Raw genomic sequence first — 55,447 nt, 5'->3', positions numbered from 1 at the left:
CCTAAGCACCTTCGAACGGGCTCGTTCGAAGGTGCTGGGCAAGCCCGAACGGGTGCCGATACGCCGAACGCTTTGCCGGCGACGTGGCGATGGCAAAGCGCACCGCTGTGACGCCTCTCCACCTTCTTGTGGACAGGGGAAAGCGCCGGAATTTTGAGCTTGCCGTCGCTTACGCCGGGATCTGCTCCACGCCCGCCGGCTCCTTCTCCGCCACTCCGTTCTCCCGGTGCCGGAACGCGCTCAACGCCGCGTAGACCTGGAGCCGGGCCCGCATCACCGAGCCCAGCGGCCGGTGCGCCGTCAGGCTGTGGGCGGGGCGGAAGGTCATCACATCGTCGAAGTAGCGCACCCGCTCCGGGCCATAGGCGTCCTGGCGCGGCAGGCGGATCGTCGCGACCGTGCGGTAGGGGCTGATCGCCACCGGCCAATCGACCGAGGCATCCTCGATCGGCTGCTTCTCGGCGTCGGACCAGAGCTGCGCCTTCAGGGCGAACACCGCCTCGCTCTCCCGGAAATAGGCCACCGCGGCGTGGCGGAAGCCGTCCTCGTCCGCGTGCGGGTCGAGACGCCACTCGGCGAGCGCCCGCTGGGCAGCGCTGTCCGGCACCGCGCCGAGCTTCGCCACGTAGTCGCCGAAGCGGACCGGCGCCTGGCTGAAGTAGCTGTCGGCGAGGGGATGGCTGAACGGATGGCCGAAGAAGTCCGCCATGGCGCTCTCGGTGCCGAAGGCGTGCAGCACCCTGTTGAGGTTGCGCGCCACTGCCGCGACCGCGCTCTTCGCGCCCTCCGGCAGGCCGGCACTCTTCCCGATCACCGCACCGTCGCGCAGGAAACCCGCGGCGGTGCCGGACGGGAAGGTCGTGCCGGTGGCGAGCACGAAATCCTGGGTGTCCTCCACGTGGCCCGGCAGCTTCTCGCCGGCGACGCCGAACACCTTGATCGCCATACCGCGATGGGTCGACACGCGATCCCCCAGGGTCTCGCCCGGCCCCTGCGCGAAGCGCACGGCGACGGGATAGGTGCGGGCGCCGGCAAACAGCCCCTGCGCCAGTTCCTCGGGCAAGCCCTCCGCCACCGTCAGTTCGCCGACGACGCAGGCCGAGCTCTTGGCGTGGCTCGCCCGGACTGCGTGGTGCTCGCGCGTCTCCACCGTCTCGGATTGCCGCGTCATCCCCCGGATGATGCCGTCGATCGTCTCCTGCTCGCCGGGTGCGGGTCGCTCGATGTCGGGGGAGTAACGCAACGGGGGCATGCCGGTGTCCTTCCGTCGGGGGACGTTCTGGAATGTTCCCCAACGTCGGTCGCCGGCATTTGTTCGGACAGCCCGATCGACCAGCGGCGGCGCTTCACGGCCGCCCGGTCAGCCACGTCTTCGCCCGCACGAGGTCCGCCTGCGACAGGCCGTGGCCGGCGGGCAGCACCTCGTGGGTGACGGCGGCGCCCGCATCCGTCAGCATCGCGGCGAGGCGCGCGGCATTGCCGGCGGGCACGATCGGGTCCATCCGGCCCGACAGGATCAGCACCGGCTCGCCCTGGAGCCGCGCCGCCGGCGGGCCCGAGAGCGGCACCATCGCCCGCAGCAGCACGGCGCCCGCGAGCACGCCCGGATGCAGGAGCATCAGGGCGGCGGCGATGTTGGCGCCGTTCGAGAAGCCGACGGCGAGGGGCGCGGCGATCCCGTACTCGTCTCGCGCCGCGGTCACGAATCCGGCGAGGTCGCCGGCCCGGCGCACCAGATCGGCCTCGTCGAACACGCCCTCGGCGAGGCGGCGGAAGAAGCGCGGCGCGCCGCCCTCCAGCACCTGGCCGCGGGGCGAGAGCAGCGCCGCGCCCGGCGACAGCGCCCGGCCGAGGGGCAGGAGGTCGTCCTCGTCGCCCCCGGTCCCGTGCAGGAGCAGGAGCGGCACCGCCTGCGGCTCGGCGGCGGGCTCGAAGCGGTGCTGGAACGACAGGGCGGCCATGGGCGTCCTCCGGGTGGGGTTCAGGCGTTGAAGAGCTTGGCGACCCGTTGGGTCTCGCGGGCGAGCAGGAAGGCGTCGCCGGCCACCGCCACGAAGCCGAACCCGGCCTCGAACCGGGCCCGGGCGCTCGCCTCGCCGAAGTCGAGCAGGCCCGCCGCCTTGCCGGCCTGGCGGATCCGCGGCAGCGCCGCCGCGATCGCCTCGCGGACCGGGGCGGCGTTCGGCTGGCCGAGATGGCCCATGCTGGCGGCGAGGTCGTTCGGGCCGATGAACACGCCGTCGACGCCCTCCACCGCCGCGATCTCGCCGGCCGCCGCCAGCGCCTCCGCCGTCTCGATCTGCACCACGACGCAGACCTCGTCGCCCGAGCGGGCGTGGTAGTCCGGCCGCAGGCCGTAGCCGGTGGCCCGCGACGTGCCGGCGAAACCCCGGATGCCGTGCGGCGGGTAGCGCGTCGCGGCGACCGCCCGGCGCGCCTCGTCGGCATTCTGCACGAACGGGAACATCAGCGAGCGGGCGCCCTGGTCGAGCAGGCGCTTGACCATGACCGGCTCGTTCCACGGCACCCGCACCACCGGCTCGGCGGTGCCGCCCTCGGCCGCCCGCAGGTGGTCGACGACCTGGATCAGGTCGTTGGGCGAATGCTCCATGTCGATGAGCATCCAGGCGAAGCCGGCCCCGGCGGCGAGCTCGGTGATGCCGGGCGAGCCGGTGGTCATCCACAGCCCGGCCTGGCGCCGGTTCTCGGCGAGGCCGCGCTTGAACGGGTTGTCGAACGATCGCATGGGCGTCTCCTCCGTGAGATCCGTGCCGGCTCAGACGGCCGGCTTCAGGTGCTTGAACATGTGCCCGCGCGCCTCGGCATCCAGCTCGGCTTTGAAGGCGAAGCGGTCCTTCAGGGCGACGGCCTTCGCGGCGGCGGGGCGGGCGGCGATCGCGTCGGTGTGGCGCTTCACGTTCGGGAACGCCTCGAAGGCGTCCTCGCCCAGCACGAAGGGCAGCATCCGCGCCCAGCCCCACACGGCCATGTCGACGAGGCCGTAGGCCTCGCCCACCATCCATTCGCGCCCGGCGAGGTGGCCGTCGAGCACGCCGTAATGGCGCTTCACCTCGAACCGGTAGCGCTCGTCGGCGTAAGGCACCGGCTCGGGGGCGAAATGGCGGAAATGCACCGCCTGGCCCGAGAACGGCCCGATGCCGGTCGCCACGAACATCAGCCAGGACAGGAGCGCGCCGCGCTCAGGGGCGGGCGGCAGGAAGCGGCCGGTCTTCTCGGCGAGGTAGAGCAGGATCGCGTTCGAATCGAACACCACGGTTCCGTCGTCGACGATCGCCGGGACCTTGCCGTTCGGGTTGAGCTTCAGGAACTCGGGCGCGAACTGCTCGCCCTTGCGGGTATCCACCGCCACCGGCTCGTAGGGCAGACCCGCCTCCTCCAGGAAGAGCGCGACCTTGGTCGGGTTGGGCGAGCCGTTGAAGTAGAAGGTGATCATCCGGGCCTCCGGGAAACGGGTTAGCGGTCCCGACACAGGCCCCAGATGGCGGCATGGATCAATCGGGGGGTTCGAAACCCAGCGTTGCCGCGCGGGGCCTGGACTCCCGGCGCCGATCCGCCATGGTGCGGGATCGATCGATGACCCCTCCCCTGTTCCTCACCCCCGACGAGTGGAGCGCGCTCAGGCTCAGCCTGCTGGTGGCGAGCGCTGCGACGCTGGCGAGCCTGCTGCCGGGCCTCGCCGTCGCCTATTTGCTGGCCCGCCGCGAGTTCCGCGGCCGGACGCTCCTCGACGGGCTGGTCCACCTGCCGCTGATCCTGCCGCCGGTGGTCACCGGCTACCTGCTGCTCCTCGCCTTCGGGCGCCGCGGCTGGTTCGGGCCGGCTTTGGCGGAGGTCGGCATCGTGTTCTCGTTCCGCTGGACCGGGGCGGCGCTCGCCTGCGCGGTGATGGGTTTCCCGCTGATGGTGCGGGCGATGCGCCTGTCCTTCGAGGCGGTCGACCGCAAGCTGGAGCAGGCCGCCGGCACGCTGGGGGCGTCCCCCCTCGCGGTGTTCCTCGTCGTCACGCTGCCCCTGGCCCTGCCGGGGATCCTCGCCGGCGCGGTACTGGCCTTCGCCAAGGCGATGGGCGAGTTCGGCGCCACCATCACCTTCGTGTCGAACATCCCGGGCGAGACCCAGACCCTGCCGGCGGCGATCTACACCCTGACCCAGGTGCCGGGGGGCGAAGCCGGGGCACTGCGCCTCACCCTGGTCTCGGTCGCCCTGTCGATGGCGGCCCTGATCGCCTCGGAATGGCTGGCCCGGCGGGCTCGCAAGCGGCTCGGGGCATGACGGGATCCTCGGCATGATCGAGGTTGCGGTCCGACACGCCCGCGGCGCCTTCGCGCTCGACGCCGCCTTCGCGGCACAGGGGCGGGTCACCGCCCTGTTCGGGCGTTCCGGCTCCGGCAAGTCGACCCTCGTCGACGTGATCGCCGGGCTGGTGCGGCCGGATCACGGGCGGATCGTGGTCGACGGCGTCACCCTCCTCGACACCCAGGCGCGCCTCCTCGTGCCGGTGCACCGGCGCCGGATCGGCTACGTGTTCCAGGAAGCGCGGCTGATGCCGCATTTGAGCGTGCGCCAGAACCTGCTGTTCGGGCGTTGGTTTTCCAGCGACCGCGCCGGCGGCCCGAGCCTCGCGGCGGTGGCCGACCTCCTCGGCATCGCGCCCCTGCTCGACCGGCGGCCGGCGGGGCTCTCGGGCGGCGAGCGCCAGCGCGTGGCGATCGGCCGGGCGCTGCTCGCCCGCCCCCGCCTCCTCCTGATGGACGAGCCGCTCTCGGCCCTCGACGAGGCGCGCAAGGCCGAGATCCTGCCCTACGTGGCGCGCCTGCGCGACGAGGCGCGGGTGCCGATCGTCTATGTCAGCCACGCGGTCGCCGAGGTGGCGCGCCTCGCCGACACGGTGGTGGTGCTCGACCAGGGCCGGGTCGCGGCCTGCGGCCCGGCTGCCGAGGTGCTGCGCCGGGGCGCCCTCTTCCCGGGCCGCGAGACGGCCGAGACCGGCGCCCTGCTGCAACTCCGGATCGCGGCGCACGACGACGCCTTCGGCCTCACCCGCCTCGACGGCCCGCCCGGCCGCCTGACCGTGCCGCGGCTCCCCCTGCCGGTGGGGACGAGCGTCAGGGTCCGGGTGCGGGCCCGCGACGTGCTGGTGGCGCGCGAGGCGCCGCGGGGCTTGAGCGCCCGCAACGTGCTCCTCGGCACCGTCACCGCCGTGACCCCGGGAGACGGCGCCCATGCCCGGGTCGAGATCGCCTGCGGCGACGCGGTGCTGGTCGCCGAGGTCACGCGGCTCGCCGCCCACGAACTCGCCCTGGCGCCGGGATCGGGTGTGGTGGCGATCGTGAAGAGCGTCGCGTTCGACGAGGAGACGATCGGGGTGGTGGAGATCTAAGGGAAAGCGTCGGCGACGAGGCGAAGACGAGGAGACGACCCGCCCGGATCCCGCGAGGACCTCAAACGTCGGTCGAACGCCTTCCCGGTCGCGAGAGCCCATGGCGCGTGGGTTTGCGACGGGATTCTCCGGCCGTCGTCGAAACCCGAACAGGGCCGGGCAGGCATGGTCGGGAAAGAGGTGACCGGGTTTCCGATGCTCGCCGTCGCCATCGCGAAAAGCCCGACCCGACGGTTTTTGACCATCACGACCGGGCTCGTGCCGAGGCCCGGTCCACCTGGCAGGAGGGCCCGCGGGTCCTCGCCGGTCGAAGAGAGGGCGCGGTCGCACCGTCGATCAATCGGCGCGGACCGGTTTTTGCACCTCTCCCGTGTACCGACACTGTCGCGCCGCGCCGCCCCGAACGAAAAACGGCGGGCCTTCCGGCCCGCCGCACCGTCACATCAGCGTGTCATGTCAGCGTGTCATGCCGCTCAGCGGGCGCCCGGCAGACGCTGGGCCTGCGCCAGGTGCTGCTCCATCACCGGCAGCGCCTGCTGCACGTAGTTGCGCAGAGCCGGGTTCGGGCCGGACTGGGCATAGGCCTGGTAGTTGGCGACGGTCATGCCGTGAGCCTGCACCTGCATGCGGGCATAGGTACGGTCGAAGGCCGGGCCGGCCGGGGTGTTGGCGAGTTCGGCGAGCATCGCCTGCTGCTGCGGGCTCAGCGGAACCGCCTGGGTGGCCGCCGTGGTGGTCACGTCGCCGTCGAAGTCGACCGCGTTCGCGCCGATCTGGGCGCCGCGGGCCGCACCCGCACCGAGGCCCTCGAGGCCGCCGACCGGGCCGCCCTGCAGGGTGCCGCCGACCACGCCGGCCGCCGCACCGGTGGCCGCGCCGACCGCGCCGCCGGCGATGGCGAAGGGCGCCTCGATCAGGCCGCCGATGCCGGCGCCGGTGCCGCGGGCCACGTTCTCACGGCCGCCGAGCAGCGCGACGTTGGCGGCGCGGTGGTCGCGGATCATCTCGCGGGCGTAGCTGCGGATCTGCGGGTTGCGCGACTTGTCGAGAGCGATCTGGCTCGACTTGACCTCGAACGCGTTCGACATCAGCGCCATCGAGCGGAACTGGTTGAAGTCGCCGACCTGCTGTGCGAAGGCGGGGGTCGCGAGGGCAACGGCGAGACCGGTCAGGGCAACGAGCTTCTTCATGGGTGATCTCCTGGAAATCTGTTCTTGAGCGTCGGGCCGGTCAACGACCGAACATCGGACCGTCCGTCCGGAACGGCTTGGCGGGACGCTTTCGGTGCGGACAACGAGCTTTCGCGAACATTGTTCCCGTCGTTGCGTCATCTTCCGGGCCGGCTGCGCTGGCCGGATCGCGCCCGCTTCCGGTATGACGGGGCCCGACGCCCCGGACGGTCCGGGTGCGGACGCGACGCGACCGATCCCCCGTGACACGCCCCGCCCCGACACGCCCCGCTCCCCTCCCGCTGATCCAGGTCCTGCGGGCGCTGGCCGCCCTGATGGTCGCCGCCGGCCACGCGCAGTTCGAGGCCGCCGGCCTCGCCGCCCGGGTGGGCCAGCCCTTCGTCCCGGCCGCCTGGCTGCCCTGGCCGGCCGGGGTCGACGTGTTCTTCGTGATCTCCGGCTTCATCATCGTGCACGCCGCCGCCGCCCTGCACGGGCGGGCCGACGCGCGGAGCGTCTTCCTCGCGCACAGGGTCGCCCGGGTCGTGCCGCTCTACTGGCTCGCCACCACGCTCTACCTCGCGCTGGCCTGGCTCAGGCCGGGCCTCCTCGGCGCGGGCGCCGAGGGGCCGCTCTACCTCGCCGCCTCCTACCTGTTCTGGCCGATGGCCCGGGCCGACGGGGCGGTGCAGCCGCTCTACTCGCTGGGCTGGACGCTCAACTACGAGATGGCGTTCTACGCACTCTTCGCCCTCGTTCTGCCCTGGGGCCGGCGGGGCGCGGTCCTGGGCGTGGGCGTCCTCCTCGCCGGCCTCGTCCTCGGTGCGGCGTTCATCCGGCCGCTGCAAGGGGCCATCCAAGGGCCCGTCCAAGGGCCCGTCGCCGTACCGCTCGCCTTCTGGGGCGATCCGATCGTGCTCGAATTCGCCTGCGGCGCCGTCCTCGCCCTGGCGCGGCAGGAGGGCCTGCGCCTGGCCCTGCCGGCGCGTCTCGCCCTGGCGGGGCTCGGCCTCGCCCTCCTGTCCCTCGCCGGCGAGGACCCCTCTCTCCCCCGCTTCATCGCCTGGGGCGGGCCCGCCGCCTTGCTGGTCGCCGCCGCCGCGCTCGGGCCGGCAGGGTCTGCGGGCCGCCCGCTCCGCCCGGCCATCGTCTTGGGAATCGTCTTGGGAGACGCATCCTACGCCCTCTATCTGGCTCATCCCTTCGTCGTACGGGGCCTGCGGGTGATCGCCGAGGCGACCGGCCTCGCGTCGGTCCTGGGTGCCGGACCGCTGGTGATCCTGATGCTCGCCGCCTCCGCCGCCGCGGCGCTCCTGCTGCACCGCATCGTCGAGCGGCCCCTCAGCCGCGCCGTACGGGCGTTGCTCGCGCCCGCCCTCAGGCCGGCGCCCGTCGCGGATAAGGTCTGACAAGCCCGAAACTCCCCGCTGCGGGGCCGGCCGAACCCGTTGACACTCCATCGGCGGCATGCTGTTTCGCTATGCGATACGCGCATAAGCGCGAGTGAGGAAACGCAGGGGTGACGCGCCGACATGGCCCAATCGACCGCCCACGCCGAGGGACGCGCCCGACCGGGTGCTGAAGGCCGGGACATCGTCCTGTCCACCGAGGGGCTGACCAAGGAGTTCAAGGGCTTCCGCGCCGTGAACGGCGTGACGCTCGAGGTGACGCGCGGCACCATCCACGCGCTGATCGGCCCGAACGGCGCCGGCAAGACCACCTGCTTCAACCTGCTGACGAAGTTCCTGGTGCCGTCGGCGGGCTCGATCCGCTACAACGGCCGCGACATCACCGGCATGAAGCCGGCGGACGTGGCGCGGCTCGGCCTGGTGCGCTCGTTCCAGATCTCGGCGGTCTTCCCGCACCTGACCGTCAAGGAGAACGTCCGCATCGCGCTGCAGCGACGCAAGCGCGGCGACTCGTTCGATTTCTGGCGCTCGGAGACGGTGCTGCGGGCCCTCAACCAGGAGGCGCTGCAGCTGGTCGAGGCGGTCGGCCTCTCGGACTTCGCCGAGGTCCCGGCGGTGGAACTGTCCTACGGCCGCAAGCGCGCGCTCGAGATCGCCACCACCCTGGCGCTCGAGCCCGAGATGCTGCTCCTCGACGAGCCGATGGCCGGGATGGGCCACGAGGACGTCGACCGGACCGCGGCGCTGATCCGCCGGGTCTCGAAGAACCGCACCATCCTGATGGTCGAGCACAACCTGTCCGTCGTCGCCTCGCTGTCCGACCGCATCACCGTGCTGGCGCGCGGCCAGGTGCTGGCGGAGGGCGACTACGCCACCGTGTCGAAGGATCCCCGCGTGATTGAGGCCTATATCGGAGCCGGTCATGGCTGAGGCGGTGATGACGAAGCCGGTCCCGCAGGCGGGCGCGGGCGCCGCCCCGTTGCTGGCCATCCAGGGCCTCGAGGGCTGGTACGGCGAGAGCCACGTGCTGCACGGCGTCACCTTCGACGTGAAGCCCGGCGAGGTGGTGACGCTGCTCGGCCGCAACGGCGCCGGCAAGACCACGACCCTGCGCGCCATCATCGGCATCCTGGGCAAGCGGAAAGGGTCGATCCGCTACGACGGCACCGAGACCATCGGCATGGCGTCGCGCAACATCGCCAAGCTCGGCCTCGGCTACGTGCCGGAGGAGCGCGGCATCTTCTCGAGCCTGTCGGTCTACGAGAACCTGATGCTGCCGCCGCGGGTGAAGCCCGGCGGGATGACGGTCGAGCAGATCTACACCCTGTTCCCCAACCTCAAGGAGCGCTCGGCCAGCCAGGGCACCAAGCTCTCGGGCGGCGAGCAGCAGATGCTCGCCATCGGCCGCATCCTGCGCACCGGCGCCAAGCTGATCCTGCTCGACGAGCCGACCGAGGGCCTCGCCCCGGTCATCGTGCAGCAGATCGGCCGGACGATCGCCCGGCTGAAGACCGAGGGCTACACCATCGTGCTGGTTGAGCAGAACTTCCGCTTCGCCCAGACCGTGGCCGACCGGCACTTCGTGGTCGAGCAGGGCCGGGTGGTCGACATGATCCCGAACGCCGAGCTCGACGCCAACATCGACAAGCTGCACACCTATCTCGGGGTCTGATGCGGCCCCGGATCCTCCTCACGGCCCTGCTGGCGGGCCTCGCGCCGATCGTTGCAGGTTCGGTCTTGGCAGCGCTTGCGGAGACGCCGGTGACGGCCGCGCCGGTGAAGATCGGCGTGCTGAACGACCGCTCGGGCGTCTATGCCGACATCTCGGGCGAGGGCTCGGTCGTCGCCGCCCGCATGGCCGTGGAGGATTTCCGCCCGAACGGCCGCGATCTCACGGTCGAGATCGTGGCCGGCGACCACCAGAACAAGCCGGCCGTCGGCGCGGCCCTCGCCCGCGTCTGGTACGACCGGGAGGGGGTCGACGCGATCTTCGACGTGCCGACCTCGTCGGTGGCGCTGGCCATCCATCAGGTCACCCGCGAGAAGAACAAGGTCTTCGTCGATTCCGGCGCCGGCACCGCCGACCTGACCGGGCCCGACTGCTCGCCCAACACCGTGCACTGGACCTTCGATACGGTGGCCCTGGCGAACGGCACCGGCGGCGCCATGGTCAAGCGCGGCGGCGACACCTGGTTCTTCGTCACCGCCGACTACGCCTTCGGCGAGGCGGTGCAGCGCGACACCACGGCGCTGATCCTGCGCAACGGCGGCAAGGTGCTGGGCAGCGTCAAGACGCCGTTCCCGGCCTCGGACTTCGTGCCGTATCTCCGCCAGGCGCAAGCCTCGGGCGCCAAGGTGATCGGGCTGGCCAATGCCGGCGGCGACACGATCGGGGCGGTGCGCGAGGCGGCGCGGATGAAGCTGACAGAGGGCGGCCAGGCGCTCGCCGGCCTCTTGATCTTCTCCTCCGACATCCATTCGCTCACCCCGAAGGTGGCGCAGGGCCTGGTGCTGACCGAGCCGTTCTACTGGGACCTCAACGACGCCACCCGCGCCTTCTCCGAGCGCTTCGCCCGCCGCTTCGGCGGCCGCAAGCCCACCGCCGCCCAGGCCGGCGTCTATGCCGGCGTGCTGCATTACCTGAAGGCGGTGGTCGCCCTGCGCGCCGCCGCCGACGGGAGCCGGGTGGTGGCGAAGATGAAGGAGATCCCGACCGACGACCCGCTCTTCGGCAAGGGCAACATCCGGGCCGACGGGCGCAAGATCCACGACATGTACCTGTTCGAGGTCAAGAAGCCGTCCGAATCCAAGGGCGAGTGGGATCTCTACAGGACGCTGGCGACAATTCCCGGCGCGGAGGCCTTCCGGCCCCTCGACCAGGGCGGCTGCCCGCTCGCCACGCGGGCGGCGCAGGCGGAGGGGGCGAGACCCTGACGGTCTCGCCCTCGCACCGAGAAGCGGGCGCGCGGTCCCGACGCCGCGAATCCCGCCCGGACCAGAGACCATCGCCGCCGCTTGCGGGGGCGCCGATCGAGAATGGCCGCCGCGTGCGGGCGGCACCACAGGGAGGATGTTTGATGCTGAAACGGTTGTTGCTCGCCAGTGCCCTCTGCGCCGTCGCCGCCAGCCAAGCGTTGGCGCAGACGCCGGTGAAGATCGGCGTGCTGAACGACCGCTCGGGCGTCTACGCCGACATCTCGGGCGAGGGCTCGGTCGCCGCCGCCCGCATGGCGGTGGAGGACTTCAAGGCCGCCGAGAAGGGCCTGAAGGTCGAGATCGTCGCCGCGGACCACCAGAACAAGCCGGATGTCGGCGCCTCGATCGCCCGGCAATGGTACGATCGCGACGGCGTCGATGCGATCTTCGACGTGCCGACCTCGTCGGTGGCGCTGGCCATCAACCAGGTGACGCGCGAGAAGAACAAGGCCTTCATCAATTCGGGCGCCGGCACCGCCGACCTCACCGGGCCGCAATGCTCGCCCAATACCGTGCACTGGACCTACGACACGGTGGCGCTGGCCAACGGCACCGGCGGCGCCATGGTCAAGCGCGGCGGCACCACCTGGTTCTTCCTCACCGCCGACTACGCCTTCGGCCAGGCCCTGCAGCGCGACACCTCCGAGGTCGTGACCAAGAACGGCGGCAAGGTGGTCGGCGCGGTCAAGACGCCGTTCCCGACCGCCGACTTCTCGTCCTTCCTGCTCCAGGCGCAAGGGTCCGGCGCCAAGGTGATCGGGCTGGCCAATGCCGGCGGCGACACCATCAACGCCATCAAGCAGGCGGCGGAGTTCGGCATCACCGAGGGCGGCCAGGCCATCGCCGGCCTGCTGATCTTCTCCTCCGACATCCACGCCCTGACCCCGAAGGTGGCGCAAGGCCTGGTGCTGACCGAGCCGTTCTACTGGGACCTCAACGACGGCACCCGCGCCTTCTCCGACCGCTTCGCCAAGCTCGCCGGCGGCAAGAAGCCGACCGCCGTGCAGGCCGGCGTCTACGCGAGCGTGCTTCACTACCTCAAGGCGGTCGAGGCGCTGAAGTCGGCCTCCGACGGGTCCAAGGTCGTGGCGAAGATGAAGGAGATCCCGACCGACGACCCGCTCTTCGGCAAGGGCAACATCCGGGCCGACGGCCGCACGATCCACGACATGTACCTGTTCGAGGTCAAGAAGCCGGCCGAGTCGAAGGGCCCGTGGGACCTCTACAAGACGCTGGCGACGATCCCCGGCAACGAGGCGTTCCGGCCCCTCAACCAGGGCAACTGCCCGCTGGTGAACAAGAGCTGATCGCCCGACGCGACCCCGGCGGCGCTTCCTGAGCGCCGCCGGCCCACCCGAACCCGGCCCGGTCCCCACGCGAGTCGCCAGACCCCATGCCCACGATCCTCGGCGTCCCCATGCAGGCGCTCTTCGGCCAGCTCCTGCTCGGCCTCATCAACGGCTCGTTCTACGCCATCCTGTCGCTCGGGCTGGCGATCATCTTCGGCCTGTTGAACATCATCAACTTCACCCACGGCGCGCAGTACATGATGGGCGCCTTCGTCGCCTGGATGATGCTGAACTACGCCGGGCTCGGCTACTGGTGGGCGCTGATCCTGGCGCCGATCGTCGTCGGCATCTTCGGGGTGATCCTCGAGCGGCTGCTGATCTCGCGGCTCTACAAGCTCGACCACCTCTACGGCCTGCTCCTGACCTTCGGCCTGGCGCTCATCATCCAGGGCCTGTTCCGCAACGAGTACGGCGTGTCGGGCCTGCCCTACGCGATTCCCTCCGAGCTCTCGGGCGGCCAGCGCCTGCCCTTCATGTTCCTGCCGAACTACCGCGGCTGGGTCGTGGTCGCCTCGCTCGTCGTCTGCATCGCCACCTGGCTCGTCATCGAGAAGACCAAGCTCGGCGCATATCTCCGGGCCGCGACCGAGAACCCGACCCTGGTCCAGGCCTTCGGCGTGAACGTGCCCCTGCTCCTGACCCTCACCTACGGCTTCGGCGTCGCGCTCGCCGCCTTCGCGGGCGTGCTCGCCGCGCCGGTCTACTCGGTGAACCCGAACATGGGCGCCGACATCATCATCGTGGTTTTCGCGGTCGTGGTGATCGGCGGCATGGGGTCGATCCTCGGCTCGATCGTCACCGGCTTCACCCTCGGGCTGGTCGAGGGCCTCACCAAGGTGTTCTATCCGGAAGCCTCCTCGACCGTGATCTTCGTCATCATGGTGCTGGTGCTGCTGGTGAAGCCCGCCGGCCTGTTCGGCCGCACCGCCTGACCGCCTCGCCTGAAGGAACGCCCCCAATGTCCTCCGCCGCGGCGTCCACCGACGCCTCCCCGATCGCCACCGTCATGCCCGAGGGCAGGGACGCCAAGGCGTTTCACCGCCTCGTCTTCGTCATCATCGCGGTCCTGCTCGCGGTGCTGCCCTTCGTGCTCTATCCCGTCTTCCTGATGAAGGTGTTGTGCTTCGCGCTGTTCGCGCTGGCCTTCAACCTGCTGCTCGGCTACGGCGGCCTCCTGTCCTTCGGCCACGCCGCCTATTTCGGCATGGCGAGCTACGTCACCGCCTACACCGCCAAGGTCTGGGGCCTGACGCCGGAACTCGCCATCCTGGGCGGCACCCTGATGGCGGCCCTGCTCGGCCTCGTCTTCGGCGCGCTGGCGATCCGCCGCCAGGGCATCTACTTCTCGATGATCACCCTGGCGCTCGCCCAGATGGTGTTCTTCTTCTCGCTGCAGGCGAAGTTCACCGGCGGCGAGGACGGCATCCAGGCGGTGCCGCGCGGCTACCTGTTCGGACTCATCAGCCTCGCCGACGACCGGGTGCTCTACGCGCTCGTCGCGGTGATCTTCTTCCTCGGCCTGCTGCTGATCTACCGCATCATCCACTCGCCCTTCGGCCAGGTGCTGAAGGCGATCCGCGACAACGAGCCCCGCGCGATCTCGCTCGGCTACCGCGCCAACCAGTACAAGCTCGCGGTCTTCGTGCTCTCGACCACGCTCGCGGGCCTCGCCGGCTCGACCAAGGCGATCGTGTTCCAGCTCGCCTCGCTCACCGACGTGCACTGGTCGATGTCGGGCGAGGTGGTGCTGATGACGCTGGTCGGCGGCATGGGCACGGTGTTCGGCCCGATCCTCGGCTCCTTCGTCATCATCGCGATGGAGAATTACCTGGCGCAGTTCGGCGCCTGGGTGACGATCATCCAGGGCGTGGTCTTCGTGGTCTGCGTGCTGGTGTTCCGCGAGGGGATCCTGGGCCTGGTGGCCCGGATGCTGAAGCGGCCGCTCTGAGCCGGACTTTAAGAGGACCGACGAAAAGACGGCGCCGGTCCCGAAAGGGGCCGGCGCCGTTGTGTTCGGACAGCGATCGACGCTCCGTGGACAGGAGCATGATACCAGGGTGTGTCTGGATTCCGGGTTCCGCTGCGCGGGCCCGGGATGGACCCGGAGGGCGGGAAACCTGTCGAGGGAATCAGCCTGAGCGGTTTGGGAGGAGCAATCGTCTCCTCACCGCCCCCGCCCGTCCCGCCACTTCAGGAATTCCTGATACAGCTGGTCGCGGTCCACCTCACCCGCCCCCCGGCGCTGGGCCAGGAACTGCGCCACCTCGCCGGCCGCCGCCGCGACCTTCGGGGCCGGGCCGCCGCGGTGCTCCAGCCAGTCCTTGGCGGCGGGGAAGCGGGTCCAGTCGGGCACCTCGGCGGTCAGGTTCACCTCGCGCCATTTCGGGTGGCGGGGCGGTTTCAGGAAGGCGTCGTACTGGCCGAAGAAGGCGTCGACGAACCGGGCGATGCGGTTGTAGCGCTCGCTGCCCTTCGGCCAGTTATAGGCCGCCAGGATGGTGCCGACCGCGAGCGTGCGCACCGGCGCTCCCTCGGGGGCGAGGAGCGGGTAGTCGGCGTGGGTGAGCTCGGCCGGCATGTAGCTCTCGGCGGCGGCGCCCGCGAAGGGGACGTCGAGCAGGTGGAAGCGGTCGCCGCCCTGGAACTCGGCCAGCACCGCCACGGGCTTCGCCGCCACCGACACCATCGCGGCGATCTCGCCGCGCTCCAGCATCGCCAGCGCCGCCGGCTGGTCGACATTGACCGGATCGACGCCGAGGCCGATCCCGGCGAACATGGCCCGTCCCGACACGTCGGTGCCGCTGCCGCGCACGTCGAAGCTCACCTTCCGGCCGGCGAGCTGGCGGATGTCGGTGATCTCCCGCGGGGCGACCACGTGCAACTCGTCGTTGAACAGCCGGGCGATATAGGCGATGTGCGACTGGGCGTTGCCGACCCGCTTGTCCCTGCGCAGCTGGTCGAGCGAATCGGTGCGCACGAAGCCGATATCGATGCCGCGCAGGTAGCGCAGGTCGTAGGCGTTCTGCCCCGCCCCCTTGCCCATCACCGGCAGCACCCGCAGGTCGTCAATGCCGTCGAGCACGAAGGCGAGGTCGCTCGCCATGCGGAAATAGGTGCCGCCGGGGGTGCCGGAGATCACCGCCACGGTGTTGGCGTTGAGGTGGCTGCCGAACGCCACGTCCTCGGCGCTCTCCCGCGGCGCGGGGGCCTGCGCCTTCGGCCGGGGCGCGGCGGCGCGGGCGGGCCGGGCCGGCGCCGGCGCCGGCGCGACGGCGGACGGGAAGTCGGCGATCTGGGCGGTGGCCTCCGGGACCGACCAGGGCAGCAGGAGGGCGAGCCACAATGCGGCGCGGCGGGTCATGCACTGTCTCCGGTGACGTAGGGCGCTAGGCAGATTTCGCAAAGGTGGTTGCCGGTTTGGCGATAAAAGTTTGCGACAAAACAAGATTCTCAGAAGACGAAACGTTGGCATGACAACATTTCGCTTGCTGAAGGCATTTTTCGGCGAAGCTGATATCGGTTCGTCGAAGAAGATGCGGCAGAAGCAAAGACCTGGGGCGCTGTCCGATCGCAGCGCGATCGGGCGGCGCCGCAAGGGTCACTCGCCGCCCCACGGGGCGGCCAGGGAGGGCACGAAGGGGGCGAGCACCCGGTCCAGGACCGGATCCACCACGGGGCCCGGCAGGCCGGCCTGGCGGACCGGGTTGGTCCAGCCGGCCGGCCGCCGATGGGCCGGGACGGCGGGGCTCTCGGCGACGACCCGGGTCTCGTCCTCCCGACCGTCCTGGGCCTGCCGGTACAGCGCGCTCGCCTTCTCCGGATCGCCGCGCATGCCGAGGACCTGCAGGGCGGCGAGCCTGTCGGGGTCGTAGGTCTCGGCGAGGAGCGCCGTCGCCCGGGCGCTGCCGCTCCGGACGCCGAGGGTGAGGAAGAGCCGCGCCCCGCTGATGTCGCCGCGCCCGAGCAGGACGGCGACCCGCGCCAGCAGCCGCTCCTCGTCGAACGTCTCCGGCGTCGCGAAGGCGGTGCCGACCCCCTGCAGACCGCCTCGCGCGGCCGCGCCGGGACGGGTCTGGAACACCAGCGAGGGCGCGGCGCCCCTCGCCTCCTGCGACTTCGGACCCTGGGACCTGGTGCCTTGGGACTTGGTACCCTGGGATTGGGCGACGGCCGCACGGTCGAGGCCTTCCCTCAGGCGGTCGAGGCGCCCGCGCGCCTCGGCTCCGGCCCGCTCGGCGGAGACGCGGCCCTGCTCGGCCCGGTCGCGCTCGCCGGCCACCTCCACGATGCGGGCACTGGCCTCCGACCGGGCGACCTGGGCGGCACGGAGCGCCACGGCGAGGCGGCGCAGGCCGGCCCGCATCATCGCCCGCTCGCGCGCCGCCGAGGCCGTCTGGGCCTGGAGGGCGGCCTGCGCGGCCTCGGCGGTGGTCTCCAGCATGGCGACCCGCTGGCGCGCCTCCGCCAGGGCCGTCGCCAGCTGCTCCGATCGCGCCCGCTCCTCGCCGAGCGCCTGCCGGCGCTCGTCGGCCGCGCCTTCCGCCGCCCGGCGGGCCTCCTCGGCGGCGGTGAGCGCCGCCCGCGTCTCGTCGCCACCGTGATCCTGCGCCGCCCGCGCCCGCAGGGACTCGACTTCGGCCCGGGCGGCGGCGAGTTCGTGCCGGGCCGCCATCGCGGCCTCCGAGAGGGTGTTGGCGCGCGTCTCCTCCTGCTCCAGGCGCTGCCGGACCGTCTCCGTCTCGGCCTCGGCCTGCCGCACCCGCGCCTCCGCCTGCCGTCGCGCCTCCTCGACGGCCTGGGCCGCTTGCGTCGCGGTCGGGCGGGCCGGATCCCCCCACGGACGAGCCGCGTCCGCCGCCGGGCGGGAGAGGATCGCGCGGGCCTGCATCTGCCGCGGCACGCCGGCCCGGTCCGCCTCGGTGACCTCGGCGGCGAGCGGGGCGACCGGAGGCGGGGCGGCCGCCGCGGGCGCGCGCCCCGCCTCCGGAGGCGTGCCCTCCATCGTGAGCACCACGCCGGTCGCCGCGACGCCCAGGCATCCTGCCAGGCCGAGCCAGAATTTCATGCCGCGCCCCTTCGGCTGGGCGGGCGCTCCGGTCGGGAGCGCCGCGCCGCTTCGTCGCGGCCGAGAGTGGGCTGCCGGGGCGAGCCGGGGCTATCTGCGCGATGGGAGCGGGCGAGAGCGGCCCCGCTTCCCCGAAAGGGGTGGGGCCTCCCCCTTCAGGCTGAGGCGACGACCCGCCGGATCGCGGCGCGGACCCGCTCGGGCGCCTCGAAGGGCAGGAAATGGGTGGTGCCGGGCACGGTCTCGACCGCGATGCCGGCGCCGGGGATCCCGCTGACGGTGCAGGTACTGCTGGTCTCGGCCCGCAGGATCTCGGCCGGGCAGGACAGGCGCGCGAGCGCCGCCCAGGGGTCGTGGCCCTGCGCCATGTAGTTCGACGCCTCCCAGGCCCCGGTGCAGGCCAGCGTCACGCCGCCCGGGACATCCCGGAACCCGTCCGCCACGTAATCGGCGAGCGGCGCCTCCGGCCAGGTGCGGAAGGCGCCGCGCCCCCGGTAGGCGGCGAGCGCCGCATCCCGGGACGGGAAGTCGCTGCGCCGCTTGCGCGCCCCCTCGGCGAGGCCGGCATGGCCCTCCCCGCGCCGCTCCGGCGGCTGGATCACCGGGTCGAGGAGGACGAGGCCCCGCACGCGCTCCGGCCTCTCGGCCGCGGCGAGCAGCGAGGCGGTGCCGCCCATCGAGTGGCCGACCAGCACGAGGGGACCGGACTCGAGCCGGTCGAGGAGCGCGATGAGATCGTGGGTGACGTCCCACCAGTCGGTCCGCCCGGCGGGCTCGGCCGGGAGCGTCGTGCCGCCGTGGCCGCGATGGTCGTAGGCCAGCACATGCAGGTCGGCCAGCGGCTCGAGGAGGCTGCGATAGGTGCGGGCGTTGAAGCCGTTGGCGTGCAGCAGGAGCGCGTCGAGGGGCCGCACGGGGGGGCCGAACTCCAGGGCGGCGAGGCGGCCGCCGGAGGCGTCGCCGATGTCGAGACTCCGCCGCACCAACCCGTTGTCGCTCACGCCCGCATCCCCTTCGGCCGCGCCAGGGCGGTGCCGGCCGCGCCGAGCGCCATCAGCACGGCGGTGCCGAGGAACACCGCCCGCATGCCGACATGCCCCCCGACGAAGCCGCCGAGCAGCGGCCCCACCACCTGTCCGACGTACTGCGACGAGGTCGAATAGCCAAGCATCGTCCCGGCGACCCGGTCGGGCACCGAGTGGCGGATCACGCTGGCGATGCAGGGCAGGAGCCCGCCGAGAGCCAGCCCCATCAGGAAGCGCAAGGCGACGAGCTGCCAGTCGCTCGTCACCAGGGCCTGCGGCACCAGCAGCAGGGCCGAGGCGGTCAGGCTCGCGGTGATGACCGTCCAATGACCGATCCGGTCGGCGAGGCGCCCGAGGCGCGGCGCCGACAGGATGCTCCCCAGGGCGGTCGCCGCCATGGCAAGTCCCGCGACCAACGTGACCCGGGCCGGGTCGGGCGTCAGCTCGGCGACGTAGACGGTGATGATCGGCTCGACCGACATCACCGCCAGCATCAGGAGCATCCCGGTCGCCAGCATGGCGAGCGCCGGGCGCTTGTCCGGGATGCTGGACCATCCGCCGCCGCTGCGCGCGTGGCGCGGCGGGCGCGGCGCCTCGCGGATCAGCAGCAGGGTGGCGAGGAAGGCCAGGAAGATCACGGCGCCGGCGGCCAGGAAGGTCGCGCGGATCCCGATGAGCGGCGGCAGCACCCCGCCGACGAGGGGGCCGACGAGGTTGCCGGCCATGATGCCGGAGGCGAGCGTGCCGAGCGCCCAGGCCGAGCGGTCCTTCGGCGTCTGCGTCGCCACCAGCACCGTCGAGCCCGAGGCGTAGCCTCCGAGCAGGCCCGCGAGCAGGCGCAGGCCCACCAGCTGCCAGACATTGCCCGCGAGCCCGATCAGCGACATCGCCACCGCCATGCCGAGGCTCGCCCGGATCAGCATCAGCTTGCGGCCGTAGAGGTCGGCGAGCCGCCCCCAGAGCGGCGCCACCAGGGCAGCGCTGAAGAAGGTCGCCCCGAAGGCCACGCCGGACCATTGCACGATCGCCGCCTGATCCTTCACGCCGAGCTCCTCGACGTAGAGCGGCAGGAACGGCAGCAGCAGCGTCATCGCCACGATGGTGGTGAAGGAGCCGAACACGCAGACCGCGAGGTTGCGCCGCCAATGGGCGTCTTCGGGCGATGCGTCCGGAACCGCCGCGCTGCTGTCGCGGATCATCGTGTGCGTCCTCCCCCACCGTGCGCCGGAAGGGCGGACCGGGAGCAGGACCCTAGAGCATTTTCCGACGAAGCGGATACCGGTTCGTCGCAGAGCCTGTTCGACCCGTTCGGCAGTATTCACGCCCTCCATGTCATCCCGGGGCGGCGTAGCGGAGCCCGGAATTCAATGCCTCGGATGGTTCGGAACAAAGCAGATCTCATTCCGCTTCGTCTTCTACTGCTTGAGTTTCCGGGTTCCGGGCTCCGCTGCGCGGCCCCGGAACGACACGGTGGATTCAATATCTGTAGAGACCGATCAAGCAGGCTCTCGGCAAATGCGGCAACATCGTAGACCTGGAGCACGGCGCGATCGGGCGGTGCTCGGGACGCCTCTTCGCCCGCCGCGAGCCCGGCCCGGACGCGCGCCGGCATGATCTCCCGTCATGCCGGCCGCCAATCCGGCCAGGCGGCGACGCGGTGCACCAGGCGGGTCTCGCGGGACGCCTCTCCGAACGGCGCCAGGACCCAGTCCCAGCCCCGCGGCGCAGGCCCGGGATCGACGCCGTAGAGGAGATCGAGCCGCTCGATCACCCGGCCGTCCCGATCCTCCTCGGTTTCGTCGCGGTCGGTCACGAGGCAGATGCGGGCGGGAAGCTCCGCCAAGGCGTCGAGATGCGCCGCCACGATGCGGCGCCCGAAGGCCTCCGCATCGGTCCAGGACCCGAGCCGGCCCGCCGCCTCGAGCCGCGCGACCGGCAGGATCGGCAGCTGCGACAGGAGGTTGGCCGAGACCACGAGGTCGGCCTCCCGGCAGAGGGCCGGCAGCACCGGCTCGAGCGCGTCGCGGCGGCCGAGCAGCAGGCCTTCCGTTCCGCTCAGGTCGTGGGTGAGGCGCGTGACGTTGGCACGGCCCCGGGCCCGCCACCGGGCCCGCCAGGGGTGCACCGCGTCGACCAGCACCACCCGCCGGAAGGCGCGGGCGAGGTCGTCGATCGGCACGTCGTCGAGGAGGCCGGAGCCGAGCACGACCGCGGTGTCGCGCCGGTCCAGGCCCTCCATCGCCGCCCGCACCGTGCCCTTCGCCGCCGCGAGGTGCGGCGCCCAGGCGGCACGGCAGCGCCGCGAGCGCGAGGCGAGCCGCACGCTCTCGCCGACATAGCCGAGGCGGCGCAGGGAGAGCGGCGCCGGCAGGACGAGCCAGTGCGCGAGGTCGACGAGCACCTACAGCCCCCCGGCCTCCACCACGAAGCGCGCCACCGCCTCGACGCCGTCGCCGTGGCGCAAGGAGGCGAAAACGTAGGGGCGCCGGCCCCGCATGCGCTTCGTATCCTCCTCCATCACCCCGAGATCGGCGCCGACGAGCGGCGCGAGGTCGGTCTTGTTGATGACGAGGAGGTCCGAGCGGGTGATGCCGGGCCCCCCTTTCCGCGGGATCTTCTCGCCGCCGGCCACGTCGATGACGTAGATCGTCAGGTCGGCGAGCTCCGGCGAGAAGGTGGCGGCCAGGTTGTCGCCGCCGGATTCGAGCAGCACGAGGTCGAGGGCGGGGAAGCGCCGGCGCATCTCCGCCACCGCCGCGAGGTTGATCGAGGCGTCCTCGCGGATCGCGGTATGCGGGCAGCCGCCGGTCTCGACGCCCATGATCCGCTCCTCCGGCAGGGCGCCGGCCACGGTGAGGAGGCGCGCATCCTCCTTGGTGTAGATGTCGTTGGTAATGGCGCAGAGGTCGTAGCGCTCGCGCAGGGCCTTGCACAGGCCCTCCATCAAGGCGGTCTTGCCCGACCCGACCGGGCCGCCGATGCCGACCCTCAAGGGGCCGTGGCTTGAACTGGGGCCGTGGCTGGACGTCATGGTGCTTCGTCTCTCCTGGAGTCTCAGTACAGCCGCCCGCCATTCGGCACCGGCCGCTCGGGCGCGATCAGCACCACCGCGCCCTCCCCGTCCGGCACGCCGAGGGTCAGCACCTCGGAGCGCACCGGACCGACCTGGCGCGGCGGCAGGTTGACGACGCAGAGCACCTGCCGTCCGACCAGGGTCTCGGGGGTGTAGTGCACCGTCACCTGGGCGGAGGATTTCTTCAAGCCGATCGCCGCGCCGAGATCGATGACGAGCCGGTAGGCCGGCCGGCGCGCCTCGGGAATCGGCGCCGCCTCGACGATGGTGCCGACCCGCACGTCGAGCTTCAGGAAATCGTCGATGGTGGTCGGGGCCGGCGGGGTGATCTGATCCATGGAGCGTCCGGATGAGAAGGCGAGGTGCCGCGCATCCCTAGAGCAGCGCTCGATCGCGTTGCAATCGGGCGGTGCTCCAGGTCTTTGATTCTGCCGCATTTTCTGAGACGAGCCGGTATCCGCTTCGTCGGAAAATGCTCTAGGGGAAGCCAGGCCGCGATCATGCGCGGGCGCAGCCCTGCCGCCCGCGCGAAAGGCCCGTGGTTGTCACCCCACCGACATCGTCAACGGCGGCTGCACCTCCGCCGGGAGCGGCGAGACGTAGCCCTCCGGCCCGGTCCGCGCCTTCAGGTCGGCCTTGGCGGCCTCGCGCAAGGCGGCGTCGGTGGCGAGCCGGGCGCCGAGGGCCGCCATGGCTTTCGCCACCTGCACCATCGCCTTGTGGGCCGCCGGCGTCTTTCCTTGCGCCACCACCTGCCAGGTGTGGAACGGCGTGCCGACCGCCACGGTCGGGGCATGGGCCTGGACGGTGGGCACCACCCAGCTCACGTCGCCGACATCGGTCGAGCCGATCGCCGGGTTGCGGCGGGCATCGAGCGGCACCAGGAAGTCGGCGAGCGGCGCGTCGGTCACCGGCAGCCCGATGGTGCGGTAGACCGCCGAGATGTCCTGCGGGGTCAGCGTGTCCTGGATCTGCCGGGCGAAGGCGCGGTCCGTCTCGTCGAAATGGGGGACGCCGAGATCCTCCATCACCCCGTGCAGGGCCTCTTCCAGCGGGGTGTTGCCGACGAGGTTCGAGACCGCGCTGACGATGCGCATCTCCATCGTGGTCTCGGTCATCAGCGCCGCGCCCTCGGCGATCTTGCGCACCCGGGCCACCAGCTCGCGCATGCCGGGCAGGTCGCGGGCGCGGATCGAGTAGCGCACCCGGGCATGGGCCTGGACCACGTTGGGGGCGATGCCGCCGGTGTCGAGGAGCGCGTAATGCACCCGCGCGTCGCTCGGCATGTGCTCGCGCATGTAGTTGACGCCGACATTCATCAGCTCGACCGCGTCGAGGGCCGAGCGGCCGAGATGGGGCGCGGCCGCCGCGTGCGAGGCGCGGCCGGTGAACACGAAATCGGCCCGGGTATTGGCCAGCGAGAGCGGCGGCGAGACCTCCCAGAAGCTCGACGGGTGCCAGGTGACGGCGGCGTCGGCGTCCGAGAACAGCCCCTCGCGCACCATGAAGGCCTTGGCGGCGCCGCCTTCCTCCGCCGGGCAGCCGTAATAGCGCACGCGGCCGGGCAATCCGGCCTCGGCGAGCCAGTCCTTCAGGGCGGTGGCGGCCAGGAGTGCCGCCGAGCCGAGCAGGTTGTGCCCGCATCCATGGCCGTGGCCGCCCTGCTCGATAGGAGTATGTGACGCGACCCCCGCCTCCTGGCTCAGGCCGGGCAGCGCGTCGTACTCGCCCAGGAAGGCGATCACCGGACCGCCCTCCCCGGCCTCGCCGATGACGGCAGTCGGGATGCCGGCGGCGCCTTCCGTGACGCGAAACCCCTGGTGGCGCAGCTCGGCGGCGTGGGCCGCGGCCGAGCGCTCCTCGGTATAGCAGACCTCCGGCGTGCCCCAGACCTCGTCCGAGAGGGCGATCAGCCGGTCCTTGTGAGTGTCGACCTGGCGCCAGACGGCATTGCGGTTGTCCATGGGGGTTCCTCCTCGCACCGGAGCGTCATGCAGGGAGCCTGCCGGCTCAAGCGCGGCGGGAGCGTATGTGGCGCGCGAATTGCGAATGGCTGGCCGACCGCATGCCCCGGCGCCGAATGCCCGGGGCAAAGTTTTTCAGTGGCTTGCGGACCGGGATCGCGGGCGCGATGCTGCCCGTCAGACCAAGGCCAGCCAGAAGGGTGATCGTCCATGATCGAGCAGGACCTGCGCGCGCTGATCGGCGAGGTGAAGGACGGGAGCCTGTCGCGGCGCAGCTTCGTGCGCAGGATGCTGGCTTTGGGCCTCACCGCCCCGATGGCCGGGATGATGCTGGCCCAGAACGGCGTCGCCTTCGCGGCGAACGCCCTGCGCGACGCCTACACGCCGACCCAGGCCGGCGGCGGCGGGCCGTTGAAGCTGCTGTTCTGGCAGGCCGCCACCCTGATCAACCCGCATTTCGCCATCGGTACCAAGGACCAGGAGGGCTCGCGGATCTTCTACGAGCCACTGGCGGCCTGGGATGCCGACGGCAACCTCTTCCCGATCCTGGCGGCCGAGATCCCCTCCAAGGAGAATGGCGGTGTCGCAGCCGACGGCCGCTCGGTGACCTGGAAGCTGAAGCCCGGCGTGAAGTGGCACGACGGCAAGCCCTTCACCGCCGATGACGTGGTGTTCAACTGGGAATATGCCGCCAACCCGGCGACGGCCGCGACGACGTCGGGCAGCTACAACGACATCAAGGTCGAGAAGATCGACGACCACACCGTCAAGATCCTGTTCAAGCAGCCAACCCCGTTCTGGGCCGACGCCTTCGTGTCGAGTGCCGGGATGATCATTCCCAAGCACGTCTTCGCGGATTATACCGGTGACAAGTCCCGCGATGCGCCGGCCAACCTCGCGCCGGTCGGCACCGGGCCCTACAAGTTCAGCGAGTTCCGCCCCGGCGACATCCTGCGCGGCACCCGCAACCCCGATTACCACGTGCCGAACCGGCCATTCTTCGACTCGATCGAGATGAAGGGCGGCGGCGACGCCGTCTCGGCCGCCCGCGCCGTGCTGCAGACCGCCGAATACGACTATGCCTGGAACATGCAGGTCGAGGACGAGATCCTGAAGCGGCTCGAGGCCGAGGGCAAGGGCCGGGTCAAGATGGATTACGGCGGCAACCTCGAATTCCTGCTGCTCAACGCCACCGATCCGAACACCGAGGTCGACGGCGAGCGCGCCTCGCTCAAGACCAAGCATCCGGCCTTCTCGGATCCGGCGGTGCGCAAGGCGATGAACCTGCTCGTCAACCGGGCGGCGATCCAGCAATACATCTACGGCCGCACGGGCCGCGCCACCGCCAACGTGTTCAACGGCCCGGCCCCCTTCGTGTCGAAGAACACCTCCTTCGCCTTCGAGCCCGACAAGGCGGCGCAGATCCTGGAGGAGGCCGGTTGGAAGAAGGGCGGCGACGGCATCCGCGCCAAGGACGGCAAGAAGCTGAAATTCCTCTTCCAGACCTCGATCAACGCGCCGCGCCAGAAGACCCAAGCCATCATCAAGCAGGCCGCGCAGAAGGCCGGCATCGAGATGGAGCTGAAATCGGTCCCCGGTTCGGTCTTCTTCTCGTCCGACGTGGCGAACCCGGATACCTATCCGCATTTCTATGCCGACATGGAGATGTATACCTGGAACATGACGCAGGCCGACCCGGCGGTGTTCGCACTGCAATACGTCTCCTGGGAGGCTGCCACCAAGGCCAACAAGTGGCAAGGCCGCAACATCTGCCGGATGCAGAACCCGGAGGCCGATGCCTGCTACCGTGCGGCGCAAGGCGAGCTCGACCTCGTCAAGCGCGCCGCCCTGTTCATCAAGATGAACGACCTGGTGGTGGCGGATTACGTCCTGCCGCTCCTCCACCGCGCCCAGGTCTCGGCGATCAACGGCAAGCTCCAGGCGCCGTCGAGCGGCTGGGACAACTCCCTGGCCTTCCTGGCCGAGTGGTACAAGCAGGCATAACGATCCCCGATGGGAGCCTATCTTCTCCGCCGCCTGCTGATCGCGATCCCGAGCCTGCTCGGGATCAGCCTCATCCTGTTCACTGTGCTGGCGCTGGCGCCGGGCGACCCGTTCGGGGAACTCGCCACCAACCCCAACGTCCCGCCCGAGGTGCGCGAGGCGTTGCGGCTGAAGTTCGGCCTCGATGACCCGATCCTGGTGCGCTACCTGCACTGGCTGACGGCGATGCTCCAGGGCGACTGGGGCTTCTCCTTCGCCAGCCGGGTCGATGTCGACGACCTGATCCTGCAGCGCCTGCCGACCACCCTGTTCGTGGTCGGCTCGTCGCAGGTGCTGGCGCTCCTGATCGCCGTGCCGGTCGGCATCCTGGCGGCGATCCGGCCCTATTCGGTCTTCGACCAGGTGGCGAACACGCTAGCCTTCATCGGCTTCTCGCTGCCGACCTTCTTCACCGGCCTGCTGTTCATCCTGCTGTTCAGCCTGACGCTGGACTGGCTGCCCTTCGTCTACCAGGCCGACATTTCGGCGACGGGCTGGCGCTGGGCGTGGGAGCATGTCCGGCAGGCGATCATGCCGGTCTGCGTGCTCGGCTTCTTCCAGGCCGCCTCCTACACCCGCTACGTCCGCGCCTCGGTGCTCGACGTGGCCCGCCTCGACTACGTCACCACCGCCCGGGCCAAGGGCCTGTCGGACGGCACCGTCACGATCCGCCACATCGCCCGCAACGCCCTGATCCCCGTGGTGACGCTCGTGGCGCTCCAGATCCCGGCGGTGTTCGGCGGCGCCATCGTCACCGAGCAGATCTTCCGGATCCCGGGCATCGGCTCGCTCCTCATCAACGCGATGCTCGCCAACGACACGCCGGTGGTGATGGCCGTCACCTTCGTCTTCGCCTGCCTCGTCGTCCTGTTCAACCTCGTCGCGGACCTCCTCTATGGCTGGCTCGACCCTCGCATCTCCTACCGCTGAGACGGCGGCGCCCGCGCCGCCGGCGGTGTCGGGGCGGGACACCTGGCGGCGCTTCCGCCGCCACCGCCTCGCGGTCGTCAGCGTCGGCGTGCTGGGCCTGCTCGTGCTCGCGGTCCTCGTCGGCGGCTGGGTCTGGCCGGTGGCGATCGACGACATCGACTTCGCGGCGACGCTCCAGGGCCCGTCCTGGGCCCATCCGCTCGGCACCGACGATCTCGGCCAGGATCTCCTGGCCCGGATGATCTATGGCGGCCGGATCTCGCTGGCGGTCGGTTTCGCCGCCATGATCGTCGCGACATTCGTCGGCGTGGTGGTGGGGGCGCTCGCCGGCATGTCGCGGCGCTTCCTCGACCCGTTCCTGATGTGGCTGACCGACCTGTTCCTGTCCCTGCCGCAGCTGCCGCTCCTGCTGCTCATCATCTACCTGTTCCGCGACCAGCTGAAGCAGGTCTTCGGGGTCGAGGGCGGCGTGTTCGTGATGATCGTCGCGGTCATCGGGGGCCTGCGCTGGATGCCGGTGGCGCGGCTGGTGCGGGCGCAGTTCCTGTCCTTGCGCGAGAAGGAATTCGTCGAGGCGGCGCGCTCGCAGGGCGCGACCGCCTGGCACCTCGTCACCCGCCACATCCTGCCGAATGCGATCGGGCCGGTCATCGTCGCGGCGACGATCGAGGTCTCCTCGGCGATCATCGCCGAATCGACCCTGTCGTTCTTGGGGCTGGGCTTCCCGCCCGACATCCCGACCTGGGGCCGGCTGCTCTACGACGCCAAGGACCATCTCGACGTGGCGCCGCACTGGGCCTTGTTCCCGGGGGCGGCGATCTTCCTGACCGTCCTGTCGATCAACTTCATCGGCGACGGCTTGCGCGACGCCCTCGACCCGCGTCGGGTGCTGTGAGGATGACAGGCATGAAAACCCCGATCCTCTCGGTCCAGGACCTCACCGTCGCGTTCCGCTCCGAGCAGGCCTGGCGCCCGGTGGTGCACGGCGTCTCGTTCGACATCGGCCCGAAGGAGACCGTCGCCCTCGTCGGCGAGTCGGGCTCGGGGAAGAGCGTCACGGCGATGTCGATCATGCGGCTCACCCCGCGCGACGCGACCCGCACCGGCGGCCGCGTGCTGCTGCAAGGCCGCGACCTCCTGCGCCTGCCGGATGCCGAGATGCGGCGCATCCGCGGCGACGACGTCGCGATGATCTTCCAGGAGCCGATGACGAGCCTGAACCCGGTGCTCACCGTGGGCTTCCAGATCGGCGAGGCCCTGCGGCTGCATCGCGGCCTGTCGCACAAGGAGGCCGAGGCCGAGACGGTGCGGCTGTTCGACAAGGTGCGGATCCCGGCCGCCGCCTCGCGGGTGCACGAATACCCGCACCGCTTCTCCGGCGGCATGCGCCAGCGGGTGATGATCGCCATGGCGCTCGCCTGCCGGCCGAAGCTCCTCATCGCCGACGAGCCGACCACGGCCCTCGACGTCACGATCCAGGCCCAGATCCTCGACCTGATCAAGCTCCTCCAGGAGGAGGAGGGCATGTCGGTCCTGTTCATCACCCACGACATGGGGGTGGTGGCCGAGATCGCCGACCGCACCGTGGTGATGGTCGACGGGCGCGCCGTCGAGACGGGGTCGACCGAGCAGATCTTCCGCCGCCCCGCCCACCCCTACAGCCGCGCGCTGCTCGCCGCCGTGCCGCGCCTCGGCGCCATGCAGGGCAAGGCCCGGCCGGCCCGCTTCGAGATCGTCGACCGCGCCACCGGCGAGCCGGAGGCGGCCACGCCCCTGCCGGACACGGTGCGCGAGGGCGAGCGCCCGGTGCTCGAGGTGAAGGGGCTGACCACCCGCTTCGACATCCGCGGCGGATTGCTGTCGCGGGTGCGCGGCCGGGTCCACGCGGTCGAGAACGTGTCCTTCGCGGTGCGGGCGGGCGAGACCCTGGCGCTCGTCGGCGAATCGGGCTGCGGCAAGTCGACGACCGGGCGCTCGGTGCTGCGGCTGATCGAGCCGGTCGCCGGGGCGGTCCTCCTCGACGGCGAGGATGTGCTCGGCCTCTCGCCCGCGGCGCTCCGCGCATGCCGCCGGCGGATGCAGATGATCTTCCAGGATCCCTTCGCCAGCCTCGACCCGCGGATGAGCGTGGGCGCGGCGATTGCCGAGCCGCTGCTGATCAACCGTCTCTGCTCACGCAAGGAGGCCCGCGAGCGCGCCGCCGACCTGCTGCGCCGGGTCGGCCTCAAGCCCGAGATGGCCAGCCGCTACCCGCACGAATTCTCCGGCGGCCAGCGCCAGCGCATCTGCATCGCCCGCACACTCGCCCTGGAGCCCCGGCTGATCGTCGCCGACGAATCGGTCTCGGCCCTCGACGTCTCGGTGAAGGCGCAGGTGGTGAACCTGATGCTCGACCTCCAGGCCGCGCTCGGCCTCGCCTACCTGTTCATCTCGCACGACATGGCGGTGGTCGAGCGGGTCAGCCACCGCGTCGCCGTGATGTATCTCGGCGAGATCGTCGAGATCGGCCCCCGCGCGGCGATCTTCGGCGCGCCCCAGCACCCCTACACCAAGAAGCTGATCGCCGCGGTCCCGGTGCCCGATCCGGGCCGTCGCCGCCAGCTCCACGCCGTGCGCAGCGACGAGATCAAGAGCCCGATCCGCCCGGTCGATTACGCGCCGCCGGAGCGGCTGTACCGGGAGGTCTCGCCGGGCCACGTGGTGCAGGTCTGGGGGCCGGAATGGGAGGCGCCGGCGGGCGGGATGGCGGCAGTGGCCTGAGCGCCGCGGCCGTACCGCCCTCCGCGTCTCGACCCGGGCCCGCGAGAGCGGGGCCCGGGATCCAGACCCGCGAACCGCCCGGGATCGAGCGTCGCGCGCTCCCGCTTCGTCTTGCCGCTTCGTCTTGCAGCACCGGCAGGTCGGGATCGCGCTACTTCGGGTCCGGGCTCCGCTGCGCGGCCCCGGACTGTGAAGTAGCGGAGCGAACCCGGCCCGGTGCGCTCACCGCCCCGGCCCGACCACCTCCGGCACCTTCACCGACACCGGCACCACCCCCGGACCCGTGGCTCCGGAGGTCAGGGTGCCGATGGTCGTCGTGCCGTTGCCCGCCTTCGCGGCCGGTTCGGCGCCGTTCAGCGCACTCGCCGCCGGCTCGGGCTCGTGCGCCGTGCCGTGGGCGCGGCCGAGCAGGTCCGGCGGGGTCTGCCAGACGAAGGCGTCGAGGCGCCCGCTCACCGGCGAGATCGGGGCCCAGCGGTCGGTGACGAGGCCGTCGGCGCACCAGGCCGGGTCGCGCGGGGCGCGGTCGGCGCGGGCCTGCCACTCGCGGGCCTTGCCGGAATTCTTGCCGTGCTCGGCCTCCTCGATCTCGGCCATCAGCGCGTAGGCGCGGGCCGTCGGCTGGTCGGCGAGCAGCGGGGCCAGCACGTCCCGGGCGCGGCCGAACTCGCGGGCGTCCAGGGCCGCGCGGGCGATGGCGAAGCGCGCCTCCGGGTGCCAGGATGAGATCCGGGCCAGGGTCTCGGCGCGGGCGAGGCGATCGCGGCTCGAATCGCCGGTGCGCAGGTCGAGATAGACCCGGGCGAGGTCCGGATGCGGGTTGGCGCGCCAAGCCGCCTCGACCACCCGGGCGCCGCGCTTGAGGTCGCCGCGGCGGGCGAAGAGACGCCCGGCGACGGCCGCCGCCGGCACCAGATCGGGGGCGAGCTTGACCGCCTCGCGGGCCTGGGCGAGGGCGCGCTCCGGGTCGCCGGCCTCGAGGTCGAGGGCGCTCGCGGTCAGCAGCACGGCGCGCTGGCGCCGCATCGCCGCCTTGTCGGACAGGCCGAGGCTGGCGCGGCGGGACACGGTGTCGAGGGCGCCAGTCCAGTCGCGGTCGGCGCACTGGCCCTCCATCACCGCCTCGTTGGCCCAGGTCACGCTCGGGGCGAGGCGGGCGGCCTCCAGGGCGTAGGCCCGGGCGGACGCCTCGTCGTCCTGGCGCCGCGCCTCGACGAACAGGCCGCGCAGGCCGAGCACCCGGGTCTCCGGATCGTCGACCATGCGCCGGAAGGCGCGCTCGGCCCCGGCGCGGTCGCCGGAGATCTGGGCCGCCTGGGCGGTCAGCAGCAGGGCGAGCGGCTCGGCGCCGAGCAGGCGCTCGGCCTCGCCGGCCAGCCGCCGCGCCGCGATCGGGTCGCCGGAGCCCACCGCCACCATGCCGCGCGACAGCGCGCTGTAGCCACGCTCCTGGCGCCGGCGCCGGCTCGACAGGGTGAGCCGCTCCGGCAGGTTCAGGACGCCGCGGGCGAAGGCCCAGACGAAGCCGAGCACCACCGCCAGCACCATCACGCCGACCAGAGCCGCCGCGAGGCTGGTCGCCAGCTCGTAGCCGCCCCAGGTCACGGTGACCACGCCGGGCCGGTCGGCGAGCCAGACCGCCCCGTAGGCGGCGAGGGCGAGGAGAGCCAGGAAGGCGAGTGCGCGCCACATCTGTCCATCAACTCCAGAAAGCCGCGCTGCCGCTGAAGGGCGCGCGAGGGGGCGTCATCAGAGCCCCGAGAGATCACCGCGGCCGCCGTAGCGGACGCACCGGGAACGAACGCGGCGCGACCGCAAGCAAGCGGCCGCGCCCTCGCGTATCAGCGGGTCGCCGGGCCCTGGAGAGCCGCGAAGGACGCGGCCAGGCGCGCGCGGGCGGCCTCGCCGGCGGCGGCGCGGGCCTTCAGGCGCTGGCCGAAATCGCCGGCCTCCTGGCGGGCCTGCTCCGGCAGGGCGTCGAAGGCCTGGGCGGCCTCCGCCACCGCGCCGCGGGCGAGCGCGTCCTGGATCTTCGCCACGCCGGCCTCGGTCGGGTCGGCAGTCGGGCTCGGCGCCGGGGCCCCTCCCTCGCTGCCGACCTTGCGCACCGAGACGATCGACTCGGCCATGCTGGTCAGACGGTCGGCGATGCTGCCGCGCTCCGCCACCGCCCGCTGACGGGCGGCGAGGGCCGCGGCGTTCAGCTTGGCGGCGACCGGCTGGAAGCTCTGGGCGAGCGAGGCCGCGGTCGGGGCGCCGCTCTGCGCGAAGGGCTCCAGCGGTGCCAGCGCCGCAGCCTGGCCGGGATCGAGCTGCTTCAAGGTCGCGAGCGCGTCGGCATAGGGCGCGCCGGTCGCGAGCGCGCTGGCGATCCGGTCGGAGGCCACCACCCGGAGCGCTGCCTGGACGCTGCTCGCCTCGGCCCGGCCCTCCACCGCCTTGGCGAGGTCGGCGAGGCGCTGGTCGACGGTCTTGGTGCGGGCGTCGGCGGATTGCTGGAGCGCGTCGAAGCGCTGATCCGCCGCCTTGGCCCTCGCGTCGAGAGCCTGGCGCAGCTCGTCGAGGCGCTGGCCGAGCGCCTTGTCGGCCTGCTCCTCGGCCGTCGCGCGGGTGGCGAGATCGGACTGGAGCGCCTTCAGCCCCTTGTCGAGCCCGTCGAGGCGCCCGCGCAGGTCGGCCCCGTCGCCGCGGCCCTGGAGGGCGGACACCGCCTGGGCGAGGCCGTCGACCCGCTGGCGCAGGCCGGCATCGCCGCCCCCGGTGCGGCCCTGGAGGTCGGCGAGCTGCTTCTCGATGCCCTGGAGGCGAGCCGGGTCGATGCCGACGCTCGGGACTTGATTCGGCGCCTGGCTCGGAGCCTGCGCGGCGGGCGCCGGCTGGCCGGTGCCGGTGCCGGCGACCGGCGCGGCTTCCGCCTTGCGCAGGGCCTCGTCGGCGCGCTGGCCCGCCGCCTTGGCGGCGGCCTCGGCGGCCCGCACCGCGTCGGGCAGCGGGCGCAGGGTCGATTCGACCGCGGCGACGCGCCGGTCGAGGGCCTGGACGCTGTCGCGCGGCGCGAACTCGGCCAGGCGCTGGTCGAGCGGCACGGTGCCGGAGGCCTCGCCCTGCGGGCTCGCGGGCTTCGGCAGGTTGATGCCGTAGGCCGGGCCGTAGGTGGTCGCGCCGTAGAGCAGCCCGGCCCCGACCACGCCGCCGAGCAGCGAGGCGGCCAGCAGCGAGCCGAAGCCGGCGCCCGACCGGGCCTGCGGCGCCGCGGCGACCGGAATCGTGCCGGTGCTCCGGACCGGGTCCGGCTTCGGCGCATCCTTGGCGGCGGTCGTGCCGGCGGAGGCGCCCGTCGCGCCGGTCGACGGGATGCCGGTCTTGGGCACCATCGACGGCCGGGCGCCGGTGGCTCCCGTCACGGCCGGGTTCGGGCCAGAGCCCGCCGAGGCGGCGCCCGAGGTCGCGCCGGTGCCAGCCGACGGCGACTTGGTGTCGAGCGGCTTGCCGTCCGGGGTCTTGCCGTCCGGGGTCTTGCCGTCCGGAATTTTGCCCGCCTCCGGCGGCTTGGTGCCGGCAACGGCGGTCACCGGCGCGGCGGGCTTGCCGTCTGTGAGCTTGGTATCGCCGACCTTGAGCGGACCGCTGCCGGGGCCCGCGATGCCGGAACCCGTCACGCCAGGCCCCGACATGCCAGGTCCCGTCATGCCAGGTCCCGTCGCGGCCTTCGCCGCCCCCGTCGGAGACGCCGTGGGCGAGGCCGTAGCGGATGCGGTGACGGAGGACGGCGTACCGGGCTTGATCTCGCCGGGCCTGGTCTCGCCGACCTTGAGCGGGCCGCTGCCGGGGCCGGTGATGCCCGGAGCCGTCGCGGTCTTCGCCGCTCCCGTCGGCGCCGTGGCGGAGGGGGAGCCGGTCGCGCCCGTCACGGCGGCCGGCGTGCCGGCCTTGATGTCGGCGGGCTTCGCCTCGCCGGGCTTGCCGGTCGTGCCCACGGCCGGGCTCGCGCCGGTGACGCCGACGGGCTTCTGGCCCTGGGCGAAGGTACCGGTGGCGCCGGTCGCGCCGGGTTTCGCCGGATCGCCCGGCTTCGCTTCGCCCGGCTTCACCTCGGCGGCCTTTACCGGCTCGCCGGGCTTCACAGCGGCGGCGACGGGCGACGCGGGCTTCGCGGCGTCCGGCCGCGGCGCATCCTTGGTCGGGTCGGGCTTGCCCGTCTCGCCTTTCCCCGCCTCGGCCTTAGGCGTCTCGGCGACACGGGTGGCCTTCAGGTCGATGATCGGTCCATCCGCACTGCCGCCGCGCCCGCCGGGACGGTTGCGCGAGTCCTTCTGGTCCTTGTCGGATGGGGTCACGGCCGGAGATCCTCACCTCGTGAGCCGGGCCGGGAGGCCGCCGGAAGGCGGCCCCATCGGCGCGGCGGGAGCGCGACGCAGGGCAGGATCCCGCCCGGGCCGCGTGCTGATTCATCGTCCCTTAGCATCGCTCCAAGCCCGGGCGAAGGGCCGGCGACGCCTCTGCGGCACTGTCCAGAAGAATGGGGCCGAGACCGGCGAGGAGGGCGTCCTCGTCCGGCCGCGCCGCGACGACATGGGACGCGATGCCGGCCGCGACCAGGGGGGCGGCCACGTCCGCCGACAGGCAATGATGCGCCACGCGGCGAAACGCCTCCTCGTAGCCCGCCGCTCGCGCGAGGCCCCACGCCGTCGCGGCGCTGCGGCGGGAGTAATGCAGGGCCGCGTCGAGGGCGTCGTCGGCGAGCGCCGCCGCCACCGGCTCCGGCAGCCCGGCCAGGGGCCGGGCCGCGTAGGCGATCCAGGCCGTCAGCCGGTAGCCGCGGGCGCCCAGCGTCGCGGCCGGCTCGTCCTTGCGCTCGCGCCCGGCGGCGTGGACGAGGCGCGCCCCGCGCGGCAGGGCCGCGCCGATCAGGTCCGCCAGCGCCCGGGCATCGCCCCCGGCCTCGTGCACGATCTGCAGCCCTGCCTCGAGCGCCGCGGCGGCGGTGCGTGCGCCCACGCAATAGGCCGGCAGGGCGGAGAGCGGCGTGCCGGCCAGTGCCGGCACCGCGCTTGCGCTCGTCAGCACCAGGGCGTCGAACGGGCCCTCCGGCGGCGGCGCACCGCTCGGGGCGAGGTCGAGGACCGGGGCGAGGAGCGGCCGGTGACCGAGGCCCGCGACCCGCTCGGCCGTGCGCGCGCCGGCCGGCAGCGGCCTGGCGATCCACACGTGCAAGGCGGTCCCGCCCCGATTTCCCCGCGTCACGCGCCCTCCCCCCTCCGTCCCGGCACTCGATGCCGGCGCGATACCGCCACTCGCGCGCGATACTGCCACTTGGCCGGCCCCGCGCCGGCGGGTTATCTGAGGCACCATACCGGCCGCCGCGCGGTGTGCCAGCCCCCTCGCGAGATCACCCCCTCATGAACGTCCTCGGGATCGAGACCACCTGCGACGAGACCGCGGCCGCGATCGTGGCGTTGGGCGAGGATGGCCGCGGGGAGATCCGCTCCAACGAGGTGCTGAGCCAGATCGCCGAGCACGCCGCCTATGGCGGGGTGGTGCCGGAGATCGCGGCCCGCGCCCATGTCGAGGTGCTCGACCGGCTGGTCGCCCGGGCGCTCGACCACGCCTCCTTACGCCTCGCCGACCTTGACGGCATCGCGGTCGCCGCCGGGCCCGGGCTGATCGGCGGCGTGCTGGTCGGGCTCGTCACCGGCAAGACCCTGGCGCTCGTCTCGCGAAAGCCCCTGGTGGCGGTCAACCACCTCGAGGCCCACGCCCTCACCGCGCGGCTCACCGACGGCCTCGCCTTCCCCTACCTCCTGCTCCTCGCCTCCGGCGGCCACACCCAGCTCGTCGCCGTGAAGGGCGTCGGCGAGTATGTGCGCCTCGGCGGCACCATCGACGACGCCATCGGCGAGGCCTTCGACAAGGTGGCGAAGCTGCTCGGCCTCGCCTATCCGGGCGGGCCCGAGGTCGAGCGCGCCGCCGAGAGCGGCAACCCGGAGCGCTTCGCCCTGCCGCGGCCGATGCTCGGCCGGCGCGAGCCCAACTTCTCCCTCTCGGGCCTCAAGACGGCCTTGCGGATCGAGGCCGAGCGCATCGCGCCCCTCACCCACCAGGACGTCGCCGACCTTTGCGCTAGCTTCCAGGCGGCGGTCGTCGACGTGGTGGTCGACCGGGTCCGGGTGGCCTTGCGCGATTTCGGTCCCGTCGCCGGGCATCCGACCGCGCTGGTCGCCGCCGGCGGCGTCGCGGCGAACGGCGCCTTGCGGCGGGCGCTCGCCCGGCAGGCGGGCGAGGCCGGTCTGCCGCTCGTCGCCCCGCCCCTGCCGCTCTGCGGCGACAACGGCGCGATGATCGCCTGGGCCGGCATCGAGCGCCTGCGGCTCGGCCTCACCGACGACATCACGGCGCCCGCCCGCCCGCGCTGGCCCTTCGCCCAGGCCAAGGACGTGGCCGGGGATCGATCCGACAGCCGGTCCCCGTCGCCCGCCGCATGATGCCCGCCGCATGACGACCCCCGGGGAGATCGCGGCGCAGCAGCGCCGCTGGCGCGCCCTGGTCGACGAGCGCCTGCCCGAAGCCGCGGCCCGGCATCCCGACTGGCCGGTCTCGCAGAACCACTGCTTCGCCCGCATCCTGCTCGACAATGCCTGCGGCGGGCCCTGGCGCGAGAGCGTGGCGCCGCCGGCCTGGGCCAACATGCCGCCCGAGCGGCTGGCCCTCGCGGTCAGTCTCGGCGAGGCGGTGCTGGCCGGCCGGCAGGACCTCGCGCTCCTCAACCACCGCTCGCTGCTCTGGCGGCGCAAGCGCCCGGTGCCGCCGCCGCCGAGCAGCCTGTCCGGCGACGGCTTCTCCTTGCGGCGCTGGCGCCTGTCCGACGACGCCCCCTTCGCGGCCCTCTGCGCCGACCCCGAGGTGATGCGGTACTTTCCGTCCCCGAAGACCGCCCGCGAGAGCCAGACCGAGGCAAGGGCGCTCGCCCGGCGCTTCGAGGAGGACGGGTTCGGGCCCTGGGCCGTCGAGGCGCCGGAGGGGTTCTGCGGCTTCGTCGGCTGCTGGCGTCCGGCGCGGCCGCTGCCGCTCGGGGCGCTGATCGGGCAGGAGACCGGCCTCGCTCGGACCGGCCTCGTCGAGATCGGCTGGCGCCTCGCCCGTCCCGCCTGGGGACGGGGTTTCGCCATCCGCGGCGCCCGTCTGGCGCTCGCCGACGCCTTCGCCCGCTGCGCGCTGACCGAGATCGTGGCCTATACGGCGGAGGTGAACGCACCCTCGCGTCGGGTGATGGAGCGCCTCGGCATGAGCGAGGTCGGCGGGTTCGACCATCCGGCCCTTGCCGAGGGGCATCCCCTGCGGCCGCACCGGCTGTACCGGCTGGCGGCGGCGGATTTCAGGGCGGGAGGCGCTGCATGAACACCATCGGCCCGAACACCGTCGGCCCGATCGCGGTCCTGGGCGGCGGGGCCTGGGGCACGGCGCTCGCCAACGCGGCCGCCGCGGCGGCAACGCGGCCTGTCGCGCTGTGGATGCGCGACGCCGAGAGCGCCGCCGCCATGGCCCGCTCCCGCGAGAATGCCCGCCACCTTCCCGGCGTGACGCTGCATCCGGGCGTGCGCCCGACGGCCGCCGCCGGGGACCTCGCCGAGGCCGAGGCGGTGCTGGTGGTGACGCCGGCCCAGACCCTGCGGGGCGTCCTGACGACCCTGCGCCCCCACCTCCGGCCGGACGCGGCGCTGATCCTGTGCGCCAAGGGCATCGAGCGCGGCACCGACGCCTTCCTGACCGACGTGGCCGCCGAGGCCGCGCCGAGCGCCGCGATCGCCGTCCTGTCCGGTCCGAGCTTCGCGGCGGACGTCGCCCGGGGCTTGCCCACCGCCGTGACCCTGGCGAGCCGCGACGGCGACCTGGCGGCGCGCCTCGCCGCCGCCCTGTCGGGGCCGACCTTCCGGGTCTATCACGGCAGCGACCCGCGCGGGGTCGAGATCGGCGGGGCGGCCAAGAACGTGCTCGCCATCGCCTGCGGGGCGGCGATCGGCCGGGGCCTCGGCGAGAGCGCCCGGGCGGCCCTGGTCGCCCGCAGCTTCGCCGAGCTGATGCGCTTCGCCCGCGCCTGGGACGCCCGGCCCGAGACCCTGATGGGGCTGTCCGGCCTCGGCGACCTCGTGCTCTCCGCCGGCTCGGCGCAGTCGCGCAACTTCGCCTTCGGCGAGCGGCTCGGCCGTGGCGCGAGCCTCGCGGAGGCCTCCGGCGGCAAGCTCGCCGAAGGGGCCTTCTCCGCGCAGGGGCTGCTGGCGCTCGCCCGCCGGCGCGGGGTCGAGATGCCGGTCGCCGAGGCGGTGGCCGGCCTCGTCTCCGGCACGCTCCACCTCGACGAGGCCATTGCCGGCCTGCTCAGCCGGCCCTTGCGGGCCGAGATCTAGGCCAAGCGGTCTTGCGTTGGCAGGCCGACGCCTCGTCCGCTTAAACTCTCTGTTTCGTCGCAGATTTTTGCGGCGGAGCCGGCAGCTGCTCTTGCGAACTCTGCTTAGAACAGCCCCTCGATCCGTCCCTCGGCGTCGAGGTGGATGCCCTCCGCCGCCGGGACCTTGGGCAGGCCCGGCATGGTCATGATCTCCCCGCAGATCGCCACCACGAAGCCGGCGCCGGCCGAGAGCCGCACGTCGCGCACCGCGACCACGTGGCCGCTCGGGGCGCCCATCAGGCTCGGATCGGTCGAGAACGAGTACTGGGTCTTGGCCATGCAGACCGGCAGATGGCCGTGGCCCGCTTTCTCGAACGCCGCGAGCTTGGCCGCCGCCTTCGATTCGACCTGGATGTCGGCGGCGCCGTAGAGCGTCTGCGCGATGGAGCGGATCTTGTCCTCGAGCGGCATCGCGTCCGGGTAGACGAAGCGCGGCGGCGCGGCCGGCCCCGCATCGGCGAGGGCCGTGACGGCCTGGGCCAGCGCTTCCGCTCCGGCGCCGCCCTCGGCCCAGTGCCGGCAGGTGATCGCCTCGACGTCGAGCCGGTCGCGGCACAGAGCCCTGAGGGCCGCGTGCTCGGCGTCGGTATCGGCGTGGAAATGGTTGACCGCCACCACCACCGGCGCACCGAAGCGGCGCACGTTCTCGACGTGGCGGGCGAGGTTGGCGAAGCCCCGCTCCAGGGCCGCGACGTTCTCGGTGCCGAGATCCGACTTGGCGACGCCGCCATGCATCTTGAGGGCGCGCACCGTCGCGACGATCACCACCGCGGACGGGCTCAGGCCCGCCTGCCGGCACTTGATGTCGAAGAACTTCTCCGCCCCGAGATCGGCGCCGAAGCCGGCTTCCGTCACCACGTAGTCGCCGAGGCGCAGGCCGGCGCGGGTCGCGATCACCGAGTTGCAGCCATGCGCGATATTGGCGAAGGGCCCGCCATGGATCAGCGCCGGGCTGCCCTCCAGGGTCTGGACGAGGTTGGGCTGCAGCGCGTCCTTGAGCAGCACCGTCATGGCGCCGGTGGCCTTGAGGTCGGCCAGCGTCACCGGCTTGCGGTCGCGGTTCTCCGCCACCACGATCCGGCCGAGCCGCGCCTCGAGGTCGGCGAGGTCGCGGGCGAGGCAGAACACCGCCATCACCTCGGAGGCGACCGTGATGTCGAACCCGTCCTCGCGCGGGTAGCCGTTGGCGACGCCGCCGAGACTCTGGGTGATGTTGCGCAGCGCCCGGTCGTTCATGTCGAGGACGCGCCGGAACGCCACCCGGCGCAGGTCGATGCCGAGGTTGTTGCCCCAGTAGATGTGGTTGTCGATCAGGGCCGCCGCGAGGCTGTGGGCCGAGGTGATGGCGTGGAAGTCGCCGGTGAAGTGGAGGTTGATCGCCTCCATCGGCACCACCTGGGCCTTGCCGCCGCCGGCCGCCCCGCCCTTCTGGCCGAAGCAGGGGCCGAGGGACGGCTCGCGCAGGCAGATCACCGTCTTGCGGCCGATGCGGTTGAGCGCGTCGCCGAGGCCGACCGTGGTGGTGGTCTTGCCCTCGCCGGCCGGGGTCGGGCTGATCGCCGTCACCAGGACCAGCTTGCCCTCCGGCCGCGCCTCGAGGCCCCGGATATGGGCATGGTCGATCTTGGCGATGTGGCGGCCATACGGATGCAGGGCGTCGTCGGGGATGCCGAGGCGCTGCGCAATCGCGGTGATCGGCTGCAGGGTGGCCGCGCGGGCGATCTCGATATCGGTCGGCATGATTTCCCGATCGTTGGTCTATGGCCGGAGGGAGGCGGCCTGGCGTGGAACGATTTTACGCCGAGGCCGGCTTTGTCGAACAGATCAAATCGCTTGAGCAGGAAGCTCAGAAAAATTGAAGACCCCGGACCGGGTTGCGAACAGGCTGACGCGTCGCGAGCAGGGGGGGCGGCACGGCCAAGCGCCGCGATGCCCCTCGCGACGTCCGTTAGGCATGTCGGCAGATCGCCCGTCCCCGCACCGAAACGCTTCACCATTGCAGGCCCAGGGTGGTCCTGCGGGGACGACGGGCGACTTCGGGGGAACGGGATGGCCTTCTGGCTGCGGGCCGGGCTGGTGATCGGCGCGATCTACTATCTGTCGCCCCTGCGCCTCGGCGAGGCCCAGCCCCCCGCCCCTGCTCAAACCCTTGCCCCTGCCCCTTCTCGGGCGGCGCACCTGCCGGCGAGCCTCGGCGAGATCGCCGGTCCGGTCCTCGCCATGCTCCCCGAATCCCTGCGCGCCCGGATGGTCGAGACCGCCGCCGCGGAGGCCGGGCGTGCCGTCGGGACCGGCCTGCGGGCGGCCGCGGCGGAGGCGGCGCCCTCCCGCGACACTCTCACCCCTCACGACCGCCAGCCCGCCTGGCGCGGCGTTCCGGAGCGGGAGGCGCCCTGATCCCGGCCGGCGCGCCGCGGAGGACGAGGCAAGACGCCCTCGTGCGCCTTAAGTCTGGCGGCTTAGGCCTGTCGAGCGAGGACCAAGCGGAACCTTAACGTGTCGCTTCCGTTTCCAGAGCATGGACCTAACAAGTGATCGCTCGATCTGCTGCAGGCCTTGGGCCTCCGGCACGCAGGTTGGTGACATTTATCGGTATTCTTTTACCGGAAGCTTCGAGGCCGAGCCGCCGTGCCCCGCTACTTCTTCGATATCATGGATGCGGTCCAGAGCGTGCCGGACGAGGCCGGGCTCAATTGCCGTGACCTCGGCGAGGCTCATCTCCAGGCCCGGACCCTGATCGCCGACGCCATGAACGGCCCCGAGGCGACGCGGATCGACTGGTCCGCCTGGCGCGTCGAGGTGCGCGACGAGGCCCGCAGCCTGCTCTTCACCGTGCCGTTCCTGCCCCGGTGAGACCTGCGCCGGCGAGACTTGGCCCAGCGAGACTTGGCCGGGTATCCCCCGGCCCGCTATCCCCAGGCCGGCGGCGATGCCGGGCCGAAAAGGGCTAACATCCTGCGGCCCCGTCATTATACTCGCCCCAAGTTCCATGGGGGCCGCGGCGTCCGGTGGCAGGCCGGACCTTCGCTCCGGCCCCGCGGGGAAGGCGAATCGATGTCCGTGACCGGGGAGGAGGTTCCGGCCGACCGCGTGGTCGAGACCCTGGAGATCCTGCTGCGCGCGCCGCCCTTCATGCGGTCGCCCAAGCTCGCGCGCTTCCTGCGCTTCGTGGTCGAGGAGGAACTGGCCGGGCGCGGCGCGACCATCAAGGCCTACACCATCGCCACCCAGGCCCTCGGCCGGGGGCCCGATTTCGACCCGAGCATCGATCCGAGCGTGCGCGTCGAGGCCGGACGCCTGCGCCGGGCCCTGGACGAGGTCTATGCCCAGCACGCCGAGGGATTGGAGGTCCGGCTCATCGTGCCGGTCGGCGGCTACCGGCCGCGCTTCACGCCCCTGGAGAGCGTGTCCGCCCTGGCGGAGGACGCACCGATGCCGGAACCCGGGACGTTGCCGCCGCCGGTCCCCGGGACGAGGCGGGCGACCGTGGCGGCCCTCACCCCACGGGGCCAGGCGGCGATCATCGCGCTGCTCGCCGCCATCCTGCTGGTGCTCTGCATCGATCTCGGGCTGACGTTGAGCGCCCGCATGGCCGGCTCGGCCCCGACCCCGCGCGAGCTGGTCGTGCGGGGCCGGTGACGGTCAGGTCCAGCGCGTGGCGAAGCGGGCGAGATCCGCGGCGCTGGCGAAGGCGACGACGCCGAGGGTGCGGGTCTCCTCCGGCAGCCCCGGGAAGATCGCGTAGGTGACCGCGCGCCGGCTGAAGGCGGTGCTGGGAGCCTCCGTTGCGGCCCAGTCCCGCACCTCGGACGCGAGGGCGTCGGGATCGTCCGGCGCCACCAGCCCCGAGCGCTCGCGCAGGGCCAGGACGTAGGGCCCGAGATCCGGATGCTGCTCGCGCAGGACCTTGACGATATCGATCATCGCTGGAGCATGTTCCGACGAGGCGTATGCCGGTCTGGCGCAGACGGCACGGCAGACTGAAGGATTCGGAGCGCGGCCCGATCGGGGTGCGATCGGACCGTGCTTCAGGACGTCATGCGAAATCCGCCTGACGCCTTCGCAAGGCGGATTTCGGCTTCGCTCGGGCGTCGCGCGGGCTTCGACGCCGCGTCCGGGCGTCGTCTCCCGGATACGGCATCAGAAGCTCTGCGGCTCGTTGATCTGGACCACCGGCTGGCCCTTGAAGAAGTTCGGGATGTCGCCGAAGATCTCCTTGCCGTGGGCCGCGCCCGCCTTCTGGAAGTCCTCCAGCGAGCGGAAGCTGAGGAGCGCCATCACCTGGAACGGGGCCGGGCTGCCGTCGGGCGTACCGCTCGCCTTGACTACCTCGACCTTGTCCAGGCCCATCGAGGACCAGCGCTCGCGCACCAGCGGCATGTGGTGCTTGAGGTAGTAATCGAGGTCGAAGGGCTGGGCGTCGGCGCCGCCCGGATACATCACGCTGACCAGGATCATGGCGTTGGTTCTCTCCCGGATGCGGGACCCGTGTCCGGCCCCTGCCGTTCACAGAGCATCCTTTGCCGACCCGGCGCAAGCGCACCGGGCTCGGTCGACGGTCGTCACCCCCACAAAGCCGGCTCGGGCGGATGGACGAGGCTCCCCTCAAAGCGAAGGCCCGGTTCGCGGTCGCGGGCCAGCAGCAGCGGGCCGTCGAGGTCGACGAAGTCGGCGTAGCCCGACAGGAGCATCGCCGGCGCCATGGCGAGCGAGGTCCCGAGCATGCAGCCGACCATGATCGACAGGCCCCGCGCCTTGGCGGCCTCCGCCAGCAGCAGGGCCTCGGTGAGGCCGCCGGCCTTGTCGAGCTTGATGTTGATCGCGTCGTAGCGGTCCTTGAGCCCGTCGAGACCGGCGCGGTCGTGCAGGCTCTCGTCGGCGCAGATCGGGATCGGCCGGGCTATCCCGGCCAGCGCCGCATCGTCGCCCGCCGGCAGCGGCTGCTCGATCAGCCGCACCCCGGCCGCCACGCAGGCCGCGAGGTTGGCCGCGAGCGTCTCGGGGGACCACGCCTCGTTGGCATCGACGACGATCCGGGACTCCGGCGCCCCCCGGCGCACCGCCGCGATCCGCTCGGGATCGCCGGCGCCGCCGAGCTTCACCTTCAGGAGCGGACGGGCGGCAGCCGCGCGGGCCGCCGCCTCCATCGCCTCCGGGCTGCCGAGGCTCAGCGTATAGCAGGTCGTCACCGGCGCGGGCGCCGGGATCCCGGCGAGCCGATGGGCGGGCGTGCCGGTCCGCTTGGCCTCGAGGTCCCACAGGGCGCAGTCGAGAGCGTTGCGGACGGCGCCCGCGGGAAGCCGCATCGCGAGGTCCTGCCGGGTCAGGCCGGCGGCGAGGGCGTCCGCTTGCGCGGCGATCAGGGCGCGCACGCCCTCCACGGTCTCGCCGTAGCGGGCATACGGCACGCACTCGCCCCGGCCGGTGACGGTGCCGTCGGTCACCGCGGCGGTCACCACCACGGCCTCCGTCCGGCTGCCGCGCGAGATGGTGAAGGTGCCGGCGATCGGCCAGCGTTCGATGGCGGTCGCGAGCCGGATCACGCCGGGAACTCCTCGATGAGGCGGTCGACCAGCCCCACGACCCCGAACCGCACCGGGTCGGTCGCCGGCAGGCCGTGTTCGGCGGCGAGTTTTTCGAGGAGCGCCCGTGCCTCCCCTTCCTCCAGGGCCTGGGTGTTGACCGCGATGCCGGTCGGCCGGATGTCCGGGTTGGTCAGGCGGCCGAGCTGCACCGTCAGGTCGATCACCTCGCGCAGGCTCGGCAGCGGATGCTTCACGCCGCGCATCGTCGTGCGGGTCGGCTCGTGGCAGACCACGAAGGCGTCGGGCTGCGCCCCGTGCAGCAGGCCGAGGCTGACGCCGGCGAAGCTCGGATGGAACAGCGAGCCCTGGCCCTCGATCAGGTCCCAGTGGCCCGGGTCGGCGGCAGGGGCGATCCACTCGACGGCGCCGGAGATGAAGTCGGCCACCACCGCGTCGATGGCGACGCCGCGGCCCGAGATGAACACCCCGGTCTGGCCGGTGGCGCGGAAATCGGCGTCGAGGCCGCGGTCCCGCATGCCCTTCTCGAGCGCCAGCACGGTATACTTCTTGCCGACCGAGCAGTCGGTACCGACGGTCAGCAGCCGCTTGCCGGGCCGCCGCGTGCCCTTGCCGGTGTCGAAGCGCTGGTCGGAATGGCGCACGTCGTGGAGCCGGCGCCCGTGGCGGGACGCCGCCTCGGCGATCTTCGGCACCGAGCCGAGGCGGGTGTGCAGGCCGCTCGCGACGTCGAGCCCGGCCTCGATCGCCTGCACGATGGTGGCGATCCAGTGCTGCGGCAGCACGCCGCCGGCATTGACCACGCCGACGATCAGCGTGCGGGCGCCCTTCGCGACGCCCTCGGCGATGGTGAGGTCCGGGATGCCGAGATCGGCGGCGCAGCCGGGCAGGCGCAACTGGCCGACGCACCATTCGGGCCGCCAGTCGACGATGCCGTAGGCGGTCTTGGCGGCGAGCGTGTCCGGCACGTCGCCGAGGAACATCAGGTAGGGCGTGGCGATCTGCATCGGTCTCGTCGGTCCGTCGTCGCGGGGTCGTCACGGGTGCCGGGCAGGATTCGCGCCGCGAAGGACCGATCCTTAAGGCACGGCAGCTTCGCGCGCGCGGGGCCGGGGTGCAACAGGCCGTGCGCGAGGGGCTGCCCGGCCGGGCGGCCGGCCGGGTTGGCCCGCCCCTTGCTGAGACTCAGGCGGGCATCGCCCGCGGCCGGCCGGCAAGGTCTTGCGCGAAGGTCTTGCGCAAAGGTGTCGCGCAAAGGTCCCGGCGCATCACGACCCGACGGGACGCGCCGCCATCCCCAGCCCAACCCTTGACGTGATGATCGCCGTGGCGGACTAGGTCGATGCCCAATAGGAGAGCACGAATGCGTTTGAGAAGCCTGCTTCCCGTCCTGCTCGCCGGCCTGGCGGCCTCCGCGGGAGCCGCCTCTGCCCAGGACCTCACCGGGACGCTGAAGAAGATCAAGGAGACCGGGCAGATCACGCTGGGCTACCGCGATTCGTCGGTGCCGTTCTCCTATCTCGACAACAACCAGAAGCCGGTCGGCTTCGCGATGGACATCTGCTACAAGATCGTCGACGCGGTGAAGGCCGACCTCAAGCTCGACAAGCTCGAGGTGAAGCTGAACCCGGTGACCTCGGCGACGCGCATTCCGCTGATCGCCAACGGCACGGTGGACCTCGAGTGCGGCTCGACCACCAACAACGTCGACCGGCAGAAGCAGGTCGCCTTCACCAACACCCACTTCCTGACCGCCAACCGCTTCGTCGCCAAGAAGTCGAGCGGCCTGACGAAGTTCGAGGACCTGAAGGGCAAGACCGTCGTGTCGACCTCGGGCACCACGAACATCAAGCAGATCAACGAGTACAACGCCGATAAGAAGCTCGGCATCACGATCCTGCCGGCCAAGGACCACGCCGAGGCGTTCCTGATGGTCGAGACCGGCCGCGCCGCCGCCTTCGTGATGGACGACGTGCTGCTCGCCTCGCTCGCCGCCTCCTCCAAGGATCCGGGCGCCTACGCGATCTCGACCGACGCCCTGTCGAAGCCCGAGCCCTACGGCATCATGCTGCGCAAGGACGACGCTCCCTTCAAGAAGGTCGTCGATGCGGCCACCGCCGCCTTCTACAAGAGCCCGGAGTCGAAGACGACCTACGACAAGTGGTTCATGAAGCCGATTCCGCCGCGGGACATCAACCTGAACCTGCCGATGAGCGAGGCGCTGCAGCACGCCTTCGCCAAGCCGAGCGACAGCCCGGACCCGGCCGCCTACTGAGCCGAGAACCCGGCGCCGCGTCCCCCCGGGGGGGCGGCGCCGACCGATTTCGTCCCTCCAGGCACTTTTCCCTGTGCCCTCGACCGCGCCCCGCCTCGCCCGGGCCGGGAAAACCCGTATACCATCCGACATCAGGCGCACCCGGAAGACAGGGCATGAACTACAACTGGAACTGGGGCATCTTCTTCGAGGCCTCGCCCGAGGGGAACGGCACCTACGCCGACATGCTGCTGTCGGGCCTGATGTGGACCATCGTCACTGCGCTCTGCGCCTGGGTCATCGCCTTCGCGGTCGGCTCGGTGATCGGCGTGCTGCGCACCCTGCCGGGCCGGGGCGCCCAGATGGTCGGCAACGCCTATGTCGAGCTGTTCCGCAACATCCCGCTGCTGGTGCAGATGTTCCTGTGGTACTTCGTGCTGCCGGAGGTGCTGCCGGAATCCTGGGGCACCTGGCTGAAGCAGCTGCCGAACGCGCCGTTCTACACCGCCGTGGTGTGCCTGGGCTTCTTCACCGCCTCGCGCGTCGCCGAGCAGGTGCGGGCCGGCATCCAGGCCCTGCCGCGGGGCCAGCGCATGGCCGGCACGGCGCTCGGGCTCACCACCGCCCAGACCTACCGCTACGTGCTCCTGCCCAACGCCTACCGCATCATCCTGCCGCCGCTGACCTCCGAGTTCCTCAACAACCTGAAGAACACGTCGGTGGCGCTGACCATCGGCCTCCTGGAGCTCACCGCCCGGGCCCGCGCGATGCAGGAATTCTCGTTCCAGGTCTTCGAGGCCTTCACGGCCGCGACCGTGATCTACATCATCATCAACCTGATCGTGGTGACCGTGGCGGGCGTGATCGAGCGCCGCGTCGCGGTGCCGGGCCGTTGATCCTCTGGAGCGCCACCCGATCGCGGGGCGGTCGGGTGGCGCTCCAGGTCTTTGATTTTGCGGCATTTTCTGAGGCGAGCCGGTATCCGCTTCGTCGGAAGATGCTCTAGAGCTTGGGGCTGGGGCTCGCGATGTTCTCGAATTTCGATTTCAGCGTCATCCTGAATTCCTGGCGCTACCTGTTCTTCGACGGGATGGCCTTCACCCTGACGCTGACCGCGCTCGCGGCGATCGGCGGCGTGGTGCTCGGCACGCTGATCGCCATGATGCGCCTGTCCGGCCTGCCGGTGCTGCCGCAGGTCGCCAAGGCCTACGTCAACTTCATGCGCTCGCTGCCGCTGGTGCTGGTGATCTTCTGGTTCTACTTCCTGGTGCCGTATATCGGGCAGTGGATCATCGGGTCCGAACGGCCGATCCAGGTCGGCGCCTTCTCGTCCTCGCTCATCACCTTCACGCTGTTCGAGGCGGCGTACTTCTCCGAGATCATGCGGGCGGGCATCCAGTCGATCCCCAAGGGGCAATCGGCGGCGGCCTCGGCGCTCGGCCTCACCTACTGGCAGTCGATGGGCAGCATCATCCTGCCCCAGGCCTTCCGCAACATGCTGCCGGTGCTGCTGACCCAGACCATCGTGCTGTTCCAGGACACCTCGCTGGTCTACGTTCTCTCGATCACCGACTTCCTCGGCGCCGCGTCCAAGATCGCGCAGCGCGACGGCCGCCTGGTGGAGATGTACGTGTTCGCCGCGATCGTCTACTTCGCCATCTGCTTCATCGCCTCGCTCCTGGTGCGCCGCCTGCAGCGCCGGGTCGCCATCATCCGCTAGGATCCGCGCCATGACCTCCTCCGCGATGCCGCCCGTCAGCCCCGTTTCGGAGCCGCAGGCCGCGACCGACGCGGCGCCGGGCACCGGCCCCGTCGGCACCCTGCTCACCGAGCGGCCGCCGGTGACGGCGACCACCGGGCCGATGATCGCCATCGACGACGTCTCGAAGTGGTACGGCGACTTCCAGGTGCTGACGAACTGCACCACCTCGGTCACCAAGGGCGAGGTGGTGGTGGTCTGCGGCCCCTCGGGCTCCGGCAAGTCGACGCTGATCAAGTGCGTCAACGCCCTCGAGCCGTTCCAGAAGGGCCAGATCACCGTCGACGGCACAAGGGTCGCCGACAAGAAGACCAACCTGCCGAAGCTCCGGTCGCGGGTCGGCATGGTGTTCCAGCATTTCGAGCTGTTTCCGCATCTGTCGATCACCGACAACCTCAGCCTCGCCCAGCGCAAGGTTCTCGGCCGGCCGAAGGCCGAAGCCGAGGCCAAGGGCCTGGCGCTGCTGGAGCGGGTCGGCCTCAAGGCCCATGCCCACAAGTTCCCGGGCCAGCTCTCCGGCGGCCAGCAGCAGCGCGTCGCCATCGCCCGGGCGCTCGCCATGAACCCGATCGTGATGCTGTTCGACGAGCCGACCTCCGCCCTCGATCCCGAGATGGTCGGCGAGGTGCTGGACGTGATGGTCGAGCTCGCCCGCGAGGGCATGACCATGATGGTGGTCACCCACGAGATGGGCTTCGCCCGCAAGGTCGCGAACCGCGTCATCTTCATGGACAAGGGCGAGATCGTCGAGGACGCGCAGAAGGAGGAGTTCTTCGGCTCCCCCCGCAGCGAGCGCGCCCAGACCTTCCTGTCGCGGATCCTGTCGCACTGACGGGATCCCTCACCCGGGATCTCTGCCTGAGACGATCGAGGGGCCCCGAAGCGGGCCCCTCGTCGTTTCAAGGACCGTCCCCGTCCTCCGCGCTCGAGATCGGGGGAATGCGCAAGCCCGGGACGCGCGGGCGACCCCTCCCCCCTCTGCGGGAGAGGGTGGGAGCGGCGCATCATCGGCACTGCCGCTCACGCGGATGTGAACGTTCCCGGCACCGGGCGACGACGCCCGGGATTAGACCCGGCCCCCCGCACGTTCACCCCATATGATGCTTCGCAAGCGCCCCGACGTCCTCGACCTCATGGTGCCGCTCCGGCGCTATGCCCGGTCCCTGACCCGTGATGCCACTCAGGCCGACGACCTCGTGCACGACACCCTCGTGCGCGCCCTCGAGCGCCAGGGCACCCTGCGGCCGGGGACCAACCTGCGCACCTGGCTGATGACGGTGCTGCACAACGCCTTCATCGACGACCAGCGTCGCCGGAAGGTCGAGGCGCGCTACGCCGACGCCCTCGGGCAGATGACGGACGAAGCCACGCCCCCGGCCCAGGAAGGCCATGTGCGCCTCGCCCAGGTGCGCGAGGCGTTCCAGCGCCTGCCGGCGGAGCAGCGCGAGGCCCTGCACCTCGTGACGATCGAGGGGCTGGCCTACCAGGAGGCCGCCGACGTGCTCGGCATCCCGATCGGCACGCTGATGTCGCGCCTCGGGCGCGCCCGGGCGGCGCTCCGCAACATCGAGAGCGGCGGGACCGCCCGCCAGCCGGCCCCCGAGGAGCCGCCGGCCCGCCCGGGGCCGCGGCTGCGGGTAGTCGATGGCGGGACCCGTTCCGCGAGGGCGTCGTGATGGGGCGCGAGCAGACACCGGAGGCGACGATGGACCCGATCACCGACACGGACCTGAACGCCTATATCGACGGCCAGCTCGACCTCGGCCGGCGGATCGAGGTGGAGGAGCACCTGGCGGCACGGCCCGAGGTGGCCGCCCGGGTGATGGCCGACCTGCACACCCGCGACGCGCTCTGCGCCGCCTTCGGGTCGGTGCGCGACGGCGCCGTGCGCGTCGGCCCGACGCCGGAGCGCCTGGCCTCGGCGGCCCGCCGCCTCGACCGGTCGTTGACCTGGCGGCGCATCGGCGCCCGGCTCCAGCGCGCCGCGGTGATCGCCATGCTGGTTGGCACCGGCTGGCTCCTGCACAACGAGACCGGCGATTTCGGCGTGCAGAACACCATCGCGCAGACCCATTCCCCGGCCTTCGTCGAGGAGGCGCTCCAGGCCCGCCAGGCGGCCCTGGTGCGGGCCCGCGTGGCCTCCCAGCGCCCGACCCCGGCCTATGACCGGCGCGAGGTCGAGGCGGCGACCGGCATCGCCCTGCCCGCCCTTCCCGCGGATTGGCGCGTCGACGACCTGCAGATCTTCCCCGCGCGCAGCGGCGCGGGCGTCGAGGTCGCGATCGATGCCGGCAGCCTCGGCAAGGTCGCGCTCTTCGCCACCCGCAGCGACGATTCGGCGGCGCTCGCCCCGGCCGTCGTCCGCTCGCCCGAGGCCGTGACGGTCTACTGGACCGCCGGACGCGGCGCCTACGCGCTCAGCGGATCGGGCAGCGAGCCCGATCTCGGCCGCGCCGCCGCCACCCTGGCGGCCTTGCAGCACTGACCTCCCCACCCGTCCCCGTCCCGGAGCGACCTCCCCGATGAACACCCCCTTCGCCTGGCAGACCCACGCCGCCCCCGCCGGCGCGGTCTTCGACGAGGGCCTGCGGCGGCACATGCTGCGGGTCTACAACACGATGGGGCTCGGCCTGGCCCTGACCGGCCTCGTCGCCCTCGGCGTGTCCTCGACCCCGGCGCTCTACAAGCCGCTCTTCGGCACGCCGCTGAAATACGTCGTGATGCTGGCGCCCCTCGCCTTCATCATGGTGCTGTCGTTCCGCGCCGACCGGATCTCGGCTGCCACCGCCCACACCCTGTTCTGGACGTTCTGCGGGGTGATGGGGCTGTCCCTGGCCTCGATCTTCCTGGTCTTCACCGGCACCAGCATCGCCCGCACCTTCTTCATCACCGCGGCGATGTTCGGGGCGACCAGCCTCTACGGCTACACCACCAAGCGCGACCTCTCGCGGATGGGCTCGTTCCTGGTGATGGGCCTGATCGGCCTCGTCATCGCCAGCCTGGTCAACATCTTCCTGGCCTCGAGCGCGCTGCAATTCGCGATCTCGCTCATCGGCGTGGTGATCTTCACCGGGCTCACCGCCTACGACACCCAGTCGATCAAGGAGCAGTACGCCGAGAACTGGGGCGAGGAAGCCAATTCCAAGCTCGCGGTGTTCGGGGCGCTGTCGCTCTACCTGAATTTCATCAATCTGTTCCAGATGCTGCTGAGCCTCACCGGCGAGCGGGAATAGACGACCTCCTCCACCGAGGACGGACCCTCGACTTCACACCCGCCTGTCCCGTAAGGGAGGGGCGGGTTTTTTCTGGGGCGCGGGCACCGTTCCTCCGCCGATCCCGCCGGCGACATCAGGATGAGGTCGTGGATGGGGAGGAAAGGCTGCGACTCCCCGGACGAGGTCGGAACGAAGCCCGCAGCGGCGGCCGTCCCGCCTCTGCACAGCGCCCCGCCCCCTTGACCTCCCGCCGCCCCAAGCCCCACACCGCGCCCGCAAGAGGCGCCCATGTCCGACATCCTGGTCATCGACAACTACGATTCCTTCACCTGGAATCTCGTCCACCTGATCGGCCCGCTCGCCGGGTCGATCGAGGTGGTGCGCAACGACGCGATCACCGTCGCGGAGATCCGCCGCCGCGCGCCGGACGCCCTGGTGCTGTCGCCGGGACCCTGCACGCCGAGCGAGGCCGGGGTGTGCCTCGACGTGGTGCGGGAGTTGAGCACCGAGATCCCGATGCTCGGCGTCTGCCTCGGCCTCCAGGCGATCGGCCAGGCCTTCGGCGGCGAGGTGGTGCGGGCGCCGGCGCCCATGCACGGCAAGGTCTCGCAGGTGCGGCACCGGGCGACCGGGCTGTTTCGCGGCATCAACGGGCCGTTTTCCGCGACGCGCTACCATTCGCTGATCGTCGAGCGGACGAGCTGCCCGCAGGACCTCGTCGTGACGGCGGAGGCAGACGGCCTCATCATGGCGCTGGAACACGCCGAGCGGCCGGTGCACGGGGTGCAGTTCCACCCCGAGAGCATCCTGTCGCAGCACGGGCAGACCATGGTGCGCAATTTCCTCGACCTCGCCGCGGCGTGGAATGCCGAGGCCCGGAATGTGAAGGCCCGGGGTGACAAGCGCGGCCGAGATGTGCATTGACGGAAACAGCCCGACACCCGCGCTGAGATCAGGCCCGTTACCGTCATGGACTCGTTCAAGCCCTACCTGGCGAAGGTCGCCACGGGCGCCGCGCTGACGCGCGAGGAGGCGCGCCGCGCCTTCGACCACCTCCTCTCCGGCGAGGTGACGCACGCCCAGGCCGGCGCCTTCCTGATGGCCCTGCACGTCCGCGGCGAGGCTCTGGACGAGATCACGGGCGCCGCCGCGGCGCTCCGCGAGCGCATGACCCGCGTCGTGGCGCCCGAGGGCGCGATCGACATCGTCGGCACCGGCGGCGACCATTCGGGCAGCTACAACGTCTCCACGCTCGCCGCGATCGTCACCGCCGCCTGCGGCGTGCCGGTGGCCAAGCACGGCAACCGCGCCGCCTCGTCGCGCTCCGGCGCCGCCGACGTGCTCTCGGCCCTCGGCGTCGGCATCGGCCTGACGCCGGACCATCTGGCCCGCTGCCTCACCGAGGCGGGCCTGTGCTTCATGTTCGCCCAGGCGCACCACGCCTCGATGCGCCACGTCGCACCCGTGCGGGTCGAGATCGGCACCCGGACGCTCTTCAACGTGCTCGGGCCGCTCTGCAACCCGGCCGGCGTCCCGGCCCAGCTCCTCGGCGTCTACGCCCCGTCCCTCGCCGAGCCGATGACCCGGGTGCTCGCCGAGCTCGGGAGCCGCCGGGTCTGGACCGTGCACGGCTCCGACGGGCTCGACGAGATCACCACCACCGGCCCGACCGCCGTGGTGGCGCTCGAGGACGGGGCGATCCGCCGCTTCACCATCGATCCGCGCGAGCTGGGCCTGCGTCTCGCCCAGCCGGACGAGTTGCGCGGCGGCGATCCGGCCCACAATGCCGGGGCCCTGCGGGACGTGCTCGACGGCGCCCGCACGCCCTACCGCGACATCGGCGTCCTCAATGCCGCAGCGGCCCTGATGGTCGCCGGGCGCGTTGACAGCTTGCAGGACGGCGTCGCGCGCGCCGCCCAGGCGATCGACACCGGCGCGGCCAGGGCGGTCCTGGAGCGCCTGACGGTCGTTTCCAGCGCGTAATCGACGGCGTCCCCCGAACTCGATACCCCCGACACTCTCCCGAGGGGAGGACACGGCCTTGTCCGATACCGATTCCACGTCCCACCAGGACGAGGCCCGGCCGCGCCCGGCCGACGTGCTCGCCCATATCGAGGCCTACAAGCGGCGCGAGATCGCGGCGGCGAAGCTGCGGATGCCGCTCGCCGAACTCGAGAAGCGTGCGGCCAAGGCCGACCCGCCGCGCGGCTTCGCCGACGCCATCGCCGCGCATGTCGCCCAGGATCGCTTCGCCCTGATCGCCGAGATCAAGAAGGCCTCGCCGTCCCGCGGCCTCATCCGCGAGGATTTCGACCCGCCGGCGCTCGCCCGAGCCTACGAGGCGGGCGGCGCCACCTGCCTGTCCGTGCTCACCGACGAGCCGTCCTTCAAGGGCAAGCCCGACTACCTGACGGCGGCCCGCGCCGCCTGTTCCCTGCCGGTCCTGCGCAAGGACTTCCTGTTCGAGCCCTACCAAGTGGTCGAGGCCCGGGCCTGGGGCGCCGACTGCATCCTGGTCATCATGGCGAGCCTCGACGACGAGGAGGCGGCGGCCCTGGTCGAGACCGCCCACGACCTCGGCATGGACGTGCTGGTCGAGGTCCACGACGAGTCCGAGCTGGCCCGCGCCCTCCCCCTCGGCACGCGGCTGATCGGCGTCAACAACCGCGACCTGCGCACCTTCCAGGTCTCCCTCGACAATGCCGTGCGCCTGAGCCCGCTGGTGCCCAAGGACCGGATCCTGGTCGGGGAGAGCGGCATCGGCAGTCACGCCGACGCGCAGGTTCTGGGGAAGGCCGGCATCCGCACCCTCCTCGTCGGCGAGAGCCTGATGCGGCAGGAGGACGTGACGGCGGCGACGAAGCGGCTGCTGTTCGGCGATCAGGCCTGAGTCCCGGGTGACGACGCGGCCAGGAACCCGATCAGGGCCGCGTTGATCTCCTGCGGTTCCTCGTGCTGGAGCCAGTGGGTGGCTTGCGGGAAGTACCGCACCGCGCCCTCGGCGCAGAGCTGCAGGCTCTCGGCGGCGAGGCCGCGTTCGAGCGCCGTGTCCCGCTCGCCCCACAGCACCAGGACCGGCGGCCGGATCGGCCCCGGCGCCGGATCGCGCTTCAGGCGCAGGGCGCGGTACCAGTTCAGCATCGCGGTGATCGCGCCGGGCCGGCGCCAGGCGGCGGCGTAGAGGTCGAGGTCGTGGGGAGTGAAGGCGCCGGGCCGACTCGACGAGGTCAGGGCGCGGCGTAAGCCAGCGCAGTCGCCGGCCCGCAGCAGCGCCTCGGGCAGGCCGGGGATCTGGAAGAGCCCGACATAGAAGCTCCTCAGGGCCTGGCTCGGGTGCCGGCGGGCATAGGCGCCGAAGACGTCCGGATGCGGCGCGTTGAGGATCGCCAGCCGTTCGACCCGGTCGGGGTATCGGGCGGCCACCCACCAGGCGACGAGGCCGCCCCAATCGTGGCCGGCGAGGCGGACCCGATCCTGCCCGAGGGCGTCGGCGAGGCCGATCACGTCCTCGGCGAGGCGGTCGAGGTGGTAGGCCGCGATCCCCTCGGGCCGGCTCGACTGGCCGTAGCCGCGCTGGTCCGGCGCCACCACCCGCAAGCCCGCCGCCCCGAGCGGGCCGATCTGGCGGCGCCAGCTCCACCACGTCTCGGGAAAGCCGTGCAGCAGCACGGTGAGCGGCCCGTCCGCCGGGCCGGATTCGGCGATGTTGAGGGTCAGGCCGCGGACGGGGATGCGCCGCGTGGCGGGCTCGGTCGGCATCATCGCGGCGGCCTCCTCTCGGCTCTCGCTTCGCGAGAGCGGAACGCGGCAGGACGGCAGCGGGTCCCGCGTCTATCGAGAGTTGCATCGGCGCATCACCTGCGTCCCGGATGCCACGAAACACGAGACGGCCCTTGCCAGCGCGGCCGGCAGGGCTTAACTCTGGAGTGGCAACGCGGCGATGGCGTCGCGGCGTTGCTGCCCTCTTTGGGCGTTTCCTCCCTAGACTTGGGCCACACCTCGCGTGTGGCCTTTTTCTTAGGTGCAAACGGTTCTGTCAACGGCCAAGCCGGTCCGGAGCCGTGGGAATCGTATCCCGTTCCGCCCCTTCTTCGGAGGCGGTCCTCCTCCGCCTGCCGCGCGATGGAGCCGGATCGTCTTCCGCGAGACGCAGCCCCGGCCGGTTTTCGCCGCTCGACGCAATCATCGTGCAATCGTCCGGTGGTTTGGATGCGCCGCGCTGCCGTGTGGAGGCGCACAGCCCCGCTTCGTGTGAGGGCTTAGACGTTCACTCGTCATAGCAAGCGGGGAGGCCCGGCCATGATCAGGCAGCGATTCGACGACATCCGGTTCATCCTCATCCTGGCGACGGTCGCGGTGGCGGGTTCCCTGCTCACGACCCTGTTCGGATAAGCGTCACGCAGGTCCGCCGAGCATCGCCGCCAGGGCGGCCCGATCCGGCAGGGCGTCGAACACCCCCTTCTCCCTGACCACGCAGGCACCGCAGGCCGCGGCGATCCGCAAGGCCTCCGCCAGCGGACGCCTCTCGGCGAGGCCGACCGCCAGGCCGGCCGTGAAGGCGTCGCCGGCTCCCATCGTGTCGACCGCCGCGACCGGAAACGCCGGCTGCGCCAGGGCCGGGCCGCCGGCCGGGACGGCCACCGCCCCGTCCGTCCCGAGGGTGACCACGACGAGGTCCGGCCCGCTCGCGTGCAGCGCCCGGGCGAAGGTCGCGATGGCCTCGGGTGCCGCCTCCGGGACGGGAAGCCCGAGGGCGCCTGCGAAGGACGCGGCCTCGACCGCGTTGACCACCAGGATCCCGGTCTTGCGCAGCATCTCCGGTGTCGGCATCCGGAACGGCGACGGGTTGAGCAGGGTGCGGGTGCCGGCGTCCCGCGCGATCCGGAAGGTCTCCGTCACCGCCGCATCGCCGGCCTCGAACTGCGCCAGGGCCAGGGCCGCACCGCCGATGGCCTCCGCCGCCTCCCGCACCGCGGCAGGCCCGAGCCGGGCATTCGCGCCCGGATACACGGCAAGGCAGTTCTCGCCCGCCGCGTCGGTGAAGCCGATGCCGGCCCCGGTCGGGCCGG

General features: G+C 72.0%; 52 protein-coding genes (1 of these 52 cut by a window edge). 29 read left to right on the top strand and 23 right to left on the bottom strand.

Annotated elements, in window-relative coordinates:
• Positions 1-169: 169 nt before the first annotated feature.
• The 4 genes from G4G93_RS21835 to G4G93_RS21820 all read right to left on the bottom strand — a co-directional run bounded on the left by G4G93_RS21835 (position 170) and on the right by G4G93_RS21820 (position 3,454).
• A complete protein-coding gene (locus G4G93_RS21835) occupies positions 170-1,252 on the bottom strand; it encodes a catalase family protein (protein WP_165087116.1) in 1,083 nt (360 codons plus the stop codon).
• Between the two features lie 94 nt (positions 1,253-1,346).
• Positions 1,347-1,961 (bottom strand): alpha/beta hydrolase, encoded by a 615-nt coding sequence (locus tag G4G93_RS21830; protein WP_165087114.1) that lies wholly within the window; start codon positions 1,959-1,961, stop codon positions 1,347-1,349.
• Positions 1,962-1,981: 20 nt separating this feature from the next.
• Entirely contained in the window at positions 1,982-2,746 is a 765-nt protein-coding gene (locus G4G93_RS21825; protein WP_165087113.1) for an HpcH/HpaI aldolase/citrate lyase family protein, read from the bottom strand.
• Positions 2,747-2,776: 30 nt separating this feature from the next.
• The gene (locus G4G93_RS21820) at positions 2,777-3,454 is read right to left on the bottom strand and encodes a glutathione S-transferase family protein (protein WP_165087111.1); all 678 of its coding nucleotides are present in this window, start codon (positions 3,452-3,454) and stop codon (positions 2,777-2,779) included.
• Positions 3,455-3,594: 140 nt separating this feature from the next.
• Between G4G93_RS21820 and modB the strand changes: the two genes are divergently transcribed.
• Both modB and modC read left to right on the top strand, forming a co-directional pair.
• Positions 3,595-4,293: a molybdate ABC transporter permease subunit gene (gene modB / locus G4G93_RS21815; RefSeq protein WP_165087110.1), complete on the top strand. Its 699-nt coding sequence runs from the start codon at positions 3,595-3,597 to the stop codon at positions 4,291-4,293.
• A 13-nt stretch (positions 4,294-4,306) separates the two neighbouring features.
• A complete protein-coding gene (gene modC, locus G4G93_RS21810; RefSeq protein WP_165087108.1) occupies positions 4,307-5,401 on the top strand; it encodes a molybdenum ABC transporter ATP-binding protein in 1,095 nt (364 codons plus the stop codon).
• Positions 5,402-5,874: 473 nt separating this feature from the next.
• Here modC and G4G93_RS21805 read toward each other — a convergent pair whose 3' ends face one another.
• Positions 5,875-6,591 carry a DUF4142 domain-containing protein gene (locus tag G4G93_RS21805; protein WP_165087107.1) on the bottom strand — a complete coding sequence of 239 codons (717 nt, stop codon included), beginning with the start codon at positions 6,589-6,591 and terminating at the stop codon, positions 5,875-5,877.
• Positions 6,592-6,833: 242 nt separating this feature from the next.
• On the opposite strand from G4G93_RS21805, the gene G4G93_RS21800 reads away from it, so the two are divergent.
• The 7 genes from G4G93_RS21800 (at position 6,834) to G4G93_RS21770 (ending at position 14,252) form a co-directional block, all read left to right on the top strand.
• A complete protein-coding gene (locus G4G93_RS21800) occupies positions 6,834-7,979 on the top strand; it encodes an acyltransferase (protein WP_312892188.1) in 1,146 nt (381 codons plus the stop codon).
• Between the two features lie 123 nt (positions 7,980-8,102).
• A complete protein-coding gene (locus G4G93_RS21795; protein ID WP_165087105.1) occupies positions 8,103-8,909 on the top strand; it encodes an ABC transporter ATP-binding protein in 807 nt (268 codons plus the stop codon).
• Entirely contained in the window at positions 8,902-9,651 is a 750-nt protein-coding gene (locus G4G93_RS21790; protein WP_165087104.1) for an ABC transporter ATP-binding protein, read from the top strand. Before G4G93_RS21795 ends, G4G93_RS21790 begins: the two co-directional genes overlap by 8 nt.
• A complete protein-coding gene (locus G4G93_RS21785) occupies positions 9,651-10,913 on the top strand; it encodes an ABC transporter substrate-binding protein (RefSeq protein WP_165087102.1) in 1,263 nt (420 codons plus the stop codon). Before G4G93_RS21790 ends, G4G93_RS21785 begins: the two co-directional genes overlap by 1 nt.
• Before the next feature lie 143 nt (positions 10,914-11,056).
• Positions 11,057-12,262, top strand: coding sequence for an ABC transporter substrate-binding protein (locus tag G4G93_RS21780; RefSeq protein ID WP_165087100.1), 1,206 nt, complete (start codon positions 11,057-11,059; stop codon positions 12,260-12,262).
• Positions 12,263-12,348: 86 nt separating this feature from the next.
• Positions 12,349-13,236 (top strand): branched-chain amino acid ABC transporter permease, encoded by an 888-nt coding sequence (locus tag G4G93_RS21775; protein ID WP_165087099.1) that lies wholly within the window; start codon positions 12,349-12,351, stop codon positions 13,234-13,236.
• A gap of 26 nt (positions 13,237-13,262) precedes the next feature.
• Positions 13,263-14,252: a branched-chain amino acid ABC transporter permease gene (locus G4G93_RS21770; protein ID WP_165087097.1), complete on the top strand. Its 990-nt coding sequence runs from the start codon at positions 13,263-13,265 to the stop codon at positions 14,250-14,252.
• A gap of 216 nt (positions 14,253-14,468) precedes the next feature.
• On the opposite strand, the gene G4G93_RS21765 is transcribed toward G4G93_RS21770, so the two are convergent.
• The 8 genes from G4G93_RS21765 to G4G93_RS21730 all read right to left on the bottom strand — a co-directional run bounded on the left by G4G93_RS21765 (position 14,469) and on the right by G4G93_RS21730 (position 23,431).
• Positions 14,469-15,665, bottom strand: coding sequence for a TAXI family TRAP transporter solute-binding subunit (locus G4G93_RS21765; protein WP_165087096.1), 1,197 nt, complete (start codon positions 15,663-15,665; stop codon positions 14,469-14,471).
• Positions 15,666-15,902: 237 nt separating this feature from the next.
• Positions 15,903-17,369 carry a hypothetical protein gene (locus G4G93_RS21760; protein ID WP_165087094.1) on the bottom strand — a complete coding sequence of 489 codons (1,467 nt, stop codon included), beginning with the start codon at positions 17,367-17,369 and terminating at the stop codon, positions 15,903-15,905.
• A gap of 155 nt (positions 17,370-17,524) precedes the next feature.
• The gene (locus tag G4G93_RS21755; protein ID WP_165087093.1) at positions 17,525-18,370 is read right to left on the bottom strand and encodes an alpha/beta fold hydrolase; all 846 of its coding nucleotides are present in this window, start codon (positions 18,368-18,370) and stop codon (positions 17,525-17,527) included.
• On the bottom strand, positions 18,367-19,593 hold the full coding sequence (locus G4G93_RS21750) for an MFS transporter (RefSeq protein WP_165087091.1): 1,227 nt from the start codon (positions 19,591-19,593) through the stop codon (positions 18,367-18,369). The genes G4G93_RS21755 and G4G93_RS21750 overlap by 4 nt, the downstream gene beginning before the upstream one ends.
• 422 nt (positions 19,594-20,015) lie before the next feature.
• Entirely contained in the window at positions 20,016-20,795 is a 780-nt protein-coding gene (locus G4G93_RS21745) for a hypothetical protein (protein WP_165087090.1), read from the bottom strand.
• Positions 20,796-21,425: an urease accessory protein UreG gene (gene ureG, locus G4G93_RS21740; protein ID WP_165087088.1), complete on the bottom strand. Its 630-nt coding sequence runs from the start codon at positions 21,423-21,425 to the stop codon at positions 20,796-20,798.
• Positions 21,426-21,448: 23 nt separating this feature from the next.
• Complete coding sequence (locus G4G93_RS21735; RefSeq protein ID WP_165087087.1) at positions 21,449-21,805, bottom strand: tRNA-binding protein; 357 nt, start codon at positions 21,803-21,805, stop codon at positions 21,449-21,451.
• A 207-nt stretch (positions 21,806-22,012) separates the two neighbouring features.
• Positions 22,013-23,431, bottom strand: coding sequence for a M20 family metallopeptidase (locus G4G93_RS21730; protein WP_165087085.1), 1,419 nt, complete (start codon positions 23,429-23,431; stop codon positions 22,013-22,015).
• A 210-nt stretch (positions 23,432-23,641) separates the two neighbouring features.
• On the opposite strand from G4G93_RS21730, the gene G4G93_RS21725 reads away from it, so the two are divergent.
• Genes G4G93_RS21725 through G4G93_RS21710 form a run of 4 tightly spaced genes read left to right on the top strand, consistent with a single transcriptional unit; the run spans position 23,642 to position 29,164 of the window.
• Positions 23,642-25,435 carry a peptide ABC transporter substrate-binding protein gene (locus tag G4G93_RS21725; protein WP_165087083.1) on the top strand — a complete coding sequence of 598 codons (1,794 nt, stop codon included), beginning with the start codon at positions 23,642-23,644 and terminating at the stop codon, positions 25,433-25,435.
• 9 nt (positions 25,436-25,444) lie between these two features.
• Positions 25,445-26,404 (top strand): ABC transporter permease, encoded by a 960-nt coding sequence (locus G4G93_RS21720; RefSeq protein ID WP_165087082.1) that lies wholly within the window; start codon positions 25,445-25,447, stop codon positions 26,402-26,404.
• Positions 26,370-27,299 (top strand): ABC transporter permease, encoded by a 930-nt coding sequence (locus G4G93_RS21715; RefSeq protein WP_165087080.1) that lies wholly within the window; start codon positions 26,370-26,372, stop codon positions 27,297-27,299. The genes G4G93_RS21720 and G4G93_RS21715 overlap by 35 nt, the downstream gene beginning before the upstream one ends.
• 11 nt (positions 27,300-27,310) lie before the next feature.
• Positions 27,311-29,164: an ABC transporter ATP-binding protein gene (locus G4G93_RS21710; protein ID WP_165087078.1), complete on the top strand. Its 1,854-nt coding sequence runs from the start codon at positions 27,311-27,313 to the stop codon at positions 29,162-29,164.
• Between the two features lie 222 nt (positions 29,165-29,386).
• Here G4G93_RS21710 and G4G93_RS21705 read toward each other — a convergent pair whose 3' ends face one another.
• From G4G93_RS21705 to G4G93_RS21695, 3 genes are all read right to left on the bottom strand, one after another.
• Positions 29,387-30,856, bottom strand: a complete 1,470-nt coding sequence (locus G4G93_RS21705) for a heme biosynthesis protein HemY (protein WP_165087076.1) — start codon at positions 30,854-30,856, stop codon at positions 29,387-29,389.
• Positions 30,857-31,005: 149 nt separating this feature from the next.
• On the bottom strand, positions 31,006-33,501 hold the full coding sequence (locus tag G4G93_RS21700) for a hypothetical protein (protein ID WP_165087074.1): 2,496 nt from the start codon (positions 33,499-33,501) through the stop codon (positions 31,006-31,008).
• Positions 33,502-33,622: 121 nt separating this feature from the next.
• The gene (locus G4G93_RS21695) at positions 33,623-34,378 is read right to left on the bottom strand and encodes a uroporphyrinogen-III synthase (RefSeq protein ID WP_246736940.1); all 756 of its coding nucleotides are present in this window, start codon (positions 34,376-34,378) and stop codon (positions 33,623-33,625) included.
• Between the two features lie 185 nt (positions 34,379-34,563).
• On the opposite strand from G4G93_RS21695, the gene tsaD reads away from it, so the two are divergent.
• From tsaD to G4G93_RS21680, 3 genes are read left to right on the top strand one after another with little or no spacing between them, the layout of a single operon-like run.
• Complete coding sequence (gene tsaD, locus G4G93_RS21690; RefSeq protein WP_165087071.1) at positions 34,564-35,646, top strand: tRNA (adenosine(37)-N6)-threonylcarbamoyltransferase complex transferase subunit TsaD; 1,083 nt, start codon at positions 34,564-34,566, stop codon at positions 35,644-35,646.
• 10 nt (positions 35,647-35,656) lie between these two features.
• Entirely contained in the window at positions 35,657-36,559 is a 903-nt protein-coding gene (locus G4G93_RS21685) for a GNAT family N-acetyltransferase (protein ID WP_165087070.1), read from the top strand.
• Complete coding sequence (locus G4G93_RS21680; RefSeq protein WP_165087068.1) at positions 36,556-37,566, top strand: NAD(P)H-dependent glycerol-3-phosphate dehydrogenase; 1,011 nt, start codon at positions 36,556-36,558, stop codon at positions 37,564-37,566. Before G4G93_RS21685 ends, G4G93_RS21680 begins: the two co-directional genes overlap by 4 nt.
• Before the next feature lie 104 nt (positions 37,567-37,670).
• Here G4G93_RS21680 and G4G93_RS21675 read toward each other — a convergent pair whose 3' ends face one another.
• Positions 37,671-39,347, bottom strand: a complete 1,677-nt coding sequence (locus tag G4G93_RS21675; protein ID WP_165087066.1) for a formate--tetrahydrofolate ligase — start codon at positions 39,345-39,347, stop codon at positions 37,671-37,673.
• A 309-nt stretch (positions 39,348-39,656) separates the two neighbouring features.
• On the opposite strand from G4G93_RS21675, the gene G4G93_RS21670 reads away from it, so the two are divergent.
• The 3 genes from G4G93_RS21670 to G4G93_RS21660 all read left to right on the top strand — a co-directional run bounded on the left by G4G93_RS21670 (position 39,657) and on the right by G4G93_RS21660 (position 41,246).
• A complete protein-coding gene (locus tag G4G93_RS21670; protein WP_165087065.1) occupies positions 39,657-40,004 on the top strand; it encodes a hypothetical protein in 348 nt (115 codons plus the stop codon).
• 231 nt (positions 40,005-40,235) lie between these two features.
• Complete coding sequence (locus G4G93_RS21665) at positions 40,236-40,460, top strand: DUF6894 family protein (RefSeq protein ID WP_165087063.1); 225 nt, start codon at positions 40,236-40,238, stop codon at positions 40,458-40,460.
• Between the two features lie 201 nt (positions 40,461-40,661).
• The gene (locus tag G4G93_RS21660) at positions 40,662-41,246 is read left to right on the top strand and encodes a hypothetical protein (protein WP_165087062.1); all 585 of its coding nucleotides are present in this window, start codon (positions 40,662-40,664) and stop codon (positions 41,244-41,246) included.
• Positions 41,247-41,249: 3 nt separating this feature from the next.
• Here G4G93_RS21660 and G4G93_RS21655 read toward each other — a convergent pair whose 3' ends face one another.
• From G4G93_RS21655 to dgcN, 4 genes are all read right to left on the bottom strand, one after another.
• Positions 41,250-41,531, bottom strand: a complete 282-nt coding sequence (locus G4G93_RS21655) for a hypothetical protein (RefSeq protein WP_165087060.1) — start codon at positions 41,529-41,531, stop codon at positions 41,250-41,252.
• Positions 41,532-41,747: 216 nt separating this feature from the next.
• Positions 41,748-42,065 (bottom strand): EthD family reductase, encoded by a 318-nt coding sequence (locus G4G93_RS21650; RefSeq protein WP_165087058.1) that lies wholly within the window; start codon positions 42,063-42,065, stop codon positions 41,748-41,750.
• Between the two features lie 104 nt (positions 42,066-42,169).
• Positions 42,170-43,150, bottom strand: coding sequence for an N-acetyl-D-Glu racemase DgcA (gene dgcA, locus G4G93_RS21645; RefSeq protein WP_165087056.1), 981 nt, complete (start codon positions 43,148-43,150; stop codon positions 42,170-42,172).
• Positions 43,147-44,157, bottom strand: coding sequence for an N-acetyltransferase DgcN (gene dgcN, locus G4G93_RS21640; RefSeq protein ID WP_165087055.1), 1,011 nt, complete (start codon positions 44,155-44,157; stop codon positions 43,147-43,149). The genes dgcA and dgcN overlap by 4 nt, the downstream gene beginning before the upstream one ends.
• Before the next feature lie 356 nt (positions 44,158-44,513).
• Between dgcN and G4G93_RS21635 the strand changes: the two genes are divergently transcribed.
• The 10 genes from G4G93_RS21635 (at position 44,514) to trpC (ending at position 53,268) form a co-directional block, all read left to right on the top strand.
• Positions 44,514-45,425, top strand: coding sequence for an amino acid ABC transporter substrate-binding protein (locus tag G4G93_RS21635; protein ID WP_165087053.1), 912 nt, complete (start codon positions 44,514-44,516; stop codon positions 45,423-45,425).
• Positions 45,426-45,580: 155 nt separating this feature from the next.
• Positions 45,581-46,300: an amino acid ABC transporter permease gene (locus tag G4G93_RS21630; RefSeq protein ID WP_165087051.1), complete on the top strand. Its 720-nt coding sequence runs from the start codon at positions 45,581-45,583 to the stop codon at positions 46,298-46,300.
• A 131-nt stretch (positions 46,301-46,431) separates the two neighbouring features.
• Positions 46,432-47,124 (top strand): amino acid ABC transporter permease, encoded by a 693-nt coding sequence (locus G4G93_RS21625; protein WP_165087191.1) that lies wholly within the window; start codon positions 46,432-46,434, stop codon positions 47,122-47,124.
• A 142-nt stretch (positions 47,125-47,266) separates the two neighbouring features.
• Positions 47,267-47,995 carry an amino acid ABC transporter ATP-binding protein gene (locus G4G93_RS21620; RefSeq protein WP_165087190.1) on the top strand — a complete coding sequence of 243 codons (729 nt, stop codon included), beginning with the start codon at positions 47,267-47,269 and terminating at the stop codon, positions 47,993-47,995.
• A gap of 268 nt (positions 47,996-48,263) precedes the next feature.
• Entirely contained in the window at positions 48,264-48,839 is a 576-nt protein-coding gene (locus tag G4G93_RS21615) for a sigma-70 family RNA polymerase sigma factor (protein WP_206289941.1), read from the top strand.
• 29 nt (positions 48,840-48,868) lie between these two features.
• Positions 48,869-49,648 (top strand): anti-sigma factor, encoded by a 780-nt coding sequence (locus G4G93_RS21610; RefSeq protein ID WP_206289936.1) that lies wholly within the window; start codon positions 48,869-48,871, stop codon positions 49,646-49,648.
• 37 nt (positions 49,649-49,685) lie between these two features.
• The gene (locus tag G4G93_RS21605) at positions 49,686-50,396 is read left to right on the top strand and encodes a Bax inhibitor-1/YccA family protein (protein WP_165087046.1); all 711 of its coding nucleotides are present in this window, start codon (positions 49,686-49,688) and stop codon (positions 50,394-50,396) included.
• A 270-nt stretch (positions 50,397-50,666) separates the two neighbouring features.
• On the top strand, positions 50,667-51,302 hold the full coding sequence (locus G4G93_RS21600; RefSeq protein WP_165087044.1) for an anthranilate synthase component II: 636 nt from the start codon (positions 50,667-50,669) through the stop codon (positions 51,300-51,302).
• 45 nt (positions 51,303-51,347) lie between these two features.
• On the top strand, positions 51,348-52,361 hold the full coding sequence (gene trpD, locus G4G93_RS21595; RefSeq protein WP_165087043.1) for an anthranilate phosphoribosyltransferase: 1,014 nt from the start codon (positions 51,348-51,350) through the stop codon (positions 52,359-52,361).
• A gap of 58 nt (positions 52,362-52,419) precedes the next feature.
• Positions 52,420-53,268, top strand: coding sequence for an indole-3-glycerol phosphate synthase TrpC (gene trpC / locus G4G93_RS21590; RefSeq protein ID WP_165087041.1), 849 nt, complete (start codon positions 52,420-52,422; stop codon positions 53,266-53,268).
• Here the strand turns inward: trpC and G4G93_RS21585 are convergent.
• Both G4G93_RS21585 and G4G93_RS21580 read right to left on the bottom strand, forming a co-directional pair.
• The gene (locus G4G93_RS21585) at positions 53,259-54,140 is read right to left on the bottom strand and encodes an alpha/beta fold hydrolase (RefSeq protein ID WP_395412964.1); all 882 of its coding nucleotides are present in this window, start codon (positions 54,138-54,140) and stop codon (positions 53,259-53,261) included. The genes trpC and G4G93_RS21585 overlap by 10 nt on opposite strands.
• 633 nt (positions 54,141-54,773) lie before the next feature.
• Positions 54,774-55,447 carry the 3' portion of a PfkB family carbohydrate kinase gene (locus tag G4G93_RS21580; RefSeq protein ID WP_312892183.1) on the bottom strand. 295 nt of this gene lie beyond the right edge of the window, so 674 of the gene's 969 nt are visible here — the last part of the coding sequence; its start codon lies off the right edge, out of view; its stop codon occupies positions 54,774-54,776.

The organism is Methylobacterium sp. DB0501 (assembly GCF_011043735.1).
GTDB lineage: Bacteria > Pseudomonadota > Alphaproteobacteria > Rhizobiales > Beijerinckiaceae > Methylobacterium > Methylobacterium alsaeris.
This window is presented reverse-complemented; position numbering and strand designations above follow the sequence as displayed.

Bases quoted from the DNA above. Each gene is read 5' to 3' on its own strand.
- G4G93_RS21620 (WP_165087190.1), top strand. From the start codon at position 47,267: ATGATCGCCATCGACGACGTCTCGAAGTGGTACGGCGACTTCCAGGTG.
- tsaD (WP_165087071.1), top strand. From the start codon at position 34,564: ATGAACGTCCTCGGGATCGAGACCACCTGCGACGAGACCGCGGCCGCG.
- G4G93_RS21615 (WP_206289941.1), top strand. From the start codon at position 48,264: ATGCTTCGCAAGCGCCCCGACGTCCTCGACCTCATGGTGCCGCTCCGG.
- trpD (WP_165087043.1), top strand. From the start codon at position 51,348: ATGGACTCGTTCAAGCCCTACCTGGCGAAGGTCGCCACGGGCGCCGCG.
- G4G93_RS21835 (WP_165087116.1), bottom strand. From the start codon at position 1,252: ATGCCCCCGTTGCGTTACTCCCCCGACATCGAGCGACCCGCACCCGGC.
- G4G93_RS21715 (WP_165087080.1), top strand. From the start codon at position 26,370: ATGGCTGGCTCGACCCTCGCATCTCCTACCGCTGAGACGGCGGCGCCC.
- G4G93_RS21610 (WP_206289936.1), top strand. From the start codon at position 48,869: ATGGACCCGATCACCGACACGGACCTGAACGCCTATATCGACGGCCAG.
- G4G93_RS21765 (WP_165087096.1), bottom strand. From the start codon at position 15,665: ATGACCCGCCGCGCCGCATTGTGGCTCGCCCTCCTGCTGCCCTGGTCG.
- G4G93_RS21655 (WP_165087060.1), bottom strand. From the start codon at position 41,531: ATGATCGATATCGTCAAGGTCCTGCGCGAGCAGCATCCGGATCTCGGG.
- G4G93_RS21600 (WP_165087044.1), top strand. From the start codon at position 50,667: ATGTCCGACATCCTGGTCATCGACAACTACGATTCCTTCACCTGGAAT.
- G4G93_RS21820 (WP_165087111.1), bottom strand. From the start codon at position 3,454: ATGATCACCTTCTACTTCAACGGCTCGCCCAACCCGACCAAGGTCGCG.
- G4G93_RS21635 (WP_165087053.1), top strand. From the start codon at position 44,514: ATGCGTTTGAGAAGCCTGCTTCCCGTCCTGCTCGCCGGCCTGGCGGCC.
- G4G93_RS21790 (WP_165087104.1), top strand. From the start codon at position 8,902: ATGGCTGAGGCGGTGATGACGAAGCCGGTCCCGCAGGCGGGCGCGGGC.
- G4G93_RS21770 (WP_165087097.1), top strand. From the start codon at position 13,263: ATGTCCTCCGCCGCGGCGTCCACCGACGCCTCCCCGATCGCCACCGTC.
- G4G93_RS21605 (WP_165087046.1), top strand. From the start codon at position 49,686: ATGAACACCCCCTTCGCCTGGCAGACCCACGCCGCCCCCGCCGGCGCG.
- G4G93_RS21735 (WP_165087087.1), bottom strand. From the start codon at position 21,805: ATGGATCAGATCACCCCGCCGGCCCCGACCACCATCGACGATTTCCTG.
- G4G93_RS21650 (WP_165087058.1), bottom strand. From the start codon at position 42,065: ATGATCCTGGTCAGCGTGATGTATCCGGGCGGCGCCGACGCCCAGCCC.
- G4G93_RS21760 (WP_165087094.1), bottom strand. From the start codon at position 17,369: ATGAAATTCTGGCTCGGCCTGGCAGGATGCCTGGGCGTCGCGGCGACC.
- G4G93_RS21685 (WP_165087070.1), top strand. From the start codon at position 35,657: ATGACGACCCCCGGGGAGATCGCGGCGCAGCAGCGCCGCTGGCGCGCC.
- G4G93_RS21705 (WP_165087076.1), bottom strand. From the start codon at position 30,856: ATGTGGCGCGCACTCGCCTTCCTGGCTCTCCTCGCCCTCGCCGCCTAC.
- G4G93_RS21630 (WP_165087051.1), top strand. From the start codon at position 45,581: ATGAACTACAACTGGAACTGGGGCATCTTCTTCGAGGCCTCGCCCGAG.
- G4G93_RS21825 (WP_165087113.1), bottom strand. From the start codon at position 2,746: ATGCGATCGTTCGACAACCCGTTCAAGCGCGGCCTCGCCGAGAACCGG.
- G4G93_RS21750 (WP_165087091.1), bottom strand. From the start codon at position 19,593: ATGATCCGCGACAGCAGCGCGGCGGTTCCGGACGCATCGCCCGAAGAC.
- G4G93_RS21625 (WP_165087191.1), top strand. From the start codon at position 46,432: ATGTTCTCGAATTTCGATTTCAGCGTCATCCTGAATTCCTGGCGCTAC.
- G4G93_RS21725 (WP_165087083.1), top strand. From the start codon at position 23,642: ATGATCGAGCAGGACCTGCGCGCGCTGATCGGCGAGGTGAAGGACGGG.
- G4G93_RS21720 (WP_165087082.1), top strand. From the start codon at position 25,445: ATGGGAGCCTATCTTCTCCGCCGCCTGCTGATCGCGATCCCGAGCCTG.
- G4G93_RS21805 (WP_165087107.1), bottom strand. From the start codon at position 6,591: ATGAAGAAGCTCGTTGCCCTGACCGGTCTCGCCGTTGCCCTCGCGACC.
- G4G93_RS21660 (WP_165087062.1), top strand. From the start codon at position 40,662: ATGTCCGTGACCGGGGAGGAGGTTCCGGCCGACCGCGTGGTCGAGACC.
- G4G93_RS21680 (WP_165087068.1), top strand. From the start codon at position 36,556: ATGAACACCATCGGCCCGAACACCGTCGGCCCGATCGCGGTCCTGGGC.
- G4G93_RS21785 (WP_165087102.1), top strand. From the start codon at position 9,651: ATGCGGCCCCGGATCCTCCTCACGGCCCTGCTGGCGGGCCTCGCGCCG.
- G4G93_RS21830 (WP_165087114.1), bottom strand. From the start codon at position 1,961: ATGGCCGCCCTGTCGTTCCAGCACCGCTTCGAGCCCGCCGCCGAGCCG.
- G4G93_RS21775 (WP_165087099.1), top strand. From the start codon at position 12,349: ATGCCCACGATCCTCGGCGTCCCCATGCAGGCGCTCTTCGGCCAGCTC.
- ureG (WP_165087088.1), bottom strand. From the start codon at position 21,425: ATGACGTCCAGCCACGGCCCCAGTTCAAGCCACGGCCCCTTGAGGGTC.
- G4G93_RS21585 (WP_395412964.1), bottom strand. From the start codon at position 54,140: ATGATGCCGACCGAGCCCGCCACGCGGCGCATCCCCGTCCGCGGCCTG.
- modC (WP_165087108.1), top strand. From the start codon at position 4,307: ATGATCGAGGTTGCGGTCCGACACGCCCGCGGCGCCTTCGCGCTCGAC.
- G4G93_RS21670 (WP_165087065.1), top strand. From the start codon at position 39,657: ATGGCCTTCTGGCTGCGGGCCGGGCTGGTGATCGGCGCGATCTACTAT.
- G4G93_RS21780 (WP_165087100.1), top strand. From the start codon at position 11,057: ATGCTGAAACGGTTGTTGCTCGCCAGTGCCCTCTGCGCCGTCGCCGCC.
- G4G93_RS21710 (WP_165087078.1), top strand. From the start codon at position 27,311: ATGAAAACCCCGATCCTCTCGGTCCAGGACCTCACCGTCGCGTTCCGC.
- dgcN (WP_165087055.1), bottom strand. From the start codon at position 44,157: ATGCAGATCGCCACGCCCTACCTGATGTTCCTCGGCGACGTGCCGGAC.
- modB (WP_165087110.1), top strand. From the start codon at position 3,595: ATGACCCCTCCCCTGTTCCTCACCCCCGACGAGTGGAGCGCGCTCAGG.
- G4G93_RS21795 (WP_165087105.1), top strand. From the start codon at position 8,103: ATGGCCCAATCGACCGCCCACGCCGAGGGACGCGCCCGACCGGGTGCT.
- G4G93_RS21730 (WP_165087085.1), bottom strand. From the start codon at position 23,431: ATGGACAACCGCAATGCCGTCTGGCGCCAGGTCGACACTCACAAGGAC.
- G4G93_RS21675 (WP_165087066.1), bottom strand. From the start codon at position 39,347: ATGCCGACCGATATCGAGATCGCCCGCGCGGCCACCCTGCAGCCGATC.